The sequence below is a fragment of the Lentibacillus kimchii genome, assembly GCF_042666895.1.
GTDB classification, from domain to species: domain Bacteria; phylum Bacillota; class Bacilli; order Bacillales; family Amphibacillaceae; genus Lentibacillus; species Lentibacillus kimchii.
Genome location: NZ_JBHTGR010000005.1, coordinates 115,161 through 172,831, shown reverse-complemented (window position 1 = coordinate 172,831; position 57,671 = coordinate 115,161). Strand labels below are relative to the sequence as shown.

Annotated in this window: 58 protein-coding genes, 1 tRNA gene and 1 other RNA gene (1 of these 60 only partly in view); 45 read left to right on the top strand and 15 right to left on the bottom strand. The window is 44.2% G+C overall.

Translation table 11 applies throughout. The annotated features are described in order from the left end of the window. The 8 genes from ACFQU8_RS03645 to ACFQU8_RS03610 all read left to right on the top strand — a co-directional run. Positions 1-98 carry the end of a YdbC family protein gene (locus ACFQU8_RS03645; protein ID WP_382357811.1) on the top strand. The gene continues 124 nt to the left of window position 1, outside the view, so only the last 98 of its 222 coding nucleotides appear in the window; the start codon falls outside the window, past its left edge; it ends in the stop codon at positions 96-98. Positions 99-192: 94 nt separating this feature from the next. Further along, complete coding sequence (sppA, locus tag ACFQU8_RS03640; RefSeq protein WP_382357810.1) at positions 193-1,185, top strand: signal peptide peptidase SppA; 993 nt, start codon at positions 193-195, stop codon at positions 1,183-1,185. Between the two features lie 12 nt (positions 1,186-1,197). Then, positions 1,198-1,665, top strand: a complete 468-nt coding sequence (locus tag ACFQU8_RS03635) for an RDD family protein (protein ID WP_382357809.1) — start codon at positions 1,198-1,200, stop codon at positions 1,663-1,665. A gap of 103 nt (positions 1,666-1,768) precedes the next feature. Then, positions 1,769-1,909 carry a small, acid-soluble spore protein L gene (locus tag ACFQU8_RS03630; protein WP_382357808.1) on the top strand — a complete coding sequence of 47 codons (141 nt, stop codon included), beginning with the start codon at positions 1,769-1,771 and terminating at the stop codon, positions 1,907-1,909. Between the two features lie 68 nt (positions 1,910-1,977). Beyond that, a non-coding RNA gene (gene ssrS, locus ACFQU8_RS03625) (6S RNA) lies at positions 1,978-2,164 on the top strand. A 118-nt stretch (positions 2,165-2,282) separates the two neighbouring features. Next, complete coding sequence (locus tag ACFQU8_RS03620) at positions 2,283-3,431, top strand: AI-2E family transporter (protein WP_382357807.1); 1,149 nt, start codon at positions 2,283-2,285, stop codon at positions 3,429-3,431. Between the two features lie 132 nt (positions 3,432-3,563). Further along, positions 3,564-5,804 (top strand): YhgE/Pip family protein, encoded by a 2,241-nt coding sequence (locus ACFQU8_RS03615; protein WP_382357806.1) that lies wholly within the window; start codon positions 3,564-3,566, stop codon positions 5,802-5,804. 222 nt (positions 5,805-6,026) lie between these two features. Next, complete coding sequence (locus ACFQU8_RS03610) at positions 6,027-6,827, top strand: alpha/beta hydrolase (RefSeq protein WP_382357805.1); 801 nt, start codon at positions 6,027-6,029, stop codon at positions 6,825-6,827. Between the two features lie 94 nt (positions 6,828-6,921). On the opposite strand, the gene ACFQU8_RS03605 is transcribed toward ACFQU8_RS03610, so the two are convergent. Both ACFQU8_RS03605 and dat read right to left on the bottom strand, forming a co-directional pair. After that, on the bottom strand, positions 6,922-8,916 hold the full coding sequence (locus tag ACFQU8_RS03605; protein WP_382357804.1) for a S9 family peptidase: 1,995 nt from the start codon (positions 8,914-8,916) through the stop codon (positions 6,922-6,924). A gap of 161 nt (positions 8,917-9,077) precedes the next feature. Next, positions 9,078-9,944: a D-amino-acid transaminase gene (gene dat / locus ACFQU8_RS03600; protein ID WP_382357803.1), complete on the bottom strand. Its 867-nt coding sequence runs from the start codon at positions 9,942-9,944 to the stop codon at positions 9,078-9,080. Between the two features lie 228 nt (positions 9,945-10,172). Here dat and ACFQU8_RS03595 point away from each other — a divergent pair. From ACFQU8_RS03595 to ACFQU8_RS03555, 9 genes are all read left to right on the top strand, one after another. Further along, positions 10,173-10,246, top strand: a tRNA-Gly gene (locus ACFQU8_RS03595). A 129-nt stretch (positions 10,247-10,375) separates the two neighbouring features. Beyond that, positions 10,376-12,079, top strand: coding sequence for an ABC-ATPase domain-containing protein (locus tag ACFQU8_RS03590; protein WP_382357802.1), 1,704 nt, complete (start codon positions 10,376-10,378; stop codon positions 12,077-12,079). Positions 12,080-12,158: 79 nt separating this feature from the next. Beyond that, complete coding sequence (gene queG, locus ACFQU8_RS03585; RefSeq protein ID WP_382357801.1) at positions 12,159-13,304, top strand: tRNA epoxyqueuosine(34) reductase QueG; 1,146 nt, start codon at positions 12,159-12,161, stop codon at positions 13,302-13,304. Positions 13,305-13,329: 25 nt separating this feature from the next. Continuing rightward, positions 13,330-13,830 carry a methylated-DNA--[protein]-cysteine S-methyltransferase gene (locus ACFQU8_RS03580; protein WP_382357800.1) on the top strand — a complete coding sequence of 167 codons (501 nt, stop codon included), beginning with the start codon at positions 13,330-13,332 and terminating at the stop codon, positions 13,828-13,830. A 52-nt stretch (positions 13,831-13,882) separates the two neighbouring features. Continuing rightward, positions 13,883-14,725, top strand: a complete 843-nt coding sequence (locus tag ACFQU8_RS03575; RefSeq protein ID WP_382357799.1) for an amidase domain-containing protein — start codon at positions 13,883-13,885, stop codon at positions 14,723-14,725. A 54-nt stretch (positions 14,726-14,779) separates the two neighbouring features. After that, positions 14,780-15,253: a tRNA (cytidine(34)-2'-O)-methyltransferase gene (locus ACFQU8_RS03570; protein WP_382357798.1), complete on the top strand. Its 474-nt coding sequence runs from the start codon at positions 14,780-14,782 to the stop codon at positions 15,251-15,253. A 543-nt stretch (positions 15,254-15,796) separates the two neighbouring features. Further along, on the top strand, positions 15,797-18,661 hold the full coding sequence (locus ACFQU8_RS03565) for a 2-oxoglutarate dehydrogenase E1 component (protein ID WP_382357797.1): 2,865 nt from the start codon (positions 15,797-15,799) through the stop codon (positions 18,659-18,661). Beyond that, positions 18,648-19,934: a 2-oxoglutarate dehydrogenase complex dihydrolipoyllysine-residue succinyltransferase gene (gene odhB / locus ACFQU8_RS03560; protein WP_382357796.1), complete on the top strand. Its 1,287-nt coding sequence runs from the start codon at positions 18,648-18,650 to the stop codon at positions 19,932-19,934. Before ACFQU8_RS03565 ends, odhB begins: the two co-directional genes overlap by 14 nt. A 286-nt stretch (positions 19,935-20,220) precedes the next feature. Further along, positions 20,221-21,300: an undecaprenyldiphospho-muramoylpentapeptide beta-N-acetylglucosaminyltransferase gene (locus tag ACFQU8_RS03555; RefSeq protein ID WP_382357795.1), complete on the top strand. Its 1,080-nt coding sequence runs from the start codon at positions 20,221-20,223 to the stop codon at positions 21,298-21,300. 309 nt (positions 21,301-21,609) lie between these two features. On the opposite strand, the gene ACFQU8_RS03550 is transcribed toward ACFQU8_RS03555, so the two are convergent. Further along, positions 21,610-22,161 (bottom strand): beta-class carbonic anhydrase, encoded by a 552-nt coding sequence (locus tag ACFQU8_RS03550; RefSeq protein WP_382357794.1) that lies wholly within the window; start codon positions 22,159-22,161, stop codon positions 21,610-21,612. A 190-nt stretch (positions 22,162-22,351) separates the two neighbouring features. Between ACFQU8_RS03550 and ACFQU8_RS03545 the strand changes: the two genes are divergently transcribed. Continuing rightward, complete coding sequence (locus tag ACFQU8_RS03545; RefSeq protein WP_382357793.1) at positions 22,352-23,158, top strand: S1C family serine protease; 807 nt, start codon at positions 22,352-22,354, stop codon at positions 23,156-23,158. A gap of 52 nt (positions 23,159-23,210) precedes the next feature. Here ACFQU8_RS03545 and ACFQU8_RS03540 read toward each other — a convergent pair whose 3' ends face one another. After that, the gene (locus ACFQU8_RS03540; protein ID WP_382357792.1) at positions 23,211-23,447 is read right to left on the bottom strand and encodes a YhdB family protein; all 237 of its coding nucleotides are present in this window, start codon (positions 23,445-23,447) and stop codon (positions 23,211-23,213) included. Positions 23,448-23,606: 159 nt separating this feature from the next. Here ACFQU8_RS03540 and ACFQU8_RS03535 point away from each other — a divergent pair, with 159 nt between their 5' ends. The 5 genes from ACFQU8_RS03535 to ACFQU8_RS03515 all read left to right on the top strand — a co-directional run bounded on the left by ACFQU8_RS03535 (position 23,607) and on the right by ACFQU8_RS03515 (position 27,821). Then, positions 23,607-24,368 carry a YhcN/YlaJ family sporulation lipoprotein gene (locus tag ACFQU8_RS03535; protein ID WP_382357790.1) on the top strand — a complete coding sequence of 254 codons (762 nt, stop codon included), beginning with the start codon at positions 23,607-23,609 and terminating at the stop codon, positions 24,366-24,368. 167 nt (positions 24,369-24,535) lie between these two features. After that, positions 24,536-25,003 (top strand): S-ribosylhomocysteine lyase, encoded by a 468-nt coding sequence (locus ACFQU8_RS03530; RefSeq protein WP_382357789.1) that lies wholly within the window; start codon positions 24,536-24,538, stop codon positions 25,001-25,003. A 256-nt stretch (positions 25,004-25,259) separates the two neighbouring features. Further along, positions 25,260-26,021, top strand: a complete 762-nt coding sequence (locus tag ACFQU8_RS03525; RefSeq protein WP_382357788.1) for a (S)-benzoin forming benzil reductase — start codon at positions 25,260-25,262, stop codon at positions 26,019-26,021. 170 nt (positions 26,022-26,191) lie between these two features. Beyond that, positions 26,192-26,944: a type I methionyl aminopeptidase gene (gene map / locus ACFQU8_RS03520; protein WP_382357787.1), complete on the top strand. Its 753-nt coding sequence runs from the start codon at positions 26,192-26,194 to the stop codon at positions 26,942-26,944. 97 nt (positions 26,945-27,041) lie between these two features. After that, positions 27,042-27,821 (top strand): cobalamin-binding protein, encoded by a 780-nt coding sequence (locus ACFQU8_RS03515; RefSeq protein ID WP_382357786.1) that lies wholly within the window; start codon positions 27,042-27,044, stop codon positions 27,819-27,821. A 185-nt stretch (positions 27,822-28,006) separates the two neighbouring features. On the opposite strand, the gene nhaC is transcribed toward ACFQU8_RS03515, so the two are convergent. Beyond that, positions 28,007-29,377, bottom strand: coding sequence for a Na+/H+ antiporter NhaC (gene nhaC / locus ACFQU8_RS03510; RefSeq protein WP_382357785.1), 1,371 nt, complete (start codon positions 29,375-29,377; stop codon positions 28,007-28,009). Positions 29,378-29,754: 377 nt separating this feature from the next. Between nhaC and ACFQU8_RS03505 the strand changes: the two genes are divergently transcribed. Next, the gene (locus ACFQU8_RS03505) at positions 29,755-30,483 is read left to right on the top strand and encodes an AzlC family ABC transporter permease (RefSeq protein WP_382357784.1); all 729 of its coding nucleotides are present in this window, start codon (positions 29,755-29,757) and stop codon (positions 30,481-30,483) included. Next, a complete protein-coding gene (locus tag ACFQU8_RS03500) occupies positions 30,480-30,773 on the top strand; it encodes an AzlD domain-containing protein (RefSeq protein ID WP_382357783.1) in 294 nt (97 codons plus the stop codon). The genes ACFQU8_RS03505 and ACFQU8_RS03500 overlap by 4 nt, the downstream gene beginning before the upstream one ends. A gap of 80 nt (positions 30,774-30,853) precedes the next feature. Here the strand turns inward: ACFQU8_RS03500 and ACFQU8_RS03495 are convergent, their stop codons facing one another. Further along, entirely contained in the window at positions 30,854-31,720 is an 867-nt protein-coding gene (locus tag ACFQU8_RS03495; RefSeq protein ID WP_382357782.1) for a cation diffusion facilitator family transporter, read from the bottom strand. 225 nt (positions 31,721-31,945) lie between these two features. On the opposite strand from ACFQU8_RS03495, the gene ACFQU8_RS03490 reads away from it, so the two are divergent. The 5 genes from ACFQU8_RS03490 to ACFQU8_RS03470 all read left to right on the top strand — a co-directional run bounded on the left by ACFQU8_RS03490 (position 31,946) and on the right by ACFQU8_RS03470 (position 35,930). Further along, complete coding sequence (locus ACFQU8_RS03490) at positions 31,946-33,142, top strand: MFS transporter (RefSeq protein ID WP_382357781.1); 1,197 nt, start codon at positions 31,946-31,948, stop codon at positions 33,140-33,142. A gap of 76 nt (positions 33,143-33,218) precedes the next feature. After that, entirely contained in the window at positions 33,219-33,452 is a 234-nt protein-coding gene (locus tag ACFQU8_RS03485) for an IDEAL domain-containing protein (protein WP_382357780.1), read from the top strand. A 150-nt stretch (positions 33,453-33,602) separates the two neighbouring features. Beyond that, a complete protein-coding gene (fumC, locus tag ACFQU8_RS03480) occupies positions 33,603-34,988 on the top strand; it encodes a class II fumarate hydratase (protein WP_382357779.1) in 1,386 nt (461 codons plus the stop codon). Positions 34,989-35,143: 155 nt separating this feature from the next. Further along, entirely contained in the window at positions 35,144-35,359 is a 216-nt protein-coding gene (locus ACFQU8_RS03475) for a small, acid-soluble spore protein, alpha/beta type (protein WP_382357778.1), read from the top strand. A gap of 208 nt (positions 35,360-35,567) precedes the next feature. Beyond that, the gene (locus ACFQU8_RS03470; protein WP_382357777.1) at positions 35,568-35,930 is read left to right on the top strand and encodes a YlbF family regulator; all 363 of its coding nucleotides are present in this window, start codon (positions 35,568-35,570) and stop codon (positions 35,928-35,930) included. Positions 35,931-35,998: 68 nt separating this feature from the next. On the opposite strand, the gene ACFQU8_RS03465 is transcribed toward ACFQU8_RS03470, so the two are convergent. Next, a complete protein-coding gene (locus tag ACFQU8_RS03465) occupies positions 35,999-36,181 on the bottom strand; it encodes a YhzD family protein (RefSeq protein ID WP_382357776.1) in 183 nt (60 codons plus the stop codon). A 280-nt stretch (positions 36,182-36,461) separates the two neighbouring features. On the opposite strand from ACFQU8_RS03465, the gene ACFQU8_RS03460 reads away from it, so the two are divergent. The 3 genes from ACFQU8_RS03460 to ACFQU8_RS03450 all read left to right on the top strand — a co-directional run bounded on the left by ACFQU8_RS03460 (position 36,462) and on the right by ACFQU8_RS03450 (position 38,307). After that, the gene (locus ACFQU8_RS03460) at positions 36,462-37,037 is read left to right on the top strand and encodes a GbsR/MarR family transcriptional regulator (protein WP_382357775.1); all 576 of its coding nucleotides are present in this window, start codon (positions 36,462-36,464) and stop codon (positions 37,035-37,037) included. A 44-nt stretch (positions 37,038-37,081) separates the two neighbouring features. Then, on the top strand, positions 37,082-38,029 hold the full coding sequence (yhaM, locus tag ACFQU8_RS03455) for a 3'-5' exoribonuclease YhaM (protein ID WP_382357774.1): 948 nt from the start codon (positions 37,082-37,084) through the stop codon (positions 38,027-38,029). Between the two features lie 83 nt (positions 38,030-38,112). Then, a complete protein-coding gene (locus tag ACFQU8_RS03450; RefSeq protein WP_382357773.1) occupies positions 38,113-38,307 on the top strand; it encodes a sporulation YhaL family protein in 195 nt (64 codons plus the stop codon). A 53-nt stretch (positions 38,308-38,360) separates the two neighbouring features. Here the strand turns inward: ACFQU8_RS03450 and ACFQU8_RS03445 are convergent, their stop codons facing one another. Further along, entirely contained in the window at positions 38,361-39,278 is a 918-nt protein-coding gene (locus ACFQU8_RS03445) for a peptidylprolyl isomerase (RefSeq protein ID WP_382357772.1), read from the bottom strand. Positions 39,279-39,573: 295 nt separating this feature from the next. On the opposite strand from ACFQU8_RS03445, the gene ACFQU8_RS03440 reads away from it, so the two are divergent. Next, complete coding sequence (locus ACFQU8_RS03440; protein WP_382357771.1) at positions 39,574-39,696, top strand: hypothetical protein; 123 nt, start codon at positions 39,574-39,576, stop codon at positions 39,694-39,696. A 38-nt stretch (positions 39,697-39,734) separates the two neighbouring features. On the opposite strand, the gene ACFQU8_RS03435 is transcribed toward ACFQU8_RS03440, so the two are convergent. Continuing rightward, entirely contained in the window at positions 39,735-40,280 is a 546-nt protein-coding gene (locus ACFQU8_RS03435; RefSeq protein ID WP_382357770.1) for a DUF3267 domain-containing protein, read from the bottom strand. A 172-nt stretch (positions 40,281-40,452) separates the two neighbouring features. Here ACFQU8_RS03435 and ACFQU8_RS03430 point away from each other — a divergent pair, with 172 nt between their 5' ends. The 4 genes from ACFQU8_RS03430 (at position 40,453) to ACFQU8_RS03415 (ending at position 44,345) form a co-directional block, all read left to right on the top strand. Next, positions 40,453-40,794, top strand: a complete 342-nt coding sequence (locus ACFQU8_RS03430) for a DUF1878 family protein (protein WP_382357920.1) — start codon at positions 40,453-40,455, stop codon at positions 40,792-40,794. A 430-nt stretch (positions 40,795-41,224) separates the two neighbouring features. Continuing rightward, positions 41,225-42,439: a quaternary amine ABC transporter ATP-binding protein gene (locus tag ACFQU8_RS03425; protein WP_382357769.1), complete on the top strand. Its 1,215-nt coding sequence runs from the start codon at positions 41,225-41,227 to the stop codon at positions 42,437-42,439. After that, positions 42,432-43,262, top strand: a complete 831-nt coding sequence (locus ACFQU8_RS03420) for an ABC transporter permease (protein ID WP_382357768.1) — start codon at positions 42,432-42,434, stop codon at positions 43,260-43,262. The genes ACFQU8_RS03425 and ACFQU8_RS03420 overlap by 8 nt, the downstream gene beginning before the upstream one ends. A gap of 99 nt (positions 43,263-43,361) precedes the next feature. After that, a complete protein-coding gene (locus ACFQU8_RS03415) occupies positions 43,362-44,345 on the top strand; it encodes a glycine betaine ABC transporter substrate-binding protein (protein WP_382357767.1) in 984 nt (327 codons plus the stop codon). A 322-nt stretch (positions 44,346-44,667) separates the two neighbouring features. Here ACFQU8_RS03415 and ACFQU8_RS03410 read toward each other — a convergent pair whose 3' ends face one another. The 3 genes from ACFQU8_RS03410 to ACFQU8_RS03400 form a co-directional block, all read right to left on the bottom strand. Beyond that, positions 44,668-45,027, bottom strand: coding sequence for a YtxH domain-containing protein (locus ACFQU8_RS03410; RefSeq protein WP_382357766.1), 360 nt, complete (start codon positions 45,025-45,027; stop codon positions 44,668-44,670). Between the two features lie 135 nt (positions 45,028-45,162). After that, entirely contained in the window at positions 45,163-45,681 is a 519-nt protein-coding gene (locus ACFQU8_RS03405) for a tryptophan transporter (protein ID WP_382357765.1), read from the bottom strand. Positions 45,682-45,875: 194 nt separating this feature from the next. Continuing rightward, on the bottom strand, positions 45,876-46,301 hold the full coding sequence (locus ACFQU8_RS03400; RefSeq protein ID WP_382357764.1) for an HIT family protein: 426 nt from the start codon (positions 46,299-46,301) through the stop codon (positions 45,876-45,878). 511 nt (positions 46,302-46,812) lie between these two features. Between ACFQU8_RS03400 and ACFQU8_RS03395 the strand changes: the two genes are divergently transcribed. Further along, on the top strand, positions 46,813-47,556 hold the full coding sequence (locus tag ACFQU8_RS03395) for an ABC transporter ATP-binding protein (protein ID WP_382357763.1): 744 nt from the start codon (positions 46,813-46,815) through the stop codon (positions 47,554-47,556). After that, positions 47,549-48,775: an ABC transporter permease gene (locus ACFQU8_RS03390; protein WP_382357762.1), complete on the top strand. Its 1,227-nt coding sequence runs from the start codon at positions 47,549-47,551 to the stop codon at positions 48,773-48,775. The genes ACFQU8_RS03395 and ACFQU8_RS03390 overlap by 8 nt, the downstream gene beginning before the upstream one ends. 11 nt (positions 48,776-48,786) lie before the next feature. On the opposite strand, the gene ACFQU8_RS03385 is transcribed toward ACFQU8_RS03390, so the two are convergent. After that, positions 48,787-49,965 (bottom strand): M20 metallopeptidase family protein, encoded by a 1,179-nt coding sequence (locus ACFQU8_RS03385; protein ID WP_382357761.1) that lies wholly within the window; start codon positions 49,963-49,965, stop codon positions 48,787-48,789. A 152-nt stretch (positions 49,966-50,117) separates the two neighbouring features. Further along, complete coding sequence (locus ACFQU8_RS03380) at positions 50,118-50,561, bottom strand: ferritin-like domain-containing protein (protein ID WP_382357760.1); 444 nt, start codon at positions 50,559-50,561, stop codon at positions 50,118-50,120. A 208-nt stretch (positions 50,562-50,769) separates the two neighbouring features. Here ACFQU8_RS03380 and ACFQU8_RS03375 point away from each other — a divergent pair, with 208 nt between their 5' ends. Then, on the top strand, positions 50,770-51,267 hold the full coding sequence (locus tag ACFQU8_RS03375; RefSeq protein ID WP_382357759.1) for a thioredoxin family protein: 498 nt from the start codon (positions 50,770-50,772) through the stop codon (positions 51,265-51,267). 42 nt (positions 51,268-51,309) lie between these two features. Here the strand turns inward: ACFQU8_RS03375 and ACFQU8_RS03370 are convergent, their stop codons facing one another. After that, a complete protein-coding gene (locus ACFQU8_RS03370; RefSeq protein WP_382357758.1) occupies positions 51,310-51,813 on the bottom strand; it encodes an antibiotic biosynthesis monooxygenase family protein in 504 nt (167 codons plus the stop codon). Between the two features lie 147 nt (positions 51,814-51,960). On the opposite strand from ACFQU8_RS03370, the gene ACFQU8_RS03365 reads away from it, so the two are divergent. The 4 genes from ACFQU8_RS03365 (at position 51,961) to hemY (ending at position 57,621) form a co-directional block, all read left to right on the top strand. Continuing rightward, positions 51,961-54,096 (top strand): transglycosylase domain-containing protein, encoded by a 2,136-nt coding sequence (locus ACFQU8_RS03365; protein WP_382357757.1) that lies wholly within the window; start codon positions 51,961-51,963, stop codon positions 54,094-54,096. 117 nt (positions 54,097-54,213) lie between these two features. Continuing rightward, on the top strand, positions 54,214-55,254 hold the full coding sequence (gene hemE / locus ACFQU8_RS03360; RefSeq protein WP_382357756.1) for a uroporphyrinogen decarboxylase: 1,041 nt from the start codon (positions 54,214-54,216) through the stop codon (positions 55,252-55,254). A 17-nt stretch (positions 55,255-55,271) separates the two neighbouring features. Further along, positions 55,272-56,213: a ferrochelatase gene (gene hemH, locus ACFQU8_RS03355; RefSeq protein WP_382357755.1), complete on the top strand. Its 942-nt coding sequence runs from the start codon at positions 55,272-55,274 to the stop codon at positions 56,211-56,213. Further along, complete coding sequence (gene hemY / locus ACFQU8_RS03350; protein WP_382357754.1) at positions 56,206-57,621, top strand: protoporphyrinogen oxidase; 1,416 nt, start codon at positions 56,206-56,208, stop codon at positions 57,619-57,621. The genes hemH and hemY overlap by 8 nt, the downstream gene beginning before the upstream one ends. Positions 57,622-57,671: the final 50 nt, after the last annotated feature.

Genomic DNA, 57,671 nt, shown 5'->3' with positions numbered 1-57,671 from the left:
ACTGGTCGCCCGATAAAGCGAAAATGGGAAAAGGGATCACATTAAAGAATGACGACTTAGCTAACCTGAAAGCTGCTCTTAATCAACTGAACTTATAAAATTTTATCTGGCTGTTAAAATTTGGGTGAAAATGGTCTAAGATAGACGTATAGCGATTACATAAACTGTATAAACAGAATGGAGGATGTCAGCTTGAACAAAAAACGTTGGATTGCACTCGGAGTTGCAGCAGCTCTTTTAGCATTTTCCCTCTTCTTTCGTTTCACGAGCACGCTGTTTTCAAGTGATGTGGAAACGCTGTTTGATGGGCCGGAAAACCAGTATCAGCAGGAGGTTATTGAAAAGGGTTCTGGTCATAAAATTGCCACGCTGCAGCTTAATGGCACCATTCAGAATACGTCTCAATCGTCGTTGCTGAATGAGGGCTACAATCATGACCGTTTTCTTAAGAAATTGGAGCATGTCGGTGAAGATCAGTCGGTAGACGGGATTATACTGCGTCTCAATACACCGGGCGGGGGCGTTGTCGAAAGCGATGAGATTCATGATGAAATTGTTGAGATTCAAGAAGACCATGACAAACCCGTTTATGTTTCAATGGGCAATACAACCGCTTCGGGCGGCTATTATATTTCCGCTTCTGCTGATAAAATTGTCGCTCATCCAGCCACATTGACAGGCTCGATTGGTGTGATTATGCAAAGCATCAATGTTTCCGAACTGGCTGATGATCTTGGTGTTAATGTGAATACGATCAAAAGCGGCAAATATAAGGATATTATGTCCGAGACGCGGAAGATGACCGATGATGAACGTGATATTTTGCAATCTATGGTTGATGATATGTATGACGACTTCGTACAGGTGATTGTTGATGGCCGTGATATGTCCGAATCCAAAGTGCGTGATCTTGGAGATGGCCGGGTTTATACCGGTGAACAAGCAGCAGACAATGGTCTTGTCGATGAACTGGGCGATTTTGACGATACAACGGCTATGATGGAAGACGATTATGACTGGTCAAATGCGCAGGTCGTTAAGTACAAGTCAAATACCGGTGTTAATAATATGCTTGGCGGTTGGGCGCAAAACCTGCTTCAAAACGATCACACTGACTTGAAAGCTGTGCAGGAACTCTTGCAGCAGTCAGATGGACCGCGCGCTATGTATTTATACTCAAAATAGGGAGGTGCCGTTATGCATGAGTATCAGGAAACTTATACTGAGCCGCCTGCAGCCGATACAAAACGCTATGCTGGATTCTGGATGCGCTTTTGGGCCTACCTCACCGATCTGATCGTTGTCTTCAGTCTTAACGGCATCCTGCTGAGTCCCTTTAAGTTCATCAATGACGGGGATGCAATAGGTATCTGGGACTGGACGGTTGCGGGTATCATTAGCATGGTTGTTCTGTATGTTTATTTCTTACTGATGACAAAATTTTATGGGAAGACATTGGGTAAAATGATCTTCGGCCTTCTGGTTGTCCGTGAAGACAGGCAGCCGCTTAAATGGCGTGATCTGTTTTTTCGGGAAGTGATTGGCCGTTTTATTCATCGTGTGTTCTGGTGGACAAATGTCCTGTATTTGTTCGTTGCTTTTACTGATCAGAAACAAGGTCTGCATGATATGGCAGGCAATACCAGGGTCTTGCTGGACAGGTGATTGTCAGAAAAAGCTCTTTTACAGCGTTACGTTAATCTGGGTTTAGCTGCTAGTCAGCATAAAACACTTGCGCTCAGAAATACTACTGGCAGGAGGTGTTTTTATGTCTGATAAAAAAGATAACCAGAGCAAACAGCAGGTCAAAACGAGTGTAAACAAGCAGGGTCTGGGTGAGGACGTGGCCGACCAGCAGCCGGACAGCCAGCTTGAAGAACGTGCCAAAAAGAAAAACACGAAAATTTAACCCTGGCCGTGGGAACTGGCACGATCAATCGTTTATTGCTATTTGAGTTTTTAAGGTGTATGATATGAATTAAGCTGCATTGTGCGTATCCTATTAAGTTTTAACCTCTGACATATGACTAGGGAGTTTTATATCGGGACTTGGAATGTCGTGCCTCCTTATGAGAGGAAGACAGGAAGGTTCCTGCAAACACCCACTTGGCGAAGTGCGGTTTAAAAACTTTTTAAGTCTGAATACGGCAATTGTGGCTGCTGATGATTTAAAAATAAGCCAGTTCCTTTAGGGATCTGGCTTTTATTTTTAATTGAAACGCTTGCTGTTATGGTATTTTGTCGCCTTATCATTTATAATTTGAGTTCAGAGGAGGGTCATTATGAAAACACTGAGCCGGTTCATGAAATTTATTGGCGGCCGTGATCTGTTTTACGGTCTGACGCTGTTAATTCTAATTGGTGTTACCATCTTTATTTATACAAAGGTGTCCTTTATATTTGACCCACTTATAACGATTGCATCAACCATTTTACCGCCGTTTATTCTGGCATTTATCGCTTTCTATTTATTAAATCCGATTGTGGATTTATTGGAACGATTACATATTTACCGTATTTGGGGCATTGTGATTATTATTCTGGCACTCAGCGGAATCCTTACAGGGTTGATTTTGCTGATGGCACCCGCCGTTGAATCACAGGTTAAAGATTTGGTATCCAGACTTCCAGCTTACGTACAGCAGCTGGGGGAAGGTATTGACAGCTGGCTGCAGCAATCATTTCTGGCCCCATACTATCAACAGGGCTATGCTTGGCTGACGTCCAATTTGAGCAATATATCCAGTCAGGTAGGCAACTATATAGGCGGAGCCGTTGAAGGGTTCCAGAATGTTGCCAGTACGATCACCAGTGTCGTTGCCGTTATTATTACCTTTCCGATTATTTTATTCTTTATGTTAAAGGATGGCGGCCAGTTTAAACGATTTTTCCTGAATTTGCTGCCTCCTAAATATCGAAATGAAGTTAATAAAATTCTGCAGAATATGGATGTCCAGGTTGGCTCCTATATTCAGGGACAAATTATTGTTGCCACATGTATTGGTATCCTCCTCTACATCGGTTATTTGATAATTGGCCTTGATTACGCCATCACACTTGCCATTATCGCTGCGATAACCAGTGTTGTACCTTATTTAGGTCCAATGATTGCTATAACACCTGCCATTATTATTGCGATTGTTGATTCACCAATCATGCTGCTGAAACTGGGGATTGTCTGGGCAGCTGTTCAGTTTTTGGAAGGCAATTTTATCTCACCCAATGTCATGGGCAAAACGATGCAGGTTCATCCGCTCAGTATTATTCTTGTGCTGCTGGTGGCCGGCAACCTGTTCGGTGTCGTCGGTGTCATTCTGGGCATCCCCGGCTATGCCATTTTAAAAGTCATCGTCGTCTTTCTGTTTGAGAAATTTAAAGCACGCTACAACTACTTTTATGGTGACGAATACGGTGGCTACAAAGAGAAATAATGATACCTCCTGAGTAAAAAACGTCAGAACTGTTAGCTTTCCAGTTCCTGATGCACATGGTATAATGATTACATATGTAATTTAGGTAATAGCCAATGCACGAGTGTATTGGCTGGAATGAGGCATAGTCTAATGAAAAACAGCTGGAAAATTTACTCGAAAGACATGAATAATATTGTTAAAAACTGGGTGGCAGCCATGATTATAGGCGGCTTGATTATCCTGCCTTCGCTTTATGCCTGGCTTAACATTTACATGTCTTGGGATCCTTATGGCAATACTGATCAAATTCCTATAGGTGTTGTTAATGAGGACACAGGAGCTGAAGTGCAAGATGAAACGATAGATGTCGGTGACGAACTTGTGGATACGTTAAAAGATAACGATAAAATGGATTGGCAATTTACTGACCGTGAGAAAGCTATGGATAAATTGGAACATAGTGATTATTTTGCTGTTATCTTAATACCGGAAAACTTTTCAGAAAAACTTTCAACGGTCATGGATGATAAACCAGAAAAAGGCAACATTGAATATTATGTGAATGAAAAATCTAATGCAATTGCACCAAAAATTACCGATAAAGGGGCAAGCTCAATTATCGACCAGATGACCGGTCGATTTATTTCGACTGTCAACGGTGTTATTTTTGATATGTTTGATGAGATAGGTCTCGAATTGCATGATCAATTGCCGGATATAGAAACTTTCGAAGATTATATATTTAAGATGGAAGAAGATCTGCCGGAAATACATGATTTAGTTTCTAACGGTTATGATGATACAAAAGAAGCGCAATCGCTTATTAATCAAGCGGAAGGTAAAATTCCGCAAGCTGAAAAAACGACAGAAAATGGACTTCAAACGGTACATGAAACATCATCATTACTGTCAAAAGCACAAAATCAATTAGATGATATGGCGCCAAAAATCAAAAAAGATTTACAAAAAGCCGAAAATACTGCCGGCGACATTAATGATGTTGTTAAAAATGCACAGAATCAGGATATTGATTTCAGTAAGGGACGCGAATTGCAAGAAGATGTTGATAACTTGCTGGACAATGCGACAAATCGTCTAGATAATGTTGAACAATCACTGAAGGATTTGCGCGATATGGATATACCTGAGCCGGATACGGATCCATCTCAAGAAGAGTCCGCTGAAGAAGATTCTTCTGGCAATGACAAAGAAAACACTGATTTTGAAAAGAGACGCGATCAACTAATAGATGATGGTTTAGCGCGTGTCGATACATTACGTGGGGCACTTAAAGAAGCACAGCAAAATGGAGAAAATATCACGTCATTTGTAAAAGATAAAAGAAAAGAAGTTGATAAGATATTATCAAATATAGCAGATGTCTCAGGAAATGCTGAAAACCGGATTGGGGACTTTTTGAGAGAGTATAAGGAAACGATTGAGCCTGAAGTGAAAGAAAAAATAGGTCAGGCGCAGGGTACTCTGGGCAATGCGGATAATATACTGACAGATATTCAATCCACAATACCTGAGGTTAAAAATGTGCTCAATAAGACAGAAAATCATATTGACGAAGGGCAGGATTATTTAACAACGATCCTTAATAAATATCCTGTTATTCATGATAAGGTCAATAAAGTAGCTGATAATATCCGTGATGTTCAGGATGATACGGATATCAATCAAATCATTGATTTATTGCGCAACGATTCTGAAGCGGAGAAAAACTTCTTTGAAGAACCGATTAAATTAAATGAAAATGAAGTATTCCCTGTCCAAAACTTTGGTGCAGGCATGACACCTTTTTATACAGTGCTTGCCTTCTGGGTAGGCGGTCTTCTTTTGATTTCCTTACTGGCAACTGATGTCAATGACCGCGAAAATTTAACTGGACGCGAACAGTACTTTGGAAAATTGTTTTCATTTATGACATTTGGCCTATTACAATCCCTTATTGTCACTTTGGGCGACTTATACATTCTTGGTGTTGAAATGGCTCATCCTGTGTGGTTTGTTTTATTCGGACTTTTCATTAGTATGGTTTTTGTCACTATTGTCTACACGCTTGTTTCCCTGTTTGGTGATGTCGGTAAGGCTATGGTTATTGTTCTGCTCGTTCTGCAGCTTTCAGGAGCAGGCGGAACTTATCCAATGGCTTTAGTACCAGAATTCTTCCATGTTATTCATCCATACCTGCCTTTCACTTACGCTATTGATCTCATGCGTGAAGCAGTAGGCGGTATTATATGGCAGACAGTATTTACTGATGCTGCTGTTCTTGCAGCGATTGGGATAGGTGTCCTTATACTTGGTACGCTATTTAAAAATGTGCTCAATAAACATACAGACCGTTTGATGAAAAAGTCACGGGAAGCGGGACTGTTTCATTAACATGTTCTCTTGCCATGATCCTGTATAATGTATATGAGGATTATGAAGAAAAGAGGGAATCAAGTGAAATGAAAAAAGTGGCTGAAGATCCTAATCGGAATTGTAAGTCTCGCTTTTATTATAGATATTGCAGCCAGCTTCTTCTTTTATCATTTAGCTATTGACCGAAATGAAAAAGACTTTTTACAGGGAAATAAGGACTTGGAAGTGTCCCCCGAAACGATGGATGAACTGTTAAATGGTGACTGGCGGACATGGGTCGACCAGCAGAATTTTGATGAATGGACGCTTGACTCGCGTGATGGCCTGGACTTAAAGGGCTATTTTCTGGAAGCAAAAGAGCCATCAAATAAAGTTGTTGTTATGGCGCACGGCTATCTCGGAGGCGCGATGGACATGGGGTTATTCGGGCAGTATTACTATGAACAGAAAGGTTATAACATCTTCACAGCAGACGCGAGAGGGCATGGATCAAGTGGTGGTGACTATATTGGCTTCGGGTGGCCTGACCGCTTGGACTATCTTGACTGGATTCATAAGATTATTGACACATATGGTGATGATACAGAAATTGTCCTACACGGCATTTCCATGGGTGCTGCGACAGTTCTGATGGCCGCTGGTGAGGATTTGCCGGATAATGTCAAAGCAGTTATTGCTGACAGCCCCTATACGAGTGTGAGCGACTTGTTCAGCTATCAGATAGGCCGGATGTTCCATTTGCCTGCCTTTCCCTTTATTCCTTCAACAAGTCTTGTGACGGAATTGCGGGCTGGTTATTCTTTCAAAGAAGCCTCAGCACTGGATCAGGTCAAGAAAGCTGATGTTCCGATTCTGTATATTCACGGGAATGATGACACGTTTGTACCTGCGCGAATGTCCAAAACGTTATATGATCATACGAAAAGCGAGGCAGAACGCATGACGCTTGACGGTGCGAACCATGGCGGGTCATTTATTGTAGCTAAAGATAAATACATCACTAAACTGAATAGCTTTTTGGCTGATTATGCAGGCTGGTGATAGAAGGGGACTGGGACGCCAATTAAAATCCGAGCAGGTTCGTTGTTAAATGGATCACTTAAGTTTTGTCCCAGTTCCGCTTTTGAATTAAAATTTATAGATACTGTTCAAACCAGCGGGTGATATGACGCAACCGCTCGATGCGCATCTCTGGCTTGCCATTTCGGCTTAATTCATGATTGGCATCTGGGAAGCGGACAAATTCGGTGTCTTTTTTCATATGCTTTAAAGCGACAAACAGCTGTTCACTTTGTTCGATTGGACAGCGGTAGTCTTTTTCCCCGTGCACAAGCAATAAAGGTGTCTGCACATTTTCAGCGTATTTCAGCGGTGAGAAATTCCACAGAGCAGTGGGATCTTCCAGCAAATTCTTGCCCTGTTCCCATTTGGTAAAGAAATAACCAATATCACTGACCCCATAAAAGCTGAGCCAGTTGCTGATGCAGCGCTGCGTGACAGCGGCCTTGAACCGGTTGGTATGGCTGACAATCCAGTTGGTCATAAACCCGCCATAACTGCCTCCGGTTACGCCGAGACGCTGATCATCCAGAAAATCATATCTCTCAAGCACACCATCGACAGCAGTCATCAGGTCTGTATAATCTTTACCGCCATAATCGCCGCGACAAGCATCAACAAACGCCTGACCATACCCGTAGCTGCCACGCGGATTGGTGTACAGCACGGCATAGCCTTTAGCCGCAAGCAGTTGCATTTCGTGGAAGAAAGTCTTGCCATACATCATATGCGGACCGCCATGGATTTCCATAATCATTGGGTATTGCCTGCCTTCCTGGAATCCATATGGCCGCAATAGCCAGCCTTGAATATGCCAGCCGTCGTCTGCTTGAAACGTCAATGTTTCCGGTTCACTGAGTTCAACACTGTCCAGAAACGTGCGATTGGCATCAGTTAACCGCAAGAGATTGTTCTTGTCATCCAGTTGATAGAAGTCACCAGGATTGACAGGTGTGCTGATACCCAGAATGAAGGTGCCCGATTGACAGGCAAAATCAAAGACATGGTTGTCCGCTGCATAGATGGTTGTTAAGTCACCATCAAGACTCGTTTGATAGAGACCGGTTGTGCCATGGCTGGATGCGATAATCAGTAAATGTTTTCCGTCCTCTTGCCAGACGGGGCCGTTTTCGGACTGGCCCATGCGTGTATCACCGATCATGACATCGCCAAGCTGCATATCCCAGCTTTGACTAGGGCATGTGCGGTAACCAGTCGCTGCATCAAACACATATAATTCGTTTAAAGTGGCCCCATCGTAAGCAAATTCATGACCCAGCGAGGCGATTTTCGCACCGCTCGGTGAGAAGCGGGCATTCCCATACTGACCTTTTCCGTTCGTTAGGGAGGTCATGGCTTTTGTTTTCAGATCCAGCAGATAAAGGTCATTGGTCTGTTCGTAATCGCTGTTTTCACTGAAATTAGCACTGACTAACATTTTTTCCCCGTCTGGTGACATATCTTCAAAGCTATGATCTGTATCAGCAGACGTCAGCTGTTCAAATGTGTCATGCTGGATATCATAACGAATGATCTGTGTCCGTTTGCCATCATCGAAACCGCCGGCGTCCGATTTATACTGCAGTCGATTAATGATAAGCGGCTGTTTGGACCCTGTTTCCTCCTGCTGGTCAGCTTCACTGGAAATCGCTTGATTGACTGCTTCATCACCCTGTTCCAGCGGGGCACTAAACATAATATAATGCCCGTCCTTCGACCACTCTGGGCTGACTGCGCCATGTTTAAACGTTGTCAGCTGCCTTGCTTCCCCGCCATCTGTATGCAGCAGCCATAATTGCGCGGTGCCTGTGCGGGTTGACTGGAAAACAACTTGTGAGCCATCTGGCGAAAAACGCGGATGACTGTCTTTGCCATCAGCGAATGTCCATTGCCGCGGGTTTTGTTCCGCAAGCGATTGGAAAAACAGGTGCGATGTATAGCCGTCCTGGTCATTAGCCCCTGTCGAGACAAAGGTATAACCGCTTCCATCCGGTGTCAGCTGTGAATCACTTAAAATAGCGATTCTTTGCAAATCTTCTGCTGCTAATGGTCGTTTTACTGTATCAGACATATTGAAAGCCTCCTCATAAAAATGTAAATTTTCCAATAATTATAGCTGAAAATTAATGCTGTTTTCAAGCGAATCTTAACGCGTCACTTCATAGCTACAGTGTTGATCATAAACGTTTTCAGATAATAAGGCAATAAAAAGCCTTTTGAAAATTCAAAAGGCTAGGAAGTCACATTCGATATTTGAGCATCTGCTTCATAAGCCGTTTGCAGCTGGCGGGTTATGCTGCCTGGCTGGCCGTCAGCGATTGGTTTTCCGTTAACCATAACAATAGGCATCACTTCCGATGTACTGCTGGTGAGAAATAATTCATCAGCATTTGCAATCGCCTCAGGTGAAAAGGCCTCCTCAGTCAGCGGATACTCTAAATCAGCAGCAAACTGTTTTACACGCATGCGCACACAGCCGTTTAGAATCTGGTTTGTGGCTGGATGTGTGTAAATGTGATGATCTTTGACGAGATAGAGATTGGAGGAACTGCCCTCAGTAACACGTCCATCCCGCTCGAGTATTGCCTCGAAACAGCCATTTTCCTGGGCTTCTTGCTTAGCCAGCACATTTGGCAGCAGGTTCAGACTTTTAATATAGCAATTTTCCCACCGGATGTCGCGTTGTGTAATGGCTGATACGCCGTTAATGATCTCTTCCCGTTTACGCGGCATATCTTTAACATACGCATAAACATTAGCAGGGGTATCAGCGGCAGGGAAAGCATGCGTCCTTGGCGCTGAGCCGCGCGTTGCTTGTAAATAAACAATCCCGTCCGTTGTCATAGCGTTTTTCGCCAGCAATTCCTGCAGCTGATTTGTAATCGTCTGTTTGGAAAATGGCAGTTGAAGCTTAATGGCAGCAGCAGAGCGGAATAAACGATTCACATGTTCGGTGAGCAAATAGAAGGACCCCTGATAAATGCGGATAACTTCATAGATACCATCACCAAACTGCAAGCCTCGCTCTTCAAATGGATAGGTCAGGTCGTCACGTTCAGTGAAATCTGTCTGTGACAGAATCGTTTGATAAACTGACACGTTAATCGCCTCCTTTATCGTTATTTTATACGGAGGTGTTTGGTCTGTAAAGGATCTTTCGGCCCAGATCCAGTCATATGCCAGGCGGGTGAGGCATCTGTTCTAGTGGGTTTTCCGTAAATTCGTTGTTATGGTAAAAAAGTTATTGGCGGGGCATTGAATTGATTCTGTAAACCTGCTATACTAAGTGATGTCTTAGAGAGACAGGAAACGACAAACCTTGCATAGGCGGGTGTAGTTTAGTGGTAAAACCTCAGCTTCCCAAGCTGACGTCGCGGGTTCGATCCCCGTCACCCGCTCCATACATATGTCACAACGCAGTGTTTCGCTATATTTACGAAGCATTGCGTTTTTTCATAGGTTTCGCAGGCTTGAATAAGTTCAGCCTGCCATGTATTCTAAAAGTGAAATATAAGTTTGAGGAGTTTTGTATGAAACAACTACAACAAACGTTAAAGCAGATTGATGGCAAGGGCTATAAAGCGTATAAAGACATTCAAGGCCACCATCCATTTTCCGAATTTGATTTATATATTGACTATGTTCAGGGGGATCCGTTTGCAGCCCCATCCAAAATACGTGTCGTTATACCGACAAAAAAACGGCCGTTAAAATCAGAATGGCTGGAATCGTATAGAAGAAGAGTGGCAACTGAGGACATCCTGGCACGGAAAACAGGCACCGCTGTCAGTAAAGGTGATGTGTTTATTAAAGGATCGGGAAAAAGCGGCGCGATCCAATTTGACCGGCCAGGGCAGGAGGTGCTCGAACGGAGTGCTGTCCAGGCTGATGAAAAGTCAATCACCGTATGCTTTTCGGTAGGCCTGCCGGCAAATGGCCGTAAAATTAACGGCCGGGAAGCGGAAAAACTGTTCTTCAATGCAATACCTGATATCTTGAAACGGTCCATTTTCGCAATCAGCGACGATGAAGTCGAACAAGCGGTTCAACTGGCTGATCAGCAGGAAGCCATAAGAAAGGTGATGCGCGACAATAATTGGCTGGCCTTCATTGCTAACGACTCGATCCTCCCCAGAGAAAGCGGGATCAGCAACCGGCCATTAAAGAAAGCCGTTCCTTTCGAAAGCCCTGCAGAAGATGAAGTGACAATCGAAATTCCGCACCGCACAGAGCCCTTAAAAGGCATGGCCATTCATAGAGGGATTACGCTGATTGTCGGCGGTGGCTATCACGGCAAGAGTACACTTCTCGAAGCAATGGAACGCGGCGTGTATTCGCATATTAAAGGCGATGGTCGTGAATATGTTCTCACTGATATGGATGCAGTCAAAATCCGTGCGGAAGACGGCCGGCAGGTAACAGGTGTCAATATTTCACCGTTCATCACCAACTTGCCGCATAAGCAGAATACCCATTTCTTCACAACAGAGAATGCCAGCGGGAGCACGTCGCAGGCAGCTAATGTAATGGAAGCACTGGAAGTGGGAGCGACGACCATTCTGATTGATGAAGACACCAGTGCCACGAATTTCATGATCCGCGACGAACGCATGCAGCAGCTGGTCCATAAAGACAAAGAGCCGATCACACCTTTCATTGATAAGATTAAACAAATGTATGATCAGCTTGGTGTGTCAACGATTCTCGTCATGGGTGGTTCCGGCGATTACTTCAGTGTAGCTGATAACGTCATCATGCTGGAAGCCTATGAACCTTATAATGTGACAGACGATGCCAAGCAAATTGTCGCAGAAAACCCGAATAGACGGGAGTCGATGCTGGAGCAGACGTTTGGTGATTTAACGGAACGGTATTTTCAGCAGTCGTCTGTCCAGACACAAAAAGGGAAAAAATCCAAAGTCCAGGCTAAAGGACTGACAACCATTATTATGGGCCGGTCGGATATAACATTTGCGGATACGGAACAGCTGGTCGATCCGTCACAAACACGCATGATTGCCGAAATCATTCAGCATCTGGACCGGACAAATGCACTTGGAAACCAGTCACTGAATGACCTGTTGGATACAATTGAACAGCAAATGGATCAGAAAGGGCTGGCCTCATTCACGGCGTTCGGGAACAAGCATCCGGGAGATATAGCACGTCCCAGACGCCATGAGATTGCTGCAGTTCTCAATCGCATGCGCACCGCAAAAGTTACACAGCAATAAAAACGTTCTGTCCCTTTTTTAAAAAGACCAGGCTGATCAAAGAAGGGGCAGTTAGTCATCAGGGAAGGAGGCCGTCCAAATGAACACAAGTCAGCTGCGTCAGGCCATACTTGATTACAGTGAGGAAATCGGGATTGATAAACTTGGGTTTGCCTCTGCAGATGTATTTGAAAGCTTGAAACAGCGTTTGAAACGGCAGCAGGAACTTGGGTATCAATCCGGTTTTGAAAAAGGGTCGATTGAGGAGCGGACTGAACCTGACCGATTGCTCCCAGAGGCTAAATCGATTATTTCGATTGCGCTTGCTTATCCTTCGCGCACAAAGGATAGGCCCGCGAATAAAAAAGAAGAGCGACGAGGTGTTTTTTGCCGGGCCTCGTGGGGGAGAGATTATCATGAAGTGCTCAAAGCCAAATTGACCGATCTCGATGCCTTTATCAGAGAGCGTTTTCCTGATGCTGAGACCAATGTGATGGTCGATACTGGCGAGCTGTCTGACCGCGCTGTTGCTGAGCGTGCTGGCATCGGCTTCAGCGGCAAAAACACCTCCATTATCACGCCAGAATTTGGCTCCTATGTTTATCTGGGGGAAATTATCACCAATATTCCATTCGTGCCGGATACCCCGCTTGAAGATGGGTGTGGCTCCTGTACCAAATGTCTGGATGCTTGTCCAACAGGGGCTCTTGTCCAGGGCGGCCAATTGGATGCGCAAAAATGTCTGGCCTTTCAAACGCAAACGAAAGATTTTATGCCCGAAGAATACCGCTCGAAAATCGGCCATTTCATTTATGGTTTCGATACCTGCCAGGCTGTATGTCCGTATAACAAACATATGGATGTGCATAAACACCCGGAATTTGAGCCGGATCTTGATGTAGCCAAGCCTAAGTTAAAGCCGATGCTCCGGATTTCCAACCGGGAATTCAAGGAGACGTTTGGCCACGTCGCCGGGTCATGGCGTGGGAAAAAGCCCCTGCAGCGCAACGCATTAATCGCACTTGGAAACGACAGAGATACGGCATCAGTTGACGAGATCATCAGTGTTATGAGTAATGATCCGCGGCCGGTTATTCGCGGGACCGCAGCCTGGTCGCTCGGAAAAATCGGAACCGAAGAGGCTTACGCTGCTATTAAAGATGCGATGAAACAGGAACAGGATGATCAAGTGGTTGAAGAAATGGAAAAAGGGCTGACCTTTCAGGAGGTTACTCTGACTGATTGATGTTCGTCGAAAAGAGGCATTCACTATGAAGCTTTATTATGATGAAATGGATTCCCCAGTTGGTCCATTGACTATTTTAAGTGATGGGGAACAAGCAATCCGGATTGACTACGGCCCATTTAGGGAGCTGACCGGCCTGACGAAATGGGCCCAGCGCTACTTGGGTGAACCGGTGTTCCAAAAGCAGCCTGGTCAAGTGGCTCTTATCAAACGTGAACTGACCGATTATTTTCGGGGAAAACGGGAAGCTTTTTCATTCGCCTTTGTTTTTTATGGCACACCATTTCAGCAGCAAGTCTGGCATGCCTTGTGTCACGTTCCTTACGGTGAAACGCGGACATACAAAGCGATAGCCGATTCAATAGGCAATCCGAAAGCCGTGCGGGCTGTCGGCGGTGCGGTTAATAAAAACCCATTTTCGATTGTCGTGCCATGTCATCGGGTTATTGGTGCAAATGGCCAGATGGTTGGTTATGGCGGCGGACTGGCTAAAAAAGAATTTCTGCTGGAACTTGAGGCAAAATAGCAGGTGTTGGACAAACTTTCTCTCCATATAGTAATAGTGGAGGGATTTTTTTATGGAGAAACTCAAACGTGATTGGCTTGCTTTTTTTCAATCGGACCGGCAAACAGATACCTGGTGGAGTCGGAAAAAAGGACTGTTTCAAAATCGCGGTGCTGACATTGTTAAGATCAGCGGACAGGGGCATGCTTTTGAGGAGATCCGATATGCCGGTCAAGCTTTTGGACGTTACCTGTTGCATTTAACGTTTTTAATTAAGCAAAAACAGCATTTTTTTCTGGAAGAGCAAGTCATACCGTGTGAAGTTAGATGGAAGGATGGTGAGATGACTGAGCATAAGGTGATGGCTATGCCTGTTCAAATGGCCAGCGAAGCGGTGCTTGAATCGTCGTCGTTAAGAGATAGCACAGGCGACCGCTTTTCTTATGACAGACGAGCAGCCGTCCGATATGCCGAGCGGTGGTGGAACAGTTATAATCCCAACTACCGTCAATTCGAGGTAGACTGCACCAATTACGTTTCCCAATGTATGCGGGCAGGCGGCGCACCGATGAGAGGAGCTCCTGAACGGGACAAAGGCTGGTGGTATCAGGACGATAATTGGAGCTACAGCTGGGCAGTCGCTCATTCCCTGCGCTGGTATTTAAGCGGTTCAACGTCAGGTTTAAAAGGAAAAGAAGTGGAATCGGCTCACGATCTTCTCCCAGGTGATATTATTTGTTATGATTTTGCCGGTGATGGGAGATGGGACCATAATACAATCGTGGTGGCCCGTGATGCTGAGGGGATGCCACTGGTAAATGCTCATACTGATAACAGCCGGAATCGTCACTGGTCATACGAGGACTCGCCTGCCTGGACACCAGCCATTCAATATAAGTTTTTTCGAATTGGGTAAGCGTGGTATACTAATGCTGTTGCAGCATGTTACTTGGAAGAGGGGATTGGAACAGTGAGTCTTAATATCGTACTTTATCAACCCGAAATACCTGCTAATACAGGCAACATAGCGAGAACGTGTCTGTCGGCACATGCGACATTGCATCTAATCCACCCGCTTGGATTTTCCACCGATGATAAGATGGTGCGCCGGGCAGGGCTTGATTATTGGCCATATGTGGATGTGCGTGAATATAATGACATCGACACATTATATACAGCTTTTCCAGATGGGTGTTATTACTATATTGAAAATATCGGTTCTAATTATTACACGGATTATAACTTTTCGGATACGAATCAGGATTTATTCTTTGTATTCGGCCGTGAAGGCAGCGGTTTCCCGGAGGCGTTTCTTGCCGGTAAGGAAGATCAGTGTCTGCGGGTTCCTATGGGTGAGAAAGTCCGTTCATTGAACCTGGGGAATACGGCAGCTATAATCATTTACGAAGCGCTTCGCCAGCAGGGATTCCCGAATATGGCATAAACATCGCAGGAATCACGATGAAAGCATCGGCTTATTTGCCGATGCTTTTCTGTGCGATGGCTGAAGCCGCATAAGACAGGAAACTGACACCATTAACGCGTTGTATTCACTGCTTCTTTTTGGGAACGCCTGGTTTAGCGTCATATCCCGCCGTGAAAATGGAAACGAGAAATGTCGCTGTAACGCCTAGTATGAGAGCAATGTCCATGAATGCATCTCCTCCTATTGTTTATGTAAATCGTACTTTAACGTTATTATACCCTTATTATACCGGATAATGCCTATTATGTGAACCGTCACAACAGAAAGGTATCTACGGAACGCTGTGTGAATTATTCTATTTTTAAAACAGTGCGATCCTGTGTTGTCTGTGGCGCAAAAATAGGGTATATTAGTTGATGGAGCAAAACGAAAAGAGCTATAATGCAGTTGACGTATGCGAAACGTGATAATATGTATTTACTGACACATGCGTGTGAACTGTTTTAATGTTATTATGCTAATAGGGTACGATAACGACAAATGCAAATGGGGGTATAAGACGTGGCACAAAATGAAGCATCTCACGAAAATTTCTGGGAGAGTTTTCATGGACCAAACATGGGGTATATTGAAGAACAGTATGAGTTATATAAGGAAAACAGTGATGCGATCGATCCTTCCTTAAAAGAACTTTTTGACAAGCATGGATCCCCTGTCCAGGTGCAATCGTCACAAGGAACCAGTCAGGAATTGCAGCAATCATCTCTTTCCACAGGTGATGTTAAGAAGTTAACCTCAGCAATGAAGCTTGTTGAGGCTATTCGTCGTTTTGGCCACATGGAGGCGGATATTTACCCTGTGGGGCGTGATGAGCGCGATTCAAATCTGGTTGATCCCGAGACATATGGACTGTCAGAAGAGGATTTAGAAAGCATGCCGGCTTCATGGCTCTGGGAACAAGCACCAGCCAGCGTTGATAACGGCTCAGATGTTATCCGGGAGCTGAAGAAAATTTATTCCGGAACGATCACATTTGAATATGATCACGTCAATAATGATAACGAACGTGCTTGGCTGCTGGATTATATTGAGTCCGGCAAATATGATGCTGCATGGTCTGATGAAGATAAACAGAATATACTGGAGCGGCTGGCTCAAGTAGAAGGCTTTGAAGAGTTCCTGCAGAAAATGTTCACCGGTCAGAAACGTTTTTCGATTGAAGGTATGGAATCAATGATTCCGATGCTCGATCAGGTTGTTAAAAATTCAATTGATGACCGGGTGGAACATATTATGATGGGAATGGCACACCGGGGACGTCTCAGTGTTCTGGCACATGTTCTTGGAAAGCCGTTTGACAGGATTTTTTCCGAATTCCATCATTCTACTGATAAAGAACTTATTCCATCAGAAGGATCGACAGGCATTAATTCCGGCTGGACCGGTGATGTGAAGTATCATTATGGTGCGACGAAAGATGTTCAGGACGGCACGGAAACAACAACGCGTATAACACTTGCCAACAACCCTTCCCATTTGGAATTTGTTAACCCAATTGCTGAAGGACTGGCGCGTGCTGGTCAGGACGACCGCGCACACAGAGGATCTCCAGGACAGGACTTTAATAAAGCACTGCCTGTTCTGATTCATGGTGATGCCGCATTCCCGGGAGAAGGTGTTGTCGCTGAAACACTGAATTTCAAGGGTTTGCCAGGCTATCAGACGGGTGGAACGCTCCACATCATCTCAAACAATCTGCTCGGGTATACGACAACCCAGCAGGATGGACGCTCAACCCGCTATGCCAGTGATTTGGCAAAAGGGTTTGAAATACCGATCATTCATGTAAACGGTGATGATCCAATTTCATGTGTGATTGCTGTTAAAATGGCTTATGAATACCGGCAGACATTTCATAAAGATTTCCTGATTGATCTTGTTGGTTATCGCCGTTATGGCCATAACGAAATGGATGAACCACGGGCCACACAGCCTATGCTTTATCAAGTTATTGATGACCATCCAGCAACTTCAGCTGTTTTCGCAGAACAATTGCAAAACGAGGGCATCATTAACCAAGACACATTGCAGCAATTCAAGCAGCAGACAGAAGCTAATTTGCGCGAGATTTATGAGAACATGAAAGAGAATGATGCTGATACCGAAACAGCTAATGACATGCCAAAAGCTTTAACGAATGGACTTGATCAATTTAAGACGGCAATACCGCTGGAAACTCTGAAAAAGCTGAATAACGATTTGCAGAAACGTCCTGAAGGCTTCACTGTCTTCCGCAAGCTGAAACGGATTCTCAAGCGCCGTGAAAACCTGTTTGAAGATGGCAATAAAGCCGATTGGGGTGCTGGTGAGGCGTTGACATATGCGTCCATTCTCAATGATGGCATCCCGATCCGCTTAACCGGTCAGGATACAGAACGCGGGACATTTGCACATCGTCATTTAGTTCTGCATGATGCTGAGACTGGTGAAACATATAGCCCAATGCACGGGCTTGAAGGAGTCGAGGCTTCCTTCGATATCCAAAACAGTCCGCTTTCGGAAGCCGGCGTATTAGGATTTGAATATGGTTACAGTGTACAGGCACCGAATGCCCTTGTTATTTGGGAAGCCCAATTTGGTGATTTTGTCAATGCGGCTCAGGTCGTTATTGATCAGTTCATCTCTGCGGCACGCGCTAAATGGGGCGATAAATCCAACATGGTCATGCTGCTGCCGCATGGTTATGAAGGGCAGGGGCCGGAACACTCCAGTGCTCGTTTGGAACGTTTCTTGCAGCTTGCTGCTGAGAACAATTTAATTGTTGCCAATGTCACATCATCAGCACAATATTTCCATTTGCTCCGCCGGCAGGCTGCCATGCGCGGCAAAGAAGAGGCACGGCCGCTTATCCTGATGTCGCCAAAGAGTTTATTGCGCAATGAGCGGGTTGCTTCCAGTGCTGAAGAGTTTACAGATAGCGGGTTCAAGCCATTAAGAGAGCAGCCAAATCTTAAAGTGAGCAAGAAAAATGCAACCCGGCTGCTAATGGGAAGCGGCAAGGTTATGGTTGACATTGAAGAGGAAATGGCGGATTCAGATAAGTCATTTGACTGGCTGCGTGTTTTACGGGTGGAACAAATTTATCCATTCCCGTCTAAGCAGCTGGCAAACGAATTAAAACAACTGCCAAACCTTAAAGAAATTGTCTGGGTCCAGGAAGAGCCAAAGAATATGGGCAGCTGGGATTTCGTGGATAACTATTTACGGGAGTTATTAACCGAAAACCAGACACTGCGCTATGTTGGCCGTCCACACCGGGCATCACCGGCTGTCGGAGACCCGAATGTGGACAAAGCTGAACAGCGTTATATTATTCAACAAGCGATTAATCCGTCAGAAGGAGGAGATTCCAGTGAGCGAAATTAAAGTTCCAGAACTTGCCGAATCGATTACGGAAGGAACCATTTCCGAGTGGTTTGTCAAAAAAGGCGACAAAGTTGAAAAAGGTGATGTCGTTCTTGAGCTGGAAACAGATAAAGTTAATCTTGAGGTTAACTCTGATTATTCAGGTGTTATCACCGAAATCCTGCAGGGAGAAGGTGACGATGTCGAAGTTGGCGACGTGATTGCCAATGTTGACGAAAATGCAGAAGCAGGCAGCAGTGACGCCGGGGAAAGCACTGAGCAAAACGAAGCAAAAGCATCTGAACAGCCGGCAAACGAGCCAAAGGAAGCACCACAGGCAGAGCAGCAGACAGAACAGGCTGATGCTTCGGACAACAGCCAGGATGTTATTGCATCACCTGCTGCCCGCAAGCGTGCACGTGAATTGGGTATCGATCTGAATGATGTTCAGGCGCGTGACCCATTAGGCCGTATTCGTCCGGAAGATGTCGATGCATCGGCAAAAGGCGGCAATGACAAAGCAGCGTCGAAGCCTGAGCAAAAAGAAGCATCGAAACAGTCATCCGATAAGTCGGAGAAGACAGAATTTGATAAGCCTGTCGAACGTGTTAAGATGTCGCGCCGTCGTCAGACAATCGCCAGCCGGATGGTAAATGTACAGCAGGAAGCAGCGATGCTGACAACATTTAATGAAGTTGATATGTCAGCCATCATGCAGCTGCGAAGCGAACGGAAAGATGCCTTTAAAGACAAACATGGTGTCAAATTAGGATTTATGTCTTTCTTTACCAAAGCGGTCATTGGTGCTTTGAAAGACTTTCCGCTCTTAAATGCCGAGATACAAGGCAAGGAAATTGTTAAGAAACAATTCTATGATATCGGGATTGCGGTTGCCACTGATGACGGTCTGGTTGTCCCTGTTGTCCGTGATGCCGATAAACTGGATTTTGCCAGCGTCGAAAAAGAAATCGGTGAATTAGGTCAAAAAGCGGTTAATAAAGAATTGTCATTGGAGGAGCTGCAAGGTGGTACATTCACCATTACTAATGGCGGCACCTTTGGATCAATGATGTCAACACCTATTCTCAATTCGCCGCAGGTTGGTATTTTGGGTATGCATAATATTCAAAAACGTCCTATGGTTATGCCGGATGATTCGATTGAAGTACGCCCAATGATGTATCTAGCTGTGTCGTACGATCACCGGCTTGTTGACGGTAAAGAAGCTGTCCAGTTCCTTGTCCGGATCAAAGAACTTCTGGAAGATCCATATAACTTATTGCTTGAAGGCTAATCTTGAAAGCAAACCCGCCATGATGATTATCATGGCGGGTTTTTTTAGAAATAGCTGACATGTCGTCTGATTAACTAAAAAGGTACTTTTAATGTTTTCTGCCCCGGTCTCTTCCTTTTCATATGGATATCCCTTAAGATGGGAGAAGCCGGAATATAAATATATGGTCTTTCTGTATAAATGCGCTCGCGTATCTGACTGCGGTCAGATTATTGAAGTGCTGACCACTGGCAATGTAAAAAACTGTTCGGTTCGCGGATGTTTTGAAAGAAGGAGTGCTTCGTTTATGTGTGCCAAACGATTATTATTTACAGGCGGCGGTACAGCCGGTCATGTCATTGTTAACCTTGCCCTGATTCCAGCCTTCCAGAATGAAGGTTGGGAAATAGATTACATCGGCTCTCATGATGGGATTGAGCGTAAGCTGGTTGGGTCTCTTAATAATGTTACATACTACCCGATTTCCACTGGCAAGCTGCGCCGTTATTTATCAACTGAAAACATAAAAGATCCATTTAAAGTGGTGAAAGGGGTGATGCAGGCTTGGCGTATTATTGGAAAACAAAAGCCGTCCGTTATTTTTTCCAAAGGCGGTTTTGTTTCTGTCCCGGTCATTATGGCGGCGAAATTGCGCGGTGTTCCAACTGTCATTCATGAGTCTGACTTCACACCTGGTCTTGCTAATAGACTCTCCATTCCATTTGCCAAGAAGGTACTGGCTACTTTTCCCGAGACAATGAATTATTTACCAGAAAAAAAATCCGAGCACGTTGGAGCCGTCGTGAGGGATGAGCTGTTTGCAGGTGATAAAACAGAGGGGCTCACTATGTGCGACTTTACCAGCAATAAGCCTGTTCTGCTCGTCATGGGGGGAAGCGGCGGTGCGGAAAAAATCAATCAGACAGTGCGGGAGAACCTTGATCAGCTCTTAACCATGTTTCAGATTGCCCATATTTGCGGACAGGGGAAAACGGATCCATCTTTTGAGCAGGCGGGGTATGCCCAGTTTGAGTATGTTAATGAAGAACTGCAGAATTTATTCGCTGCAACGGATCTTGTCCTGTCACGTGCTGGCTCCAATGCGATTTTTGAATTTCTGGCGCTTCATAAACCGATGCTGCTGATACCGCTCTCAAGATCTGCCAGCAGAGGGGATCAGATCATTAATGCTCAATCATTCAAGGATCAAAACTTTGCCCGGGTTATGGAGGAAGAGGAATTGACGGATGAATCGCTGGTGAATGAGTTGTCTCAGTTGAAAAAACAGGCACCCGTGATAGTAGACCATATGAAAAATTACCGAAGTGACAAATCTCGTGAACGGGTGATGTCGATCATTAAACAGACAGGCGGAATCGATGTATGATATAAGGACTGAAATATCTGCACAGGGGCTGGGACAGAAGGCAAGAGTCATAAGCCCGCTCCGGAAAAAGACGCCGCTTTCCGCGGGCGGCTGGTGAGCCTCCGAAGCGCTGGCGCGCTCCGGAGGCTCACCTATCCTTTGATCCCTTAGAAGTCGCCGTCTTTTCCTCCGCTGAGCTGAAGCATATGTTGATCTTGGGAGCTGGTCATTTAAATTCTGTCCCAGCCCCTTTTTAATCATTGACAGCAGATATAAAGCAAATTCTAATCTTATGTCTGTAACAGTGAAACCGGCTGGGTATCTGATTTCCTACCCCCTTGTCACTAGATCTGCCTGCCCCGTATCAGGATCGATAACCAGGCCGTGAACATGAATAGATGATGGTAATAAAGGATGATTTCGAATGACCGAGACACTTTCCTGAACAGAGTCCTCTACTGCGTTAAACCCTTTGAATTCACTTTCTAAATCAATCCCCGCATGTTTTAGGGTATGAATGGATTCAGATGGTACGCCTTTGTCCAGAGCAGACTGTTCAAAGTCGTCCTGATCCATATGAGACATGCCGCAATCATGATGGCCGATGACCATAACTTGTTCCGCTTTTAATGCGTGTATAGCGACCAGGATACTTTTCATAACGCTATCAAATGGATCACGAAGAATCGCACCAGCATTTTTCACCATTTTCACATCGCCGTTTTGGATGTTTAATGCTTTCGGAAGTAATTCGATCAGCCGCGACTCCATACAAGTGAAAATGACTGTGCGTTTGTTGGGAAGGCTGTCTGTCTGATAGGGCTCGTAAGCTTTATTTTTTACAAATTGTTCATTATACGTCAGCATATCGTCAAGCAGCATGTTATCTTTCCTTTCCTTTGTATGATTTTGAAATAATGCTACCATTATAGCACGTTTTCTGCCATTTTGTGCCTGCGTGCATACTGTCCAAAAAACTGTTTTTTATTCATCGCTGGGTTTAAGCTTGACAAATGTTAGCATATAGATACATCTGTTGGTAATGATTGACACGTGTTATGGGGGCTGGCTTATGTCTGATGATAAAAAGAACCATAGTGATGATGATTTGTATGAAGAACTTGATGAAGAAGAACTTTTCGAGCTTGTTGAGGAGGAACGGCAGAAGGCTTTAGCAAAAGAGCAGCACAGGAAGCAACAGGCAAAGCCCCGCAGACGATTTCCAAAGTGGGTATTCTGGCTGATTGCTGCTGTCATGGTATTAAATGTTGGTGCCCTGATTCCGCAAACGTTTTCGATTCCTGCAGTTGATTTCTTGAAAACCTCTGCCAAATTGTCCACCCAGGAAAATATTCAAACATACAAGCAATCGGTTGTGGTGATTGAAACAGAAGAAGGCAGGGGAACTGGCTTTTCCATATCTGCCGATGGGAAGGTTCTTACTAATTACCATGTTGTGGAAGGCAATGATACGGTTACAGTTGCGTTTCCTGACAAAGGGCTTTTATCCGGGCATGTGGAAACTGTTTATCCATCGGTCGATCTGGCGGTTGTGAAGGTTGATGAGACTGGATTGCCTCATCTTGACGTTGCCGAAAAGACGGCGTTTGAAGCCGGGAGTGAGCATGTTTATTTCATCGGGAATCCCATTCGATTCAGCGGCATTGCCAATGAAGGCCGGGTACTGGATTATATCCAGCTCAGCGACTGGGACAAACCAGTGGTCATGATGGATGCGCCCGTATACCGCGGCAATAGCGGCAGTCCGGTCATTAATGAAGACGGGAACGTGATAGGCGTTGTATTTGCAACCATCCACCACGATGACTATGGACGTGTCGGTTTGTTCATTCCAATTGATTACTATCACGCTTTATAAAGGAAAAAATGCACTGGTACAAGTGCACTTTTTCCCGATAAATCATTTTTCCTTATACCTCCATCGTTACAGGCGGCATATAGGTCATAGCATGGTCAATATAATACAGCAGTTCATCGTGGGAATTCATTACTTTAGCCTGTTCAGGTGAATAATAATAGGCGTGCAGAAATACCTGTATTTTTTTGGAAAGCATATCGTCATCTGTGCGGACCATTAGTATAAGCAGTTCATCCCATTGGCCCCACAATGTGTAATATAAAGCTTTATCGTAATCAGGGATTTCCATTTTTAAAATCCTCCTTCAATTTGAAAGGATCTTCTATAGCCTTCCCTGATATCTTATATATTTGTCCGTAACAAGCACAGTGTTCGTTCCCAATTTATGTAAGCGTATAAAACTTAAGTGCTGCTGCAGACTAATAGCAAAACCGTAAGGAGGATTTATATGAAATGGAAATTGGTAAGTCTGATGGCTGTCTTGCTTCTTGTGTTAGCTGCCTGCAATACGAATGGGAACGATAACGCTGCTGAAGATGGTCAGGACAATGATGGCAATGTGGAAAAGACAGGTTATGAAAACGATGGCGATACAAACGATATGAACCCCGATAATCCGGATAACACTAATACAGATGATAATCGTATGAATGATCGTAACAACAATGGGAATATGAACGACGGTGACAATTATACGCGGAATACAAATAATAACAGCCAGTATAAACTGGCAAATAAAGCCGCAGATAAAATCACAAATAAAATGGACAATATTGACCATTCGTATGTTTTAAAGACTGACAATAATGCGTATGTAGCAGCTCAGCTTAATCAGGCTAACAAGAACAAAGATAATGCTGATATGAATGATGGCGATAATATGGATGGCAACACAGCAAATGACGACAATGGAAACATGGACGGCGACACAGCAAATGATGGCGATAATGGAAACATGGATGGCAACATTAATAACACTAATACTGACAAAGGCAGCAACGTTACTGACAGTGTAAAAAATGACATCAGTGACATTGTGAAGTCAGTTGATTCTGATGTTGATAACGTTTATGTAACGACAAATCCAGATTTCTTTGATCTTGCTGGTGATTACTCGGATAAAGCAGGTAATGGCAAACCTGTCAGAGGATTATTCGATCAGATGGGCAACATGATTGAGCGTATTTTCCCGCAGCAGGGCAATAAATAATAAACGAAAAAAAGGGTGGCAAGCAAAAGCAGCTGTCGCCCTTTTTTGCGTTTGCAGCCTGGAAGCAAGAACCGTGGTCAGGGTCTAGACAGATTTTTTTACACGTCTGATGATTCATGTTAGGTTAAAATAAGAATCACTTGGAAGCGTATAAAGGAGCGGTCACTATGCCTGAAAACATGAATGCCGAAAGTTTCAGCCTTGATTACACAAAAGTCGCAGCACCTTATGTTCGCCTTGTCAGTGAAACAAAAGGTGTGAATGGTGATCAGGTTAATAAATATGATATTCGGTTTAAACAGCCGAATCAGGAACATATGGATATGCCCGGTCTGCATTCAATTGAACATTTAATGGCTGAGAGTATCTGCGTCCATCTCGATAATGTGCTGGATATTGGGCCGATGGGCTGCCAGACGGGATTTTATCTGTCCGTTCTTAACAATGACAGCTACGAAGAAATAACAGATGCGCTGGAAAAGACATTACAGGATGTTCTGACGGCTGATGAAGTGCCGGCCTGCAACGAAGAACAATGCGGCTGGGCGGCTAATCATAGTCTTGACGGAGCAAAAACAATTGCAGAGGCTATGCTGAAGCGAAAAGATGAATGGAATCAGGTGTATGCACCATAGGTGAATAGGTTATATGGTCTGAGGGACAGCCTTGCATTCAGGCTGTCTTTTTTATGGATCGTCTTAAATGCTTATCGGCACCCAGCATGCTTTGTTCTTTTTTGCTTCTCTGTGTGCTAAAATAGTATTAAACGATCAGGGGAGATGAGCCAGCAGGCATTGCGCGCTTTATCCGAGAATAGGTATGGGAAGCACTCGTTTACTGCTGGTCTGAGCGTTAATACTTTAGCTAAACCATGTATGGAGGGTCGAAACGATGCGACATGCTGTTGTCACCGGTGTTTCGAAAGGACTGGGCGAGTCAATTGCTAAAAAGTTTATGGAAAGAGGGGTGCATGTAACAGGGATATCCCGCGGAAAAAATCATCGGCTTGCGGACGTGGCGGCAGCGAATCAGGTAACATATCAGCACTATGCGATTGACTTAGGAAATCTGCAGGCGACTGAGAAAACGTTTCAGCAAATCAGTGATGATATTTTTTCCCGCAATCTGGATACCGTTTATTTAATTAATAATGCAGGTGTTCTGGAACCGATGAGTCCCTCAATGAATACGACAAGTGCTGATATAGCCCATCATATTCAGGTTAATATGACAGCGCCAATGGTGTTAACCAACATCTTTCTGAAAAAAGCTGCTGACTGGGATGTGCGCTTTATGGCGGCAACGATTACATCAGGCGCAGCAGAAAGGCCAGTGTATGGCTGGAGTGCCTACTGCTCGACCAAAGCAAGCATTAATATGTATACGCAAACGGCCGCCCTGGAGCAGGATAAACTGGAAACGCGGAGTAAAGTAATTGCTTTCAGTCCAGGTATTATGGATACAGACATGCAGAAGACAATCCGCAACAGTGATAAGCATGCTTTTCGCGAGGTTGACCAGTTCCGGGCTTATAAGGAACAAAATAAGCTAAAAGATGCTGATACGGTTGGTGGCGTTCTCGTTGATATTCTGACAGACGACTCATCCGTTGTTAATGGAAAAATTTATAATGTTGCGGATTACACGGACTAACGATGCCCCGGCCGATGCGTTTTATAGGCTATTGTAACAGGCCGGGCTGAAAGGCAGGGGATGGAAGTCCGCTGCCAATGTATAGTGTTACCTGCTATGCTGATTCTAAGGCTCATCCCAGGTCACGATTGATAGCAGGCTAAGAATTATAGACAGAAAGGACGAAACGTATGATTACACGAAAAAGTGAACGCGAAATTGAAAAAATGCAAAAGGCTGGCGATATTCTCGTCGCGTGTCATCAGGAAATTGGGAAAATGATTAAACCCGGGGTCACCACGAAACAGATTGACTCTTTTGTTGAGAAGTTTCTTGCGGAGCGCGGTGCGACACCTGAACAAAAGGGATTTGAGGGGTATCCCTATGCGACATGCGCCTCGGTTAATGACGAAATCTGCCATGGTTTCCCACGCGACGAAGAACTGGTTGATGGTGACATTGTCACGGTTGATATGGTGGTCAATTTGAATGGCGGACTGGCTGACTCAGCCTGGACATTCCAAGTCGGAACCCTGGATGATGTTGGGGAGAAATTGCTCGATGTTACTAAAAAATCCCTTTACAAAGGGATTGAACAAGCGCAGCCAGGCAGTCGAATAGGAGATATTGGCCATGCGATCCAGACTTATGCTGAAGCGGAAGGTTTCTCCGTTGTCCGGGACTTTACAGGTCATGGTATCGGCCCAACACTGCATGAAGAGCCGCATATCCCGCATTTTGGCGAGGCAGGTAAAGGAACACGGCTGAAAGAAGGAATGGTTGTCACGATTGAGCCGATGATCAATGAAGGCAGCTGGCAAAGTAAAATGGACACTAACAACTGGACAGCACGGACCATTGATGAAGGCCGCTCGGCACAGTATGAACATACCATTGTTATCACTAAGGACGGTCCCATGATCACCACTGAGCAGAATCAGTAGCTTTTGCCTGAACGGGCCAATACAGACACGAACGTCCTCGTTTTTAGGCAGGGGTGGACGGCTTTAGGCATCTTTCCGGAAAGGAGAGGCGTTTTTTATGCGCGTTGTTTCGATTTGTCCCAGCAACACGGAAATTATGGATTATTTAGGTCAAACAGATTTACTGATAGGTGTTGATGATTATTCCGATTGGCCTGATGCTGTTCAGAACTTGCCAAGCCTCGGTCCCGACCTTTCCATTGATATGGATAAAGTGGCGGCATTATCGCCTGATTTGGTTCTGGCTTCTTTAAGTGTCCCCGGTATGGAAAAGAATATAGAAGCACTTGATGAGAAGGGACTGCCTTATCTGATACTGGACCCCAATTCACTGGCGGATATTGCAGATGATATTGCAAGCGTCGGGGCAGCTCTGGGGAAGACATCACTTGGGATCGACAGAGCAAAAGCTTTTCGACAGGAGGTGACGGCTTTTCGTGAGCGAGCTGCAGCAATAGAGCAGAAGCCATCCTTGTATTGGGAATGGTGGCCTAAACCGATTTTTACCCCTGGTGGGCGTAATTGGCTGACAGAAATCAGTCATCTTGCTGGCGCGGAGAATCTTTTTGCTGCTAAAGACGAAGCTAATGTTCAAACAACCTGGGAGGATGTGAGAGAACGAAATCCGGATGGTATTTGCATGGTGTGGGTTGGCGTGCAGGAAGCGAAAATGCGGCCGGATCATGTCCGCAGGCGCCCTGGATGGGATCAGATAACGGCCGTTAAACACAATCACATTTTTGTTCTTGAAGAGTCACTTTTCTGCCGGCCATCCCCCAGGTTGCTTGAAGGCCTGCGTCAATTGACAGCATTGCTGGAAGGAAAGGGTTGGGACTAGCTTAGGCTTTGCCGAAAAGCTTGCGGGTGCGGCGAGCACGAGGAGGCTCGCCAGTCATCCGCAGAAAGCGATTCCGGAGCGGCTTATTGCTCTAACTGTTCACGTCAGCTGTTCGTGTTCTAGTTGATAAAACTATTTTGTCCCATCCCTTTTTTAAGCTTTCAGAATATAAACCAGAACCTTCTTTAACCCTTATTTTTCAGTGCCTTGCCGCCAAACAACACTGTGATAACAGGACTCAAAAGGCAGAAGAACGCAAATGGCAAGTAGGTAAGAACCGGAACACCGAGAACTTCGGCGATAAAGACCCCACAGACACTCCAGGGCACCAGTGGGTTGATAACAGTACCAGCGTCTTCCAGCGTCCGGGCGAGCACCTTATTCGATAACCCTGTCTGCTGATAAACACTTTTGAATGTTTCACCCGTCAGCATAACGGACAGATATTGTTCCCCTATCAGCACATTGACGCCAAGTGCTGTAGCAGCCGTTGAGGCAATAATGGCCCGCACATTCTGCAGTTTTTGCTGGAAAGAAGCTAAAATGGCAGGGATAATGCCGGTCACAAACAGTAAACCTCCAAATCCGAGAGCGAGAATCACAAGTGAGATGGTGAAAAGCATACTGTTAATGCCGCCTTTGGTTAATAGCTCGTCAACGGGTCCGAAGCCTGTTGACGCGGTATAGCCATTGAACAGGATTCCCCATATCTCCGTCCAGGCGACCCCGCTTGTTATGCCCCCCAGTACAACAGCTATGACACTGCTGAGAGCAATTGATACAAAAGCAGGGATCCGGAAAATCGTTGCCAGAAAAAGAATGATCAGTGGGATCCATGATGTCCAATACATCAGTCCGGTATCTGCAAGACCTGATTTATAGGCATCTAAATCAGCAATCGTAACCGCCTCGCTGGGTGATAAAACGGCGAATAGAACAAACGAAATGACAAATGCCGGAATGGTTGTCAGTCCCATATGTTTAATATGGCTGAATAAATCCACTTGCACAACCGTTGATGCCAAGTTTGTTGTATCAGACAACGGCGACATTTTATCACCAAAAAACGCACCAGAAACAATGGCACCAGCTGTAATTGCCATGGATGCATCCATAGCACTGCCCATACCAATAAAGGCTACACCGATTGTGGCGGTTGTTGTCAGGGAACTGCCGAGTGATACACCAATAATCGCTGTTACGGCAAATACAATCGCATAAAACCATGTTCCGCCAACAAGTGAGAAACCGGTGTCGATCAGAATGGGAATCGTACCGCTGATCATCCAGCTGCTGATTAAAATTCCGATTAACAGGAACAGGAAAATCGCTGCCAAACCCGATTTAGCACCAGCAATCATACCTGCTTCAAGGTCCTGGAACGAAATTCTGCGCATGAGTCCATATGCTACCGTGAGCAGTAAAGCAAGCAGAATAGGGATGTGTGGTTCAGTTCCTAATCCAATAATAAAATAACTGATTAACCCAATTGTTAGAAGGAAGAATAAAACTGATTCAATCAAGGATGGTTGATACTTGGGCTGTACAGAAAACATACTTGAACGCCTCCTTTTAATAAATATAAAAAAACTCCGCCCCCATATAGGGACGAAGCATGACTCCGTGTTACCACCCTGTTTGATGAGCATCACATTAGTGTATACTCACCCGCTCGATACATTACCCGCGTTTATTCGAATGTGTATTTCGATCGCTGCCCTGCCAGGGATTTCACCATCCTCCCTGTCTCTATCGGCTGCTCGGACAGCATCTACTGCGCATTCACGGGTGCTTAATTCATCTGTAAGATTTGCCATGACTATACATGGTATGCTAAACATTTGTCAATGTTCATTTAACAAAAACATAACTTTTCCTTTATCAGAAAATAAGTTATAATAGTCTTAATTTTTAATGCAGAGGGGGCCTGAGCATGGATACAGACGTTACACCGGAACAAAAAACATCTTCTGCTAAACTGATGATTCAGAAAGGCATTGCCACAGGTTTTCCGATTATGCTCGGCTACCTGCCGATCTCGATTACCTATGGCGTGCTGGCCAAACAGTCGGGTATGACCATGCTGGAATTAGCGTTAATGAGTGTGATGGTTTTTGCAGGGGCGAGCCAATTGATGGCAGCCAATATGATCGCTGTGAGTGCCGGTGCTGCGGAAATTATCGTTGCCACATTCGTCCTGAATTTTCGTCAATTCGTGATGAGTTTATCATTTATGAACCGGTTGCGGAATTTTACATTGAAATGGAAAGTTCCTTTATCAATGGGGCTGACAGATGAAACATTTGCGGTATCCTCTCTTCATACGGAAAAGGCGGACATGAAAAAAGGGGGCTATTTCTATGCGGGCCTGATTCTTACGGCGTATGCCGCTTGGGTATTTGGTTCTATTTTGGGTGGTCTTCTCGGCGAAGTTATACCCGAGCAGTTAAGTCAAAGTATGGGGATTGCGCTGTATGCTATGTTTATCGGCCTTTTAATTCCATCGGTTAAAAAAGAGTGGCGCATTGGTCTGGTTGCCATATTGGCCATGCTGATTAATGCCATATGCAGTCAGTTTATGAGTGAAGGCTGGGCTATTGTATGCGGGACGGTGCTCGGCGGTTTGAGCGGTGTCGTTTTGCTGAAGGAGGATAGCGCATGATTTTAGCCATTATCATTGGTATGTCTCTTGTCACGATGTTACCGCGTATAATACCAGCGTTTATCGTGGATAAACTGCAGTTCCCTGACTGGGTGAACCGATGGCTGAACGCGATTCCTTATGCGGCCTTGGGTGCTCTGATTTTTCCGGGTATTTTGAGCGTGATACCAGAACGGCCGTATGTAGGTCTTTTAGGCGGCCTGGCGGCGGTAGCTCTGGCTTACTTGAGGGTTAATGTTGTCCTGGTTGTTATAGGCGCGATTGCAGCTGTGTTTTTATTGACGCTGTAAATGCCTGCCCATTTTATCTTGAATTAGAAGCTGTTCGGTGAGAGCCGGCAGCTTTTTTAATGCGTAACCTGAATCGTGATTTATTCATAAGGCTCAATATGGATCTGTGCATACGGAATATTGTATTGATCCTGCAGGAAACGTTCGATCTTTTCAGTTATAGCATGGCTCTCTTTAACATTTAAACTCGGCTCAACAAGGATCGTTACATCGATAAATGCTTGATTGCCATAAATTCTGCCTTTTACGTCAACCACTTTTTTCACTTCGGTCACATCTGCAATGCCTGCTTTGACTTGTTTAATCTTTGTTTCGTCAAATCCGTCCGTTAATGTATGAGTGGCGTCAACGAAAATGTCCCATGCTGTCTTACAGATAATAATGCCTACAATCAATCCGGCCAATGGATCAAGCCAGTAGATACCGAATTGAGCCCCTGAAATGCCAACAAAAGCACCAACGCTTACAAAGGCATCCGACCGATTATCCTTCGCTGCTGCGGAAAGGGAGCTGCTGCCGATTTTAGTGGCAAGTCGTCTATTGTAGAGATAGACACCATAGATCAGAAAAGCAGTCCCCAGTGCAGTCCAGCCTGTGAGCATACCAGGCTGAGCGGTTTTACCGGCTAAAACATTTTCAAATGATTCTGTAATAACTTGTATACCAACTGTAACAATAACGAAGGCGGCGAACAGTGAAGCGATTGTCTCAGCTCGATGATGGCCATAACGGTGGTCTGCATCAGGTGGTTTTCGGGATATTTTCAGACCGATCAGCACTGCAACTGAAGCAACCACATCGGTTGTGTTATTTAAACCATCCGCCCGCAATGCATCAGAATGGCCAACTGAAGCAATAATCAATTTAACGACGGCTAAAATGATGTACGTAATAATGCTTATCCAGGCACCTTTGTCACCCTGCTTAAAATCATTTGCCTGATCCATCTTAATGGCCTCCTGTTTTCATCAACTTTATCACGTGTATTATAGCCACAATAGTTTATCAAAGCCTGCAGCAGTGAGTCTAGAGAAACAGAAAGAGGCATCACCATCTAAATTGACCTGTCTAAATCATCTTGAGTTATGGCAAAAATTGCAGGAATAAAACGACGTGTTAAGCAAATATTAAAACCAGTAGTGATCAAATCGGTGTCAAAGGAGAAACGTATTATGCCTGATTCCAAAGAACAAGAAAAACGCTGGGCTGTTATAGCTTTATCAACTGTTCCGCTGATTATGACTCTGGGAAATTCCATGCTGATTCCGGTTCTGCCGGTAATGGAGCAAGAAGTGGACATTTCAAAATTACAGTCAAGTTATATTATTACCGTCTATTCTGTTGTCGCTATTTTTTTGATTCCTGTTGCAGGTTTTTTATCAGACCGATTTGGCAGAAAAGTCGTGATTGTACCTTCATTAATCATCACCGGTATTGGCGGATTAGCCGCCGCTCTCGCTTCACAGTTTATGGATAACCCATTTGTGGTTATTCTCCTGGGAAGAATCCTGCAGGGAATTGGTTCCTCAGGTGCTTTTCCCATTGTTATACCGCTTGTGGGCGACATCTTTAAAGATGATGAAGAAGCAAGTGCGACACTTGGAATTATCGAGACATCGAACACGATTGGGAAAGTGCTGAGCCCGATACTAGGAGCTGCACTGGCCGCGATCGTCTGGTACATGCCTTTTTACTCGATACCCGTATTTTGTGCTATCTCGACAATTATGGTTATGTTCATGATAAAAAGTAAAAGTGGCGAAGAGGAAAAAACAGAATTCAAAGAATATGTCGGGTTTATCAAAGATGCCATGAAAGAGCATGGCAAATGGCTGGTTGCTGTGTTTATCATTGGTGCCATCTTAATGTTTATTTTATTTGGCTTTCTGTTTTACTTATCAAGCATTCTTGAAGAAAAATACGGCTATGAAGGCATCTGGAAAGGTGTGCTGCTTGCCATTCCGTTATTGGCTTTATCGATTGCTTCCTTCATCACCGGGCATCAGATTAAAGATAATTTAAACGTTATGAAATGGGTAACTTTCACCGGTATTGTGTTAGCAGGGGCATCTGTGGCCGTTATCCCGCTTATGGATCATCCGATCTATTTGTTGGCGATCTTTCTTATTTGTGGAACTGGTATTGGTATGGCACTGCCTTGTCTGGATTCCCTGATTTCAACTTCATTAGAAAAGAATGTCCGGGGTGTCATTACATCACTGTATAGTGCTATGCGCTATGTTGGTGTAGCAGCAGGTCCGCCTGTTATTGCATTGATGATGAATTGGAATATTAGCTGGACGGCCAGTTTGCTGGCAATTTGTGCCCTTGTGGCCGGATTTCTGGGCTACCGGAATATTAAGCCTTAGACGCACAAAAATCGACCCTTGCAAATTTTCTCATTATTTAGGATAATGGGAAAAAGGAGCAAGGGGGAGTGTTCCATTGAAAAAGCAGAAGAGCATCTATCGGCTTTACCGGTATAGAGGGACAGCTAAACAAGCCAAGCGGCAAATGCCGTTTGAATGGCAATTAACGGCACAGCTTTTATTAGATGAACTATGTTTTACCTGGAATAAGCAAAGATTACAGGATGCGATTAATCACAGTCTTGATACGGGAAACCGGGATCGGTTTGAACAATTATGTGTTGCATACAGACATTTCGTCTGGGAATAAATTCCTCTTAAAAAGTCTCACCAGTGCTGGTGAGACTTTTTAAGATGCAATGCAGTAACGTTCATGCGATATGATTTTTGCTAACGCTCAATACTTTTATTTTGTTATAATATAGTCAGTTATTGTTTTACCAAAGGAGGCACTACGGATATGGACTACCGGATTGAAAAAGATACACTGGGAGACATGAAAGTCCCCGCCGATAAATATTGGGGTGCGCAGACGCAGCGGAGTAAAGAGAATTTTCCAATCGGCGGTGAAAAAATGCCTGTTGAAGTTACCCGGGCATTAGCAATTCTGAAAAAGGCTGCTGCTAAAGCGAATCATGAATTAGATTTAATGAGCAAGCAAAAGGCTGATGCGATTGGCTATGCTGCCGACCAAATTATTAGCGGCGAACTCGATGATCATTTCCCTCTGGTCGTCTGGCAGACCGGGAGCGGCACACAATCTAATATGAATGTTAATGAAGTGATTGCCCATGTCGGAAGTGAATGGCTGAAAGAGCAGGGAAGTGAGGAAACCCTGCACCCGAATGATGATGTCAATAAATCACAAAGTTCTAATGACACGTTTCCAACAGCCATGCATGTGGCGTTTGTTTTGAAGCTGGAAGATCAAGTTCTGCCGGCTGCCAAAACGCTGAAAGACACTTTGAAAGCGAAAATGGACGCTTTTCAGGAAGTTGTCAAGATCGGGCGTACGCACTTGCAGGATGCCACACCTCTGACGCTGGGACAGGAAATCAGCGGCTGGCACCGCATGCTGGAAAAGTCAGAAACGATGATCTCGGAGAACATCAAGTATCTGAAAGATTTAGCCATCGGCGGCACTGCAGTCGGGACAGGCCTGAATGCTCATCCGGACTTTTCGGAAGCCGTCACCAGAGCTATCAGTCAAGAAGCAGGCAAAACGTTTCAGTCAGCGCCTAATAAATTTCACGCCTTGACGAGCCATGATGATACGGTTCAGGTTCATGGTGCGCTAAAAGGACTGGCAGCTGATCTCATGAAAATCGCTAATGATGTGCGCTGGCTTGCAAGCGGGCCACGCTCAGGCATCGGTGAAATTACGATACCGGCAAATGAACCAGGCAGCTCAATCATGCCAGGTAAAGTTAATCCGACACAGCCTGAAGCCGTGACACTCGCAGCGACCCAAGTCATGGGAAATGATGCAGCTATTGGTTTTGCGGCTAGTCAGGGCAACTTTGAGCTGAACGTTTTCAAACCTGTCATTGCTTATAATTTCCTGCAGTCATGTCAGTTGCTGGCGGACAGCATGAGCTCGTTTAATGAGCGTTGCGTGCAGGGTATCGAACCGAATTATGAGCGTATTGATGACTTTTTGCGTAATTCCTTAATGCTTGTTACGGCTTTGAACCCGCATATTGGCTATGAAAATGCCGCGAAAATTGCTAAAAAAGCATTTGAGGACGATACGACGCTTAAGGAAGCGGCTGTTGAACTCGATTTGCTCACTGAAGAAGAATTTGAACAATACGTCAATCCTAAAGATATGACCCATCCGAACTAATGAAAAAGGCTGGGACAAACGTAATGTATTTTTATTATTTCACCTATGCCTTTGGTTTCAGTGCCTGCCCGCGCTATTAAACAACATTTACCAGTGGAATTCCATGATAAGTTTTCGAAACCTGTGAACAATAGTGTTTACAGGAGGTGATAAACATGGCTAACAACAACAGCAGCAGTTCAAACCAGCTGGTTGTCCCTGGCGCAGAGCAGGCTCTTAACCAGATGAAAACAGAAATTGCCCAAGAGTTTGGTGTTAACATGGGCGCTGATACGACATCCCGTGCCAACGGTTCTGTCGGCGGTGAAATCACGAAGCGTCTGGTTCAGTCAGCTCAGTCCCAATTTAATGGACAACAACAATCATATTAAATGGCTCCACAAGGGCTAATTCCCTTGTTCAGAAGAGGAAAGTCTTAGGCTTTCCTCTTCTTATGTTTTTTTCAGCCGTTTGGTAATTTTTACATTCAAAACTGTTTTATACATATCTTATGCAAGATAAGTGAAGCATCCTCTTTATAGTATACAGTGGTGGACACGTCTGTTATAGTGTGTTTAGACAAAATGAAGGAGGATTAGCGTGCCTAATATTTATGATAGTGCCTATGATTTAGAAAAGGCAATCCGTAACAGTGATGAGTTCACCAGGCTTAAACAGGCCTATGACGCTGTGATGGCGGATGAATCTGCTAAACAAATGTTTAATAATTTCCGGAATACCCAAATGGCTCTGCAGGAAAAGCAAATGCAGGGTGAGGAGATTTCTGAACAGGAAGTCGAAGAAGCCCAAAAAGTAGTGGAAACCGTGCAGCAGCACGATGATATTTCGAAATTAATGGAAGAAGAGCAGAATCTAAATGTCGTGATCAATGAAGTCAGCCAGATTATTACGAAGCCGCTTGAGGAACTTTACGGCAGTCCAGAAGAAGAGGCACAAGAATAAGCAACTCTAAGATCCCGCTGTGAATCATTGGTCAGCGGGATCATTCTATATCCAGTGCAAGCCCCGATTCACCTGTGAAACAGTATTAATTTGGCGTCTGGTGACACGCAGCGGTGGGTGTATTGACTGTATCCTTCGTCGTCAAGGCGTTTTTGGCCAATTGTTTTGGCCTCTTCGTTATTGGGTGCTTCGAATGATTCATCGAGCAGCTTCTCACCGGATTGTTCAAATACGGTTAAAAAATACGTCATATCGTTGTTCCTCTCCCTTCAAATCAAATGATGTCTAATGTCAACATACCATATCAGGCATACTGTAAGCGAATAATAATAGAACGTGCCTTCACTTTTTATATTTGCTAAAATGACACAGCGTTAGAATCACTGCCATATCAAGTCAATTCGCCGGATAATACGTCCATATTCTATTCGCATTCAGTCATTATTCATGATAAACTATCTTAAGATAAGTGACGGTGCCTTAAGTGGCTTCAGTCTATCGAATAAGCATTAAGCATATGGAGGGAGCCGAATGCCAAACAACCGCCAAACACCAACCGATCATGAAAGATATGAAGAAACGATTGAAAAGTACATTCAGGTTATCGCTAAAAATATGAACTTATATGGTATGACGACTTCTGTTGGGCGTTTATATGGTATTCTCTATTTTTCAGATGAACCAATGACCCTGGATGATATGCGTGATGAGCTGGAAATGAGCAAAACAAGTATGTCGACAGGTGTACGGGCCTTGTCGGATATGAAAATGGTTGAAACGACTTTCAAGCGGGGCATCCGAAAAGACTTGTACCGCTCTGAAGAGGACTGGTATAAGTCATTCACTTCTCTGTTTGGCAATCGCTGGCGTCATCATACCGAAACAAATATAGAAGAAACAAATGAGACGATAACCGAGCTGATAAAAATAAGAGAGCGCAACAGTGATCAAACGCTGCAGGCTAAAATCGACCGCGATCTGGAACGGCTCCGTTATGCAAAAGGCTACTATGAATGGTTGATGACATTTATTCAGGTCGTTGAATCAGGGGAGATTTTTGACTATATACCAAAAAATTCTGCAGAGACAAAATACGAAGATAATTAGACCTCAGCAGCTAATGATGTCTCAAAAAGGGGGAGCAATCAGGCTTGAAACAGGGGATAGAACATTACAGTGTTGGTGATGCATTTGATGACTTTATACTAATTAAATCAGCTTCACGCGGTATTACGAGTAATGGGAAGCCATTTTTAACACTGATTTTACGCGATACGACAGGTGAAATTGAAGCAAAGCTCTGGGATTCTACAAAAGAAGATGAAGATATCTTCTTACCAGAACAAATTGTGAGGATCTCAGGAGAAATCAATCAGTTCCGGGGTAAGCCGCAGCTGAAAATTTTTTCGATCCGGCTTTCTCAGCCGACAGATAATGTCCAGGTGGCTGACTTTATTGAAAAAGCACCGGTTGCACCGGAAACATTAATGGAGCGATTGACTAGTGCTATTTTTGAAATGACAAACCCGTCATTGCAGCGAATTGTCCGGGCCCTGGTTAAGAAATACCAGGAAAGCCTGCTGAGTTATCCGGCGGCTGCCAGGCACCATCATGCCTACGCCTCAGGTTTGGCTCATCACACGGTGAGTATGCTTGCAGTAGCAAAAGACCTGCACGACTTGTATCCGCAGACCAACAAGGATCTGTTGTATGCTGGGGTTATTTTGCATGATATGGGTAAAATAAAAGAACTTTCAGGTATGGTCACAACATCTTATACACTGGAAGGGAAACTGCTTGGTCATATCCCGATAATGGTTGAAGAGATTGGGCTTATGGCAAAGGAACTGGAAATTGAGGGCGAGGAAGTATTGATTTTACAGCACTTAATCCTTTCCCATCACGGAAAGGCAGAATGGGGCAGTCCCAAGATGCCTCTAATCCGGGAAGCGGAATTGCTGCATTTAATTGATCTGATCGATGCCAGAATGAATACATTAAATCGAGCACTGGACAAAGTGGAACCGGGGGAATTTACAGAACGGTTGTTCGGACTAGATAATCGGGCATTTTATAAACCAGCATTTGAAGAAAAATAAAGCACACTGATCCACATCCAGAACATATTTAAGCCTCGGTATTGCATATACATTAACTAAATGGATGGACAAGGGGGCTTATAATGATTCTTGGAGTGCCTTGGTGGGTATTTATGTTGATTATGTTCATTTTTTTAAGCGGCTATATGGCGTTTCGGGCGATGCGTGCAGAGCGCAGGCTTGAACAGCAGTATATCGAACAGGAAGGCATGGTTTATATTGACCGGATGGAACAGGAACGGCACGAAAAGCATAGACAGCGACAGCATATGTCCTGATCGTAACAAAAAGACGGCTGCGCCCATAAAGGGGTGTCAGCCGTCTTTTTGACTTAGTCTTTAGATTTTTGCTGTTTGTTGTCATCTTTTTTGAAAATGCCCTGCAGATCATCTGGTTTAATATTAACATCAGAATCCTCAATCAGCCCGTCTATCTTTTTCTGAAGCTGCTTGACGTCAACACGGCGATTAATAATGTTACGGCGTATCTTGTCTTTGTTATCCTCGAATGATCCGATATCCTTATCCTTATCACGCTTGTCCGTAACTTTTATAATGTTGTAGCCATAATCTGATTTGATAGGGTCACTGACTTTACCCCCATCCATGTTATAAGCAGCGTCCTCAATCGCAGGCGTCAGATCGCCAGCTGTAAAGTAGTCTAACTCACCGCTCTGCTGGGCGCCGCCTCCCTGACGTCTGCCACGTTGCGGTGTTTGTTTATCTGAGGTGTATTTTTCCATTAGATCATCGAAATTTTTACCGTTATCGAGTTTCTTTTCAACTTTCTTGGCTGTTTCTTCATCGTCCACTACAATATTTTTAGCTTTGATCTCGGTTTGCATCCGATTGTAGCGCTGTTTTAAATCGTCTTTTGTAATATCCATATCCTCTGCTGCCGCTTCCAGCTGCAGGAGGCTGAGTCTGATGGTATCACGATAGGCGTCTTCATCTTTGAAGCCCTGCTGCTGGAGAAACATGTCAAATTGATCACCTAATTGATCCTTTGTATCCTTTACTTGTGCATTCACGTCTTCATCTGAGACGTCATAATTATCTTCCAGCACTTTACGCGTCACCATTTGGCGCAAGACATCTGAGCCGGTTTTATCCTTCATCTGATCATAAAAATCCTGCTTGGTTATGTCTCCCGCACCTGTTTCAGCTACAACGTCCGAGCCACCGTCTGAACTGCAGGCTGACAATGTCAGGATGCTGGCTATACCGGCAGCAATGGCTAATTTCTTCATTTGTGTACACTCCTAATTAATAATAGTGTCTAAGTCATTTTTTAAATATAACATAGATAGCGGAAAAAATGGTGTAATTATTCATTTTATATTTTATACTGTCACATTCAGCACTTTGACATATGAGGATAGAAGTAAAATCAAAATCATAATATTAATTACGCGATACATGGAAGATTGCTTTTTGGCTTTCAACTCCATTTTCATGCAAAATTTATGTGTTAAGGAATTGAAAACTAACAAAACCAAAAGGGCATAAAATGGAAAAATTAATGTCAATGTCAAAACCCCCTTAATGAAATACCATGTCAATCCTATTCATACTGTATCAAAAGATGACTGGGATGAACAGTATAAATTACTTTCGGGCGGCGTGAAACAATACATGGTTATCGGTGTTCAGATGTACTTTTTATAACCTGTGTTGTATAATAAATAAACCAGTTTTAAACCGGTTTAGTCGTTCCTGTTTACGAGTATGACAATTTCATCTGAACTGTTTTCGATATAGGCATGTTTCGGCGATTTAGAAATATAAGCCATATATAAAATATCTTTAAACGACAAAGCGATATGGGCGGCTGTGAAGATAAGAAAGTATACATAATACGTACTAAACAGCCAGCTTCCCAGTATACCCGGAATGGTGATCAACAGCGTTGGCGCTGCTGTTGCTAATAAAGACGCTTTTTTTGTTAAATACTTTTTTGTATAATAGTTCGTGACAGGAAAAAAAATCATGTTTCGTTTATAAATCAGACGTGTCCGTTTATTTAATATCATTAAGGGCAGCATGTGCACGAATGTATGCATAGCGGGCAAAAAAAGAATTGCCAGAATGAACGGAATAATACCCGATTCATTTAAATTTGCTGTTCCATGCTTAACAGATAAGGGGATATAAAGAAATATGAACGTCAGCAGCCCAATTAATAAAGATTGCGAGTGCAGTCTGTTCATACCAAATTTTTTATCCAGATTGATGATTTTCCAGCAATTCATTGTGGATCCCCCCTTATATTGTCAGGAGCCTTTCAGTTCAATTTCCCTTAGAGATCATAATATGTTCCATTGTAAAAATCAATAGGTTATGTAAAAATAATATGATTTGTCATAGGTCTGGTAATGACTGCTATGACTGAGCTGAAGAAAAATGAATGCTGCGGATCTGGGGGTGTTATGGTTGGATGATACAGAAAAATTTGAAACCATTTATTTTCATCTTAAGCTGTTAGCGGAAACAATTGATTCAGAGACGTATCCATTCACAAAAATGATTGTCGAAAATCATTTAACCCGAAAGGAATACGAGGATCTTATGCAGCTTATCGCAAAGCTTCATGCTGAATACATAGTTCAAAAAGCGAGAGGATACCTGGACTTCTCCCCGCTTTTAGTGCATTTTGCTGGCATGCTGAATATAAAATTGGACCCGGATGCAGCCATTTACGCTCTGAAGCAGGAAGGCTATTATTCTTCTTTAATGGATGAATTTGTAAACGTATTGAAAAGATAATAACAATTTATGGAACAAATTATAATTGGTGCAGTTGGTTTCAGCCGGCATTAGACATCAGTATTAAATGCTTTAAGCCAGCATTTTATAGCAAATTAAAGGAAATGCAAGAAAAAACTCGTATATGTTGTTCAGCACAAACTGAACAAAAAATATGTACAAAATTGACGCTATTTAATAGTTGAAATAAAATTGTAATAGATTTATAGTTGTAAGGGTAGGCAGCGAGAGATCAGTTTTTTATTAAAGAATTAATCAGGTGATTTTTTATACTTTTGAACTGATAGAAAAGTTGCAGGATTTTTTAACCTCGTCGTTCAACTGTTAGGACTGGAAGAAATATGTCAAAAATGAATGGTTTTGTTTGGATATACATAGTTTCTTCACATTCAAACCAAAAAATTAAACACTGTTTAAGAGAGGTGAAAAAATGAGTAAAATTAAGGTTGACCGATTGACTAAAGTATTCGGCCGACGACCGAAACAAGCTATCAAATACCTTGATGAGAATAAATCGAAAGGTGAAATTCTTGATCTCACAGGTATGACAGTGGGTGTCAATCAGGCAACATTTGACGTTCAAGATGGGGAAGTCTTTGTTATCATGGGCTTATCCGGAAGCGGTAAATCCACACTTGTGCGTATGCTTAATCGTCTTATCGAGCCGACTTCTGGTGATGTATGGCTTGACGATGAGAACGTGACAAAAATGGATAAGGAAAGTCTGCGTAATATGCGCAGGAAAAAAATGAGCATGGTGTTTCAGAATTTCGCTCTCCTTCCGCATAAGTCAATTCTTAAGAACGCCGAGTATGGTTTAGAGGTTCAGGGCGTTGATAAAAATGATCGTGATCAAAAGGCACGTGATGCTTTGAATCTTGTAGGACTGGGCGATTATATGGATAAGTCTCCAAGTGAGCTTTCTGGCGGCATGCAACAGCGTGTTGGTCTAGCAAGGGCCCTTGCCAATGACCCGGAAATCCTTCTAATGGATGAGGCATTCAGTGCGCTGGATCCATTGATTCGTAAGGATATGCAGGATGAACTTATGGATCTGCAGCAATCAGTGCAGAAAACAATCATCTTTATCACGCATGACCTGAACGAAGCGCTTCGTATTGGCGACAGAATTGCTCTGATGAAGGACGGCGCTATTGTACAAATTGGTACGGCTGAGGAAATCCTGATGTCACCCGCCAACGATTATGTTGAGCGTTTTGTTGAAGATGTTGACCTCGCCAAAGTTCTTACGGCGGGCCATGTCATGAAACGTGCTGAAAGTGTCACAGTTGACCGGGGTCCAAATGTTGCCTTGAGATTAATGAGAGAAAGCGGCGTTTCTACGATTTATGTCGTCGATAAAAAACAAAAGCTCCTTGGCTATGTAACAGCAAATCAGGCAGCTGAAGTCGCTAAACAAGACAAGACGATGGAAGATATTTTAATATCCGATATCCCGAAAGTTTCTCCAGATACTTTATTGTCTGAGTTATTTGAACCAATGACGAATGATGCGGCACCATTGTCGGTTGTTGACGAATCCGGCAAGTTGCTTGGCATTGTTGTCAGAGGATCTGTTATTGGGGCACTTGCTGGCAATGATGAAGTGATAAATGGAAATGGGGGTGACGAGTCAAATGCCTGATACCATTTTTCCGCAGCTCCCATTAGGAGAATGGGTTGAGTCGTTTAAAAACTTTTTGACAGACACATTTGGTGTTGTGTTTGACACGATATCTGCCGTTCTGTCATTTATTACGGAGAATTTTGTTAGCTTACTGGAAGTACCGCCACCACTTGTGCTGATTATTATAATCGCTCTGCTCTCGTGGTGGGCTGTGAACTGGAAGATAGGTTTATTTGCTGTTATTGGTCTTGGCCTAGTTAATAACCTGGGTTATTGGCCTGAAATGATGGAAACACTTTCGCTTGTTCTTGTGTCGGTGGTTATTTCCATGCTAATAGGTATTCCCATTGGTATTTGGATGTCACAGAAAGATTCCGTTCAGGCGATTGTCACACCAATTCTTGACTTCATGCAGACTATGCCGGCATTTGTTTATTTGATTCCGGCAGTTGTGTTCTTCAGTCTTGGTATGGTTCCAGGTGTCATCGCGACAATTATTTTCTCAATGCCACCGACTGTGCGGCTGACAAACCTTGGTATCCGAGAGGTAGATGAAGAACTGATTGAAGCGTCTAACGCTTTTGGTTCAACGACAGGGCAAAGGCTGACAAAAGTTCAGATACCGCTGGGCATGACATCAATTATGGCAGGGGTTAATCAGACTATTATGCTGTCTCTGTCAATGGTTGTTATCGCTTCGATGGTCGGAGCACCAGGTCTTGGTACTGTTGTTTACCGGGCTGTTACCCAGGTAGATATTGGATCAGGCTTTGAAGGTGGTATATCGCTTGTTATTCTTGCGATGCTGCTTGACCGCGTGACCCAAGGGGTTAATAAATAGAAAGATGTCTGCGGACGATCCATCCAGAGCATTGTATGCTAAGCAGGATGGATCATCCGAGAACATATATATTACTAAGATTTAGGGGGAATATTTCTTATGTTTAAGAAATTTAGATTGTTAGGCTTAGCTGCAGCTCTTGTTCTGGCTATTACGCTTGCAGCATGTGGCGATGATTCAAACGAGGAAAGCTCTTCTTCAGATGGCAGCGATGAGTCAACTGAGGACAGTGGCGACGACGCAAGCAGCGATGGCACTAAGCTTGGCGGGAAAGATATCACACTGCCGTATGTAGCGTGGGCTGGTTCTACAACCCGTACGCCAATACTCGCAAATGTGCTTGAAGACGTTGGCTATAACGTTGACGTAAAACAGGTTGAAGCTGGTCCAATGTGGACAAGCACAGCAGATAATAAAAATACGTTTAACGCAACAGGCTGGCTGCCGGCAACTCACGGTGACTACCTGGATCAATATAGTGATAAAGTTAAAGTTTATGAGGAAGACAGTTTAGTTGAACAGGCACCACTTGCTTTGACTGTTCCTTCTTATATGGAAGATGTTAATTCGGTTAAAGACCTCAAAGGCAATGATGAACTTGGCGAAAAAGTTGACTGGGAAATCATCGGCATCGACCCAGGCGCTGGCATCATGCAGAACACCGAAAAAGCACTTGAAAACTATAGCTTAGACAATTGGGAACTTACGTCCAGCTCTGAATCCGCTATGCTTTCCGAACTGCAAACTAAAATAGAAAACGAAGAGCCAATCGTTGTACCTCTTTGGAAGCCACATTGGATTTTCGCTGACCTTGATCTAAAAATGCTTGAGGATCCAGACGACGTCTATGGTGGTGCAGGTGACAAGATTCAGCTTGTCTTTAACAAAGGATTCGAAGATGCCCACCCTGCAGCTTATAAAATTGCGACCCGCTTCGCTGCAGATTGGGGTGAAGAAATCGAAAACGAATATATGGCACCGATCTTTGTTGATGACAAAGATGCCGAAAAAGTTGCCGATCAATTTATGGACGAAAATGGCGACTTAGTCGAGAAATGGGAAGAAGGCATTGCTGCTGAGTAAAAGCTTATAGGGCAATTCCTTCCGTAAATTAAAATAATAAGCGTGGCGTCCACCATGAAAAATGATAAGGATGCCACGCTTGTTTTATAGTTAATCGCCGAATTTATTTTTTGGACAGATGCCCTGAAATGTAGGGATACTGGTATGGAAGCTTATCCTATTATTATGATAATGGTGCAAACTAAAAATGGTTTCAATCCGTAAAAGACGAATTGAAACCATTTTATACTGCTCTATGTCGCAGCCATTTTTTGCAGGCTCCTAGACGCATTCAGATACGCTTGGATAATGTGCGTATTAGGTATAACGAATTTATTCAGAACTACGACTGACGGACCTTATTTTCCAAGTCAGTTATGCTGGATTCAAGCTGTTCCAGATATTCCTGCATATTCTCCTGGTGAGGTTCGATTGTTTTTTTCCACTCTTCCACGGATTTTTTCATTTCCTGTGTTAAATCCTTAGCAAGAAAGGCACCTTCTTTGGATGTCTTGGTGAGCTGATTACTTAATGTTAAACCACGGTCTTTTAGCTTCTTAATCTGAAACATGAAATTGGAACCTTGTTGTTTGACACGGCCCCGCATGCCAGTGCCTGCTTCAGGTGTGGTTAATAAAGCTGCTCCTGCGCCTATGGCAGTCCCTGTTAGAAACCCTAAAAATAATGATTTGTTATTGGCCATGTGTCGAACACTCCTTCCAGTAATTCTTATACGTGTTTCGTTTCTCCTTCACAACGTTTAATCAAGTAACAAAAGGCTAAAAAAACTCTGACAGAATGGATGTGCCAGAGGATTACTGTAACTAGTCATCGTGTTTTAAATGGTGGTTAATTGTGTCTGTTTTAGAATGTTTTGGACAATTGGATAGACGATCATCATAAATGCTGTATTCAGGACTGCTGCCGGAAGTACAATGGATACAAATAAAATTGGAAATGCGCCGTCCATTAAACCGACTATATAAAGAGCTGCAGTCAAAAATATTGAGCCGCTGATCATCGTACCGACAGCCGTTAATACAGGAACGCTAAACGTATTATTTAACCGATTTTGAATGAGCAGTAATAGCCCTAAGAAAAGCAGGCCTGTGATCGGCTTATCAATGACGTTGGCAATCTGACCGCCTGGTGTTTGGGTTGTCAGCGCGGAAATAAATGCCGCAGCCATTGATACGACAAGCGTATACTTCAGCCTGGGAAACAGCATAATGCCCAAAAACATCATAGAGAGCAGCATGTCAGGTTTCATTCCATAAAAGAAAGGCGGAATGATAAAGTGTAACACTGCTCCAATCCCCATAAATAATGATAGAAGCACTAAAACTCTCGTATTCATTTTTATCTCTCCTCTTCTAAGCTAAGCTAGAGCCTTAAGGATGTAAATGATTATACTTTATATTCAAATGCAACCTTTGGCGTATTGTCTTCCAACTGTGCTTCTTCGCCAGCTGCGAAAACGTAGTTTCATTATAACAGATTGACAAACAGATAAACAGCCGTCAATTTTCCTAATTTTAGTGTAAATGGTGACTACAATTCACTTCCGATTGTTTGGGCTATTGTTTGCAGATCATCTTGCGAATAATTATTGGCATGAACCTGCCAGTTCGATGAAAAGCCATCATTTTCATCATAACGTGGAAGCAAATGGATGTGCAGATGGAATACAGACTGATCAGCTATTTTCTCGTTATTATTTAGTAAGTTCATGCCTGCTGGGTGGTAGGCCCTTTTAATGGCGTTAGCTATTGCTGGAACGCGTTCAAATAATTTACCGGCGACATCCGGAGGTGTTTCATAAATGTTTTGGGTATGTGTTTTGGGTACGACCAGCGTATGTCCCTTTGTCACTTGACTGATATCCAAAAATGCGTAGACATTCTCATCCTCATATACCTTCGCTGATGGAATATCTCCATTGATGATTTTGCAAAAGATACAATCCTCATGATCCATGCCAATCACTCCCTATGTATGTATTTCATTCATTGTATAAAGAAACAGGCTGATAAGTAAAGTAAAGCAATTTATTTGACGCCACTCCATACACTAAAAACAGGCCGGGATTAAGAGTGATCCGGCCTGTTAATAACAAGCAAGAGACGGACAGACATCTGTCATGTTGGGGACTTTGTGTGATCGTTACACAGTCCAAAGTGGTGATAAACCATTAAGTCGGCATTCCTTAACAGAGATATCCGGCAAAAAGGTTTATACAATAGATGGTTTTCAAGATTGGTTTACAGCGTTATACTTACGCTTATCCTGAGTTCAATCATCTGATTATCGAACACAAACACCTCGTTTTGGATCGTGCGATAATAGCTGATTCTGTTCCTTCTCTTGCTTCATAATTAGTATTAACGGCCAATGCGCATATATACTCGTTTTTGTCGAAGAGTTTTTTTGGCAACGTCCATTAAACGTGGTAAACTTTTAGTGAAGTGGATTTTTGGGAGGAACGCTTGTGGAATCTTTGTTGCATATAGCCGATTTACATGGCGGCTATACCCATAAAAATGTGCTGCACGGCATTTCACTGGATGTATTTCCAGGCGAAATCGTTGGGTTAATCGGTCTCAATGGTGCCGGGAAAAGCACGACGATTAAACATATTATAGGTTTAATGCAGCCCAAAAAAGGGCGTGTTTCGGTTAATGGTCAAACGTTTTCGGAAAATCCGAATACATACCGGCGTCAAATCGCCTACATTCCGGAAATGCCGATATTATACGATGAACTGACACTGTATGAGCATTTGCAGTTGACAGCGATGGCCTATGATATCCCGGAAGATGTGTTTGAAAAACGCCTTACACCGCTTCTGAAGGAGTTTCGGATGGAAAAACGGCTGAAATGGTTTCCAACGCACTTTTCGAAGGGAATGCGTCAAAAGGTCATGATTATGTGTGCGTTTTTGATCGAACCGCCGCTGTACATTGTGGACGAACCATTCGTCGGACTTGATCCCCTTGGTATTAAGTCATATCTTGAATTAATGGACGGTATGAAAGCAGAAGGATCAGGTGTGCTGATGTCAACACATATTCTGGCCACAGCGGAACGGAATTGCGACCGGTTTGTCATTTTACATGATGGAGGCATCCGAGCGATCGGTACGCTGGAGAGTTTGCGCAGGGACTTTAACATGCCGGGTGCGACACTGGACGACTTATATGTGGAGCTCACAAAGGAAGATAGCCATGTTTAATTCTCATCGCTTCTTTAAACAGCGGCTCGCGTCTCATGTTAAAGAACTGAGCCGTTATCTGCGCTATATTTTTAACGGGCATATTGCGTTTGCGATGCTGTTTTTTGTTTCGGCGGGTGCCTATTATTACCGGCAATGGCTGGAAGAACTGCCAGAAGGCTTTCCAACAGCTCTGATTATCGGTGTTACATTCGGCCTGCTTGTGAGCCATAGTCCTGTACGCACATTGGTGAAAGAACCGGATCTGGTTTTTCTGATTGCAGCGGAACATAGAATGGGACCATATTTCCGTGATGCCATAATCTACAGTTTCGTCGTACAGCTTTACGTGATCTTTCTGGCCGGTGCGATGTTTGGCCCGCTTTATTTTGCGTCGTTTCCAGACCGTGCCGGTGATGCGTACTTGGGAACATTGTTTGTGATGCTGATTCTAAAAGCCGGCAATTTAATTGCGAACTGGTGGATGCTGAAAATCCGGGAGCCTGAATTGCGGCTGACGGATCAGATTATCCGCGTTTTGCTGAATGTGGCCGTGTTTTACTGTCTGGTACAAGGTGCGATGCTATGGGCCGGCATCACGACAGTGTTGTTTGCACTCATATTTTTATATGATTTAACGATTTCCCGTAAACGGGCTGGTGTCGTTTGGGATATGCTTGTGGAGAAAGACCGCAGTCGCATGCAGACATTTTACCGTGTGGCTAACATGTTTACAGATGTGCCCCATTTAAAAAATCAGGTTAAACGCAGACAGTGGCTCGTGTCGCTTGTCAGCCGGGTGCCGCTTGTCCAAAGCCGGACATTTGATTATTTATACCGGATCTCGTTTGTTCGCAGTGGTGATTATCTGGGGATTTACGTACGGCTGATTATTATTGGAGGATTAATCATTTATTTTGTGCCTAATATGTGGATGAAATTGCTCTTTGCTCTGCTCTTCGTCTACATGAGCAGTTTTCAGCTGATGACACTGTATCACCAGCACAGAACGAATATGTGGCTTGATCTTTATCCGGTCAGTCTGGCTGTTAGGCAAGACTCCTTTTTAAAATTGCTGTTCCAGCTGACAGGCATCCAGACGGTTCTGTTTACGCTTCTGTTTTTACTGATGCAGGAATGGGGCAGTATGGTCATCATACTGGCAGGCGGTACGGTGTTTAATTACGTGTTCACTAAGGGCTATGCAAGGCGAAAAATTAGTGCAGGCACAAAAGGCTGATCTTTATAGGATCAGCCTTTTGCCTGTGTTTGGGCCTGATAGGCGAAGTAGGCAGCGATCAGTGTTTTGGCAGCGACTGGAATAGCTCTCTCGTCAATATCAAACATCGGATGGTGGTGAGGGTATCCCTCTTTTTTGGCACCTGTGAAAAAATAGGCGCCCGGTTTTGCTTGCGTGTAGTAGGCAAAGTCCTCGCCGGCCATAACGGGCTGTATTTCCTCGGAAGTATGAATGTCGTCAACCTGTTTAGATGCCTCAAGAACTAGTTCTGCCTCCTGGGTGTTGTTAACGAGCGGTGGATACCCTTTGTCGTAGTCAAATGTATAGGAAGCGTCGTTGGCAATACAGGTCCCTTGAATGACTTTCTCCATTTCTTCAATTATCTGTTCCTGAACGTCCAGCTGCAGATAACGAACTGTACCTACGAGGCGTGCTTTATCGGCAATAACGTTAAAGGCGCTGCCGGCTTCAAACTGACCAATTGAGATAACGGCAGTTGACAGCGGATCCAGCCGTCTGGAGACGATTTCCTGCAGCTGTGAAACAAGTCGTGATCCAATTGTGATCGCATCTTTTGTCTGATGCGGGTAGCCGCCATGTCCGCCTTGGCCTTGAATCGTTATTTCAAAACGATCCGGTCCGGCCATGAAAGTATCTTTTGACGTCTGCAGGACGCCGAATGGTGTTGTTGCCCACAAATGCGTTCCGAAAACAGCATCCGCCTTATCAAGCGCACCGGATTCGATGATAGGCTGTGCTCCGCCTGGTGCATATTCTTCTGCATGCTGATGTAAAAACAAAATCGTTCCTGGCAAATCATCCTGAAACGCGGTCATGACTTTGGCAAGCGTTAAGAGTGAGGCCGTATGTCCGTCATGTCCGCATGCGTGCATGACGCCATCTATTTTTGACTTATAGGGCACATCTTTTTCATCCTGGATTGGCAGAGCGTCAAAATCAGCACGAAGGGCAACCACTTTTCCCGGTTTGCCGCCTTCAAGAGTTGCTATCACACCATTGCCACCGACGTTTTGCTGATATGGGATACCAAGTTCTTCATAAAAATCAGCAATGTACTGAGCTGTTTTGGTTTCCTGGAATGACAGTTCTGGATACTGGTGCAAGAAACGCCTGATTTCCACCATTTCCGGATATAGGTCATCCAGTTTGTTATGAATCGCCTTTAACACGTGAAGGCCTCCTTTATGTACTTCTTTTATCATAACATGCGTTGTAAAAAGGTATGGCCGGAATTTGCTGGCATAAAAATCCCCCTCAGGGCATTCAGATGCTGATTTGCAGATCTGTCTGTCCTAAGGGGGGTGCCCACAATAGCTTATTGTTACTTGTTTAAGACGCCTTCCGGATCAGCTAGAAGGTTTTCGACTTCTTCCTTATGCTTCGTTTCGTCAGCAATGACATCTTCCAGTTTTACAACGAGTGCTGTTTCGCCTAATTTCTCTGCCAGCTGTTTGCGTTCTTCATAGCGTTTGATCGTATCTGTCTCCGATTGCAATGTTGCCTCAAGCAGATCTTTGACTTCCGTTGGCTGTGATAGTTCAGCGGCTTTCGTTGTTGGAGTCCCGCCTAGAGCGCTAATTTTTTCGGACAGATATAACGCATGACCCATTTCGTCATTAATTTCATCTTCAAAGAAGGGTTTTAACGCTGCCCGATGCACTCCTGTTACAACAGCTGCACTGTACGTATATTGAATCGCTGCTGCATATTCGTGAGCCAGGTCGTCATTCAAACCATCAATCAGATTTTTGTAGTCTTTATTCATTATCCATCACAACCTTTCAATTATAGTCTGTCTTCACAAGTACTATTCCCGTCTGTGTTTTTTTGAAACATAAAATTGTTAAAAATACCTGCTGCAGAGGAGACGTCATTTTTGCTTTTGCTTTCTGGTCACTGTATAATACGCAGTGACTGGGCAATGTAAGCTGTTTGTACGAATACGATCAAGCATCAAGGGGAGATTTAACGCTATGCAAAAGAAAATACTGATCATCCTTGGCGTCATTATTGTGCTGGTTGCAGCTCTTTATTTTGCAACTAATTATAAGAGTGAACAGGCAGCGGTAGATAAAGACAACCCATATGGCAAAGATAATTTAGATCAGGCAACAATCGATCAATTGGATAACCCGAACTATCAGAATCAAATGGTGCCAAAAGAACTTGATGAGAAACTGTCAGATGGTGACGATATGGTCGTTTATTTTTATGATCCGACATGTCCGCATTGTCAGAAACTGACACCAAGACTGGTGCCGATTGCTCAGGACATGGGTGTTGATATGAAGAAATTGAATCTGCTGGAATTCAGGGATGGCTGGGACACGTATGACATCGATAGTACGCCGACGCTTGTTTACTATGAAGATGGTGAGGAAGTCGACAGGATTAACGGTCCTCAGCCGGATGATATGTACCGGCAGTTCTTTAAGGAATATGTTGTTAACGATACCGGTGAAACGGATTAACAAGCAGGCCAGAGATGATTAAGCCTGCTTGTTTCCACCGGCTTATTCGTTTTCCTCAATCATATGATAGCTGGTTAGAAAAGGTCTTTCCAGAAAATAGGCCGGCGGTTTGACGTCACTGCCTTCCTTGTGCGCCTGCTTAAACTGATCTGAGTTTTTCCAGTTGTTAAAGTCTGCTTCTGATGCCCATTGCGTCATAACAATATATGTATTGCCTTTTTTGGGACGCAATAACCGAAAACACTGAAAACCAGGTTCTGACTCAACCATTTGCTGCCGCTGTTTGAACTTGTCTTCAAATAGAGCTTTGCCATCATCAGAAACCGGGATGTTGTTCATCACCACGAAACCACTTTTGTTTAAATCACCGCTTGCCGTTACGGCTTCATATGACCGGCCGGCGGCAAAGACGTTCTTCTTGAAATTGCCTTCGCAGTAAACAAGCGTGTTGGCATTATCATGCATAAAGAAGAAGTCAATTGATGGTTGTTCAGCCGGAAGCTTCTGCAGAAAGTCATATGTTCCATTTGTCATATACGCGTTCATGATTAGTCTCCTTTCGTTAACTTTCCTTTCAGTTTAACATACCCGTTAAGCGACGTTATTAATCTGTTTAGAATAATGACTAACTAATATTATCTTTCGTCAATAAAAAGATTGTCGTATACTGTTTTTGAGGTGAATTTCCTAACAATGAAAAAGCTGAAATGGCTGCTGCTTTCATTCACATTCCTGCTTATATTAGGCGGCGCCGGGTTTCTTATCATATACTTCGGAGGGACTTTCCTTGTCGATGAGGATGCGCTGACGCTTGATGCCACAACGACAATTAAAACTTCAGACGGTGAGCTCATAGGTAAGCTGTATGATGAAAACCGGGAGCCTGTGACATTGGATGACATTCCGCAGAACGTTCAGAATGCGTTTATAGCGATTGAGGACAGGCGTTTTTATGATCATGGAGCTATTGATTTCAAAGCGACCGTCCGGGCCGTTGTGCGTGATATCATAGCCATGGACAAAGTGGAGGGAGGCAGTACCATAACCCAGCAGTTGGCGAGAAACCTGTTCCTTTCGAATGATAAAACGTGGATGCGCAAGATAAAAGAATTAATGACAGCTATTTATTTGGAACGCCATTTGTCAAAAGAGAAGATTCTTCAGTTGTATTTGAATAAAGTTTACTTTGGGAGCGGTGTGTATGGTATTGAAGCAGCAGCCTGGAAGTATTACGATAAGTCCGCTGATGAGCTGTCCCTTGCGGAAGGGGCGCAATTGGCCGGGTTGGTAAAAGCCCCTAATGGCTATTCGCCAATTCGGCATCCTCATAAAGCAAAAAAACGCCGTAATGTTGTATTGCAGGCTATGGAAGAGACGGGAGCTATCTCAGAGAACAAGCTTGATAAAACACAGGCAAAGGGTACGGAACTGGCTATTCAGAATTATGAGCCCAAGCCATGGACGGCAAGTTTTATCGACCTTGTACTGCAAAAGGCTAACGAACGGTATGATCTATCCAGGGATGAATTACGGCGCGGTGGTTATCAGATTGTGACAACCCTTGATCCGGACATTCAGCAAATTGTCTATAATAAATTTCAAAATGACGATTATTTTGCAGGCAATACCGGCGGAGCTGAAGGGGCTTTTGTTATGCTGGAACGCGATACAGGACACATAACGGCTGCTGTCGGCGGCCGCGACTATAAGCTTGGCGGCTTGAATCGAGTGACTGTGAAACGTCAGCCAGGATCGGCCATGAAGCCACTTGCTGTTTATGGACCAGCCATGATGGAAGAAACCTATCAGCCCTATAGCTTAATTCCTGATCGGAAAGGTGATATTGACGGGTATACCGTAACGAACTACGATGATCAGTATGCTGGTTATGTATCGCTATATGATGCTCTGGTGGAATCCAAAAATGTTCCAACCGTCTGGCTCTTAAATGATATCGGCATCCCGTATGCCAAGGATTACTTGGACAAACTCGGTATGCCGATTAAGGATAAGGGACTGGCTATTGGCTTAGGCGGATTATCCAAAGGAGTGACACCACTGCAGGTGGCCTCTGGCTATCGTGCATTTGCTAATGATGGTGCTACAGGCGATTCGGTAGCTATTGAGAAAATGAAGGACCGCGAAGGAACTGTCCTGCAGGCAGCGGAAACACATGATGAAAATGTCTTCAGCCCGCAAGTGGCCTGGGATATAACGTCTATTTTATCCACTGTTGTGACAGACGGTACCGGAAGTGCGGGGCGTTATCCTAAAGCACTTGCAGGCAAAACGGGTACAACACAGCATCCGCATGTGAATGGAGCTGATAAGGATGCCTGGTTTGCCGGATTCACACCCGAATATGTGAGTGCAGCATGGATGGGTTATGACACGTCCGATGCGGAGCACTATTTAACGGCGGGAAGTGAGATGCCCACGAAATTAACAAAGGCGATATTGTCACAAATCGATAAGCGGGATACGCTGGCCGGCTCGTTTGAAAAACCAGCGAATGTCTCAGCGCTGCCGGAACCAATCGAGCTTCCTGACGACATAACGCTGCATGGGAAGTATACATTTGGCGGTTTTTCACTGTTTGATGCTAAATTAGAGTGGACAGAGCCGCGTGATGACCGGATTATTTACCGTATTTATGAGGAAAAGGACGAGCAGGTTGATAAACAGGTTGCTGAAGTCAAAGGTGATCATGAATACGAAATTGATAACATCAAGCTGTTCGGCTCCTCGCGTTATTATGTTGTCCCCTATGACCCATTGACAAAAACAGAGGGACAAAAGTCGAATACAGTCGAGCTGTCGATGCAGTGATATAGAAGGGCTTATTAGACAAATTCATGACAATGCCTGATAATTCCTATACATCGGCATGAAGAATCGCTATAGTAAAACCTATACATGTTTATTACCGTGAAAAGGGTGGTGTCTGTGATAAAAGATTTTAATGATACGCTTTTACAAGCTTATCGAGGTGAATCAACCACTTACACGCCTGCCTGGTTTATGCGGCAGGCGGGCCGATCGCAGAAGGAATACCGTGAGTTAAAAGAAAAATATTCATTGTTTGAGATTACACATCAGCCGGAATTATGTGCCTATGTGACACGTTTGCCAGTGGAACACTATGGTGTGGATGCCGCGATTTTATATAAAGATATTATGTCGCCGCTTGTGCCATTGGGTGTTGATGTGGAAATTAAAAAGGGTGTTGGACCGGTGATCGGCAATCCAATCACCAGTTTTCAGGACGTCGAACAATTGGGCACGTTACAGCCGGAACGTGACGTGTCCTATGTGCTGGATACGATCCGCCTGTTAACTGAAGAACAGCTGAATGTACCGTTGATCGGCTTCAGCGGTGCACCATTCACCTTGGCAAGTTATATGATTGAAGGCGGCCCGTCTAAAAATTACAGCCAGACAAAGGCGCTCATGTACAGTCAGCCGGATGTCTGGTTTGCCTTAATGGATAAACTGGCAGTCATGACGATTGATTATGTGAAGGCACAAATTGCTGCCGGTGCTCGTGCTGTGCAAATTTTTGATTCATGGGTCGGAGCCTTGAATGTGGAAGACTATCGCTATTATATTAAGCCAGCTATGTCGCGTATCTTTTCAGCTTTGCAGACAGAAAATGTGCCGCTGATTATCTTCGGCGTAGGCGCACGGCATCTGTTACTGGAATGGAATGACTTGCCAGTAGATGTGATTGGGCTTGATTGGCGCACGTCGATTTCTGAAGCGCGTCAGATGGGAATCACCAAAGTGCTGCAGGGAAATCTGGATCCAACGGTTCTGCTTGCTGACTGGAAGACGATTGAAACAAAAACAAAAGCAATCCTGGATGAGAGCATGCACGACGGACGGCATATCTTTAATCTGGGCCACGGCGTAACCCCGGATATTAAGCCGGCTACTTTGCAAAAATTAACGAATCTGATCCATACGTATTCAAACAAAGCAATTTAAATTAAGAGGTGTTACATATGGAAAAAAAGAAAACAATTGGTTTGCTTGTGATGGCTTATGGAACGCCATACAAGGAAGAAGACATTGAACCATATTACACGGATATCCGGAAAGGCAAGAAGCCCTCTGAAGAAGCCTTGCAGGATTTGAAAGACCGTTACAAGGCGATTGGGGGTATTTCACCTCTGGCAAAAATTACGGAAGAGCAGACAAGTGCATTGGAAGCCAAGGTTAATGCTGAACAGGATGAGGTAACCTTTAAAGCTTATATTGGTTTGAAGCATATCAATCCATTTATTGAAGATGCTGTAGAACAAATGGCGGAAGATGGGATCGATGAAGCAGTTTCCATCGTTTTGGCTCCCCATTATTCAACGTTCAGTGTTAAATCGTATAATCAGCGCGCTGCTGATAAAGCCGCCGAACACGGCATAGCGATTGAATCAGTCGAAAGCTGGTATAATGAGCCAGGATTTATTAAATATTGGGCTGATCAGATTAAGGACGTTTACAGTGATATGCCGGAAGAAGAGCGGGAAAATGCTGCACTTGTTATATCAGCCCATAGTCTGCCGGAAAAAATACTGCAGAATGGCGATCCGTATCCCGACCAGCTGAAAGAAACAGCACGGCTGATTTCAGAAGAGACTGACATTCAACATTATGCTATCGGCTGGCAGAGTGAAGGAAACACGCCTGATCCATGGCTCGGACCGGATGTGCAGGATCTGACACGTGATCTGTATAAACAAGAAGGCTACCGCTCGTTTGTGTATGCGCCGGTTGGGTTCATCGCTGACCATCTGGAAGTTTTATATGATAACGACTATGAGTGCAAGCAGGTCTGTGATGAATTGGGCGCCACCTATCATCGCCCGGACATGCCTAATACACACCCACAGTTTATTGCAACACTTGCGGATGTCGTCATGAAAAAAAGCGTGACTGGCTATGAGTGAAACCAAAAAGATTCTAATTGCCGGCGGCGGCATTACGGGGCTAACAGCTGCCTACTACTTGCAAAAAGACATTCAGGAAAAAGGATTGCCCTATGAGGTAAAACTTGTTGAGGCAAGCAGCCGGATCGGGGGCAAAATTAAAACGACCCGCCGCAACGGATTCATTATCGAGCAAGGCCCCGATTCTATGCTGTCACGCAAACAGCCTGGTGTAAAATTGACAGGTGAGCTGGGAATGCGCGACCAAGTCGTTCACAACGGTACGGGTCAGTCTTACATTCTTGTCAAAAATAAGCTGCACAAAATGCCTGGAGGTGCCCATATGGGGGTGCCTGTAAGGATTCGTCCATTTCTTTTTTCCAGTATATTGCCGCTATCGGGAAAACTGCGGGCCGGTATGGATCTTGTCATTCCCAAAGGCAAAACAGGCGACCAGTCTCTGGGGGCTTTTTTACGCCGGCGTTTTGGCAATAAGTTAGTAGAAAATACGATCGAGCCGCTTTTGTCAGGTATTTATTCCAGTAATATTGATGACATGAGCATTCAGGCAACATTTCCGGAATTTTATCAGCTGGAACAGAATCACCGCAGTTTGATAAATGGCCTGAAAAAAACAAGACCGGAAAAGGCGAAACCGCCCCAAAAAACGAACAGCCAAAATCAGGGCGCATTTTTCTCATTTGCTAATGGACTGGAAACACTGGTTGAGCGTCTTGGTGACGTTTTGGGAGACACCATTTCACGGGAAATTGGCGTTGATCATGTCGAAAAGAAGGAACGGGGCTATCATGTTCTGTTGAGCAATGGCGAGGTCTATCAGGCTGATGCTCTCATTATGGCAACGCCTCATCAGACGTTGCCTAAGATCTTCAGCCAGTTCAGCTTGTTTGAACCATTGCGGGCTATGCCAGTGACATCGGTTGCCAATGTGGCGATGGCCTTTGATAAATCGGCCATTAAAAAAGATATTGATGGAACTGGATTTGTCGTGTCGCGGAACAGTGATTTCCGGATTACGGCATGCACCTGGACACATAAAAAATGGCCTGGTGCGGCTCCTGATGGTAAAGCACTCGTGCGGTGTTATGTCGGCAGACCAGATGATGCCTCAATCGTGAATAAATCGGATGAGGAAATTAAGGCTATCGTACTGCGGGACTTAAACAAAACGATGGACATCACAGCTGAGCCTGAATTCAGTGTCGTCAGCCGCTGGAAGTCTATTATGCCGCAATATACTGTCGGTCATACCGATCGGATTGCTGGTGTCCGCCGGGCTGTGCGCAGAGAACTTCCGGGCGTCACTTTAGCAGGCAGTTCTTACGATGGTGTTGGTGTTCCTGATTGTATCGATCAGGGTGAGAAAGCCGCTAATGAAGTATTGGCTCATTTGAATGATCACGACTGAATACTGCCGTACAGCGGTGTTTTGACTTCCGGCGTTTTCACCATGCCTGA

What these genes read in the sequence shown, in the direction of transcription:
- ACFQU8_RS03450 (WP_382357773.1), top strand. Translation starts at nt 38,113, where the DNA reads ATGATTCTTGGAGTGCCTTGGTGGGTATTTATGTTGATTATGTTCATT.
- ACFQU8_RS03505 (WP_382357784.1), top strand. Translation starts at nt 29,755, where the DNA reads ATGGATACAGACGTTACACCGGAACAAAAAACATCTTCTGCTAAACTG.
- ACFQU8_RS03515 (WP_382357786.1), top strand. Translation starts at nt 27,042, where the DNA reads ATGCGCGTTGTTTCGATTTGTCCCAGCAACACGGAAATTATGGATTAT.
- ACFQU8_RS03545 (WP_382357793.1), top strand. Translation starts at nt 22,352, where the DNA reads ATGTCTGATGATAAAAAGAACCATAGTGATGATGATTTGTATGAAGAA.
- ACFQU8_RS03405 (WP_382357765.1), bottom strand. Translation starts at nt 45,681, where the DNA reads ATGAATACGAGAGTTTTAGTGCTTCTATCATTATTTATGGGGATTGGA.
- queG (WP_382357801.1), top strand. Translation starts at nt 12,159, where the DNA reads ATGAACACAAGTCAGCTGCGTCAGGCCATACTTGATTACAGTGAGGAA.
- ACFQU8_RS03420 (WP_382357768.1), top strand. Translation starts at nt 42,432, where the DNA reads ATGCCTGATACCATTTTTCCGCAGCTCCCATTAGGAGAATGGGTTGAG.
- ACFQU8_RS03415 (WP_382357767.1), top strand. Translation starts at nt 43,362, where the DNA reads ATGTTTAAGAAATTTAGATTGTTAGGCTTAGCTGCAGCTCTTGTTCTG.
- ACFQU8_RS03380 (WP_382357760.1), bottom strand. Translation starts at nt 50,561, where the DNA reads ATGAATAAAGACTACAAAAATCTGATTGATGGTTTGAATGACGACCTG.
- ACFQU8_RS03635 (WP_382357809.1), top strand. Translation starts at nt 1,198, where the DNA reads ATGCATGAGTATCAGGAAACTTATACTGAGCCGCCTGCAGCCGATACA.
- ACFQU8_RS03605 (WP_382357804.1), bottom strand. Translation starts at nt 8,916, where the DNA reads ATGTCTGATACAGTAAAACGACCATTAGCAGCAGAAGATTTGCAAAGA.
- ACFQU8_RS03410 (WP_382357766.1), bottom strand. Translation starts at nt 45,027, where the DNA reads ATGGCCAATAACAAATCATTATTTTTAGGGTTTCTAACAGGGACTGCC.
- ACFQU8_RS03590 (WP_382357802.1), top strand. Translation starts at nt 10,376, where the DNA reads ATGAAACAACTACAACAAACGTTAAAGCAGATTGATGGCAAGGGCTAT.
- ACFQU8_RS03610 (WP_382357805.1), top strand. Translation starts at nt 6,027, where the DNA reads ATGGATGAACTGTTAAATGGTGACTGGCGGACATGGGTCGACCAGCAG.
- ACFQU8_RS03550 (WP_382357794.1), bottom strand. Translation starts at nt 22,161, where the DNA reads ATGCTGCTTGACGATATGCTGACGTATAATGAACAATTTGTAAAAAAT.
- ACFQU8_RS03615 (WP_382357806.1), top strand. Translation starts at nt 3,564, where the DNA reads ATGAAAAACAGCTGGAAAATTTACTCGAAAGACATGAATAATATTGTT.
- ACFQU8_RS03365 (WP_382357757.1), top strand. Translation starts at nt 51,961, where the DNA reads ATGAAAAAGCTGAAATGGCTGCTGCTTTCATTCACATTCCTGCTTATA.
- ACFQU8_RS03630 (WP_382357808.1), top strand. Translation starts at nt 1,769, where the DNA reads ATGTCTGATAAAAAAGATAACCAGAGCAAACAGCAGGTCAAAACGAGT.
- ACFQU8_RS03370 (WP_382357758.1), bottom strand. Translation starts at nt 51,813, where the DNA reads ATGAACGCGTATATGACAAATGGAACATATGACTTTCTGCAGAAGCTT.
- ACFQU8_RS03400 (WP_382357764.1), bottom strand. Translation starts at nt 46,301, where the DNA reads ATGGATCATGAGGATTGTATCTTTTGCAAAATCATCAATGGAGATATT.
- nhaC (WP_382357785.1), bottom strand. Translation starts at nt 29,377, where the DNA reads ATGTTTTCTGTACAGCCCAAGTATCAACCATCCTTGATTGAATCAGTT.
- fumC (WP_382357779.1), top strand. Translation starts at nt 33,603, where the DNA reads ATGGACTACCGGATTGAAAAAGATACACTGGGAGACATGAAAGTCCCC.
- ACFQU8_RS03555 (WP_382357795.1), top strand. Translation starts at nt 20,221, where the DNA reads ATGTGTGCCAAACGATTATTATTTACAGGCGGCGGTACAGCCGGTCAT.
- ACFQU8_RS03465 (WP_382357776.1), bottom strand. Translation starts at nt 36,181, where the DNA reads ATGACGTATTTTTTAACCGTATTTGAACAATCCGGTGAGAAGCTGCTC.
- ACFQU8_RS03575 (WP_382357799.1), top strand. Translation starts at nt 13,883, where the DNA reads ATGGAGAAACTCAAACGTGATTGGCTTGCTTTTTTTCAATCGGACCGG.
- ACFQU8_RS03375 (WP_382357759.1), top strand. Translation starts at nt 50,770, where the DNA reads ATGCAAAAGAAAATACTGATCATCCTTGGCGTCATTATTGTGCTGGTT.
- ACFQU8_RS03530 (WP_382357789.1), top strand. Translation starts at nt 24,536, where the DNA reads ATGCCTGAAAACATGAATGCCGAAAGTTTCAGCCTTGATTACACAAAA.
- ACFQU8_RS03500 (WP_382357783.1), top strand. Translation starts at nt 30,480, where the DNA reads ATGATTTTAGCCATTATCATTGGTATGTCTCTTGTCACGATGTTACCG.
- ACFQU8_RS03495 (WP_382357782.1), bottom strand. Translation starts at nt 31,720, where the DNA reads ATGGATCAGGCAAATGATTTTAAGCAGGGTGACAAAGGTGCCTGGATA.
- ACFQU8_RS03580 (WP_382357800.1), top strand. Translation starts at nt 13,330, where the DNA reads ATGAAGCTTTATTATGATGAAATGGATTCCCCAGTTGGTCCATTGACT.
- ACFQU8_RS03475 (WP_382357778.1), top strand. Translation starts at nt 35,144, where the DNA reads ATGGCTAACAACAACAGCAGCAGTTCAAACCAGCTGGTTGTCCCTGGC.
- ACFQU8_RS03525 (WP_382357788.1), top strand. Translation starts at nt 25,260, where the DNA reads ATGCGACATGCTGTTGTCACCGGTGTTTCGAAAGGACTGGGCGAGTCA.
- ACFQU8_RS03425 (WP_382357769.1), top strand. Translation starts at nt 41,225, where the DNA reads ATGAGTAAAATTAAGGTTGACCGATTGACTAAAGTATTCGGCCGACGA.
- ACFQU8_RS03390 (WP_382357762.1), top strand. Translation starts at nt 47,549, where the DNA reads ATGTTTAATTCTCATCGCTTCTTTAAACAGCGGCTCGCGTCTCATGTT.
- hemY (WP_382357754.1), top strand. Translation starts at nt 56,206, where the DNA reads ATGAGTGAAACCAAAAAGATTCTAATTGCCGGCGGCGGCATTACGGGG.
- ACFQU8_RS03445 (WP_382357772.1), bottom strand. Translation starts at nt 39,278, where the DNA reads ATGAAGAAATTAGCCATTGCTGCCGGTATAGCCAGCATCCTGACATTG.
- ACFQU8_RS03435 (WP_382357770.1), bottom strand. Translation starts at nt 40,280, where the DNA reads ATGAATTGCTGGAAAATCATCAATCTGGATAAAAAATTTGGTATGAAC.
- map (WP_382357787.1), top strand. Translation starts at nt 26,192, where the DNA reads ATGATTACACGAAAAAGTGAACGCGAAATTGAAAAAATGCAAAAGGCT.
- ACFQU8_RS03540 (WP_382357792.1), bottom strand. Translation starts at nt 23,447, where the DNA reads ATGGAAATCCCTGATTACGATAAAGCTTTATATTACACATTGTGGGGC.
- ACFQU8_RS03535 (WP_382357790.1), top strand. Translation starts at nt 23,607, where the DNA reads ATGAAATGGAAATTGGTAAGTCTGATGGCTGTCTTGCTTCTTGTGTTA.
- ACFQU8_RS03620 (WP_382357807.1), top strand. Translation starts at nt 2,283, where the DNA reads ATGAAAACACTGAGCCGGTTCATGAAATTTATTGGCGGCCGTGATCTG.
- ACFQU8_RS03490 (WP_382357781.1), top strand. Translation starts at nt 31,946, where the DNA reads ATGCCTGATTCCAAAGAACAAGAAAAACGCTGGGCTGTTATAGCTTTA.
- ACFQU8_RS03440 (WP_382357771.1), top strand. Translation starts at nt 39,574, where the DNA reads ATGAAATACCATGTCAATCCTATTCATACTGTATCAAAAGATGACTGG.
- hemH (WP_382357755.1), top strand. Translation starts at nt 55,272, where the DNA reads ATGGAAAAAAAGAAAACAATTGGTTTGCTTGTGATGGCTTATGGAACG.
- ACFQU8_RS03460 (WP_382357775.1), top strand. Translation starts at nt 36,462, where the DNA reads ATGCCAAACAACCGCCAAACACCAACCGATCATGAAAGATATGAAGAA.